Here is a 56,791-nt window from a genome sequence, read left to right as displayed (position 1 = left end):
ATATAATTTCTCTGTGTCAGGCATTGAGGTGTAAGGGCGTAGGCGACGAATTTAATGAACGCCTGGGGTTCCTCATTGATGCTAGCTCACATCCTGTTCGATGCCGGTTAAGGTTAGGTTAACGATGCGATAATCGATGGATAAAAAATGGATGGCATGGAGGAATAGGTGAGCCGCGCATAGCGAAGGCTGTTTTATGTGCAGCTGCTTTTACCTAGAGTAAGATACGAGTGTTCTGCTTATCAGTGTGCTTTCTCGCGTCTTCACGTGGGCGAAGAGTCAACACCTGCGTGCTCCTTGCCCTCGAGCTTGTCCATCGCCCACTATCAACTGCGCTGCCGCGTACGGGCGGGAAATGCAGGTAGACGGGACACCTCGAAACGGTGAGGGACAAATCGTTATCGCCAGGCGTTTGGGCGGCGGTGTTGGGGCAAAGCCTGGAGTGAGCATCATGAGGATGAGGTGTTGATTTACAGCGAAAACTGACTGGTCGTCGTGAACGATCAAACCAGGTTACGAGGCAGCTAGGGCAGCATCGATACGAACAATATACGGTTGTGTCAAACCATATTATTGATCCACACGGGCCACCAGGAATAAAAAGTAAACGCCACCGCCGGGTGGCGTTTGCTTTTATCCTGCAGCGCCGTTCACCATCTGAAAAAAGCGTGCGCGTGACTTTTTTCCGTCACCGCGGAATCCATTGTGCGAAAATGCCCCTCCCCCCCTGGATGGTGCGCATGATGACTAGACTCGCCGCAATCATAACTGGAACGACGCTCGTGCTGGCCGCTTGCAAGCCCGCCGCCACGGCACCTGCGCATGATATTCCTGCGGCAATGCGCGAGACCGCAACCACCCTGCTGCAGTCGACATTGCTGCACGCGACCTCGATCGCGGTCGTTTATCGGGGCAAGGAATTCATTCTGCATCAAGGCGAGCTGGAGACCGGCAAAGCCAATCCGCCGAACGACGCAACGCTGTATGAAATCGGCTCGGTCAGCAAGACTTTTGCTGGCCTGCTACTGGCGAACGCCGTGCTCGATGGCAAGGCGGCGCTCGACGATCCCATACAACAGTACTTGCCTGCCCCCTACCCGAACCTGCAGTCGCAGGGGCAGCCCATACGCTTGCGCCATTTGATCACGCACACCAGCAAGATGCCGGGCATGCTGCCATTGCAGGTGAACACCGTATTGCAGGATTTCACCGCACACGCCACGCCGGCAAAACTCAATGCCGCCTACGCCCACTACGGCCAACGGCAATTCTGGCAGGACTTGCACACCGTCAGCATCCAAGGTCCGCTCGGCAAGGACTACGCCTATTCCAGCGCCGGCACCGAACTCATTGCGCACACGCTCGAAACAATCTATGGCATGCCCTATGCAGTGCTGCTCGCGCAATTCCTTGCGCGCGAAGCCGGCATGCACGATACCAAACTGAGACTCACCGCCGAGGATGCCGGCCGGCTGGCGCCCGGCTACCACAGCGACAATCCCGTCGTGACGACGCCGATGCCACAACTGCCCTGGGGGGCGGCCGGCAACCTGAAGTCGACCATGCCGGATATGGCGAAGTACCTGCGCCTGCAATTGGGCGCCCATCCCGCAGTCGCCGAATCGCACAAGCCTTTGGCGCGCTTTCAGGACGATTTCAGCATAGGCTACTTCTGGAACATCGGCAGCAATCGCCAGTTGGGCACGCATTATGTACACCATGGCGGCGTGCCGCGTGCGCAAAGCTACGCCTACATCGTTCCCCAATATCAGCTTGGCGTCTTCATCATCACCAACCAGAGCGGCGACGCGACTGCCGGCGCCATGGAAAGCGCGCTGGCGCATATCTTCGACACCGTGGCATCCATGGAAGGCGCGCAGTAGCCGGCCCCAGCAAACAGGCGTGCGTGCTTAGCTTCCTTGCGCAATGACCGGCTGGCGCGCCAGTGCGATGAAGGCGCGCACGTAGTCGATGGCGGTGTCCGTCTCGCGCGCTCCCAGGAAAATCTGCTTGGCGATGCCGCGCGCGCCCAGCCGCACGGGCACCACCTCCATCTTGGCCGCATATTCTTCGACCAGCCAGCGCGGCAGGGCGGCCACGCCGCGGCCGCTGGCCACCATCTGCAGCATGATGTCGGTGGTTTCGATGGCTTTGTGGCGCTTGGGCGTGACACCGGCCGGCAGCAGGAACTGGTTGTAGATGTCCAGGCGCTCGATGTCCACGGGGTAGCTGATGAGCACTTCCCGGGTCAGTTGCTGGGGCTGCACATAGGCCGCCGACGCCAGCGCATGGCCCTTGGCCACGACGAGCACCTGCTCGTAGTCGAACACGGGTTCGAATGTCAGCCCCGGCTTGTACAGCGGGTCGGGCGTGACCAGCAGGTCGATCTCGTAGCCGAACAGCGCGCCTATCCCGCCGAACTGGAACTTCTGCTTGACGTCCACATCCACATCGGGCCAGGCGGCCAGATACGGCGACACCACCTTGAGCAGCCATTGGTAGCAAGGGTGGCATTCCATGCCGATGCGCAGCGTACCGCGCTCGCCCTGCGCGAACTGGCCCAGGCGCTCCTCGGCCAGGTCCAGTTGCGGCAGCACCCGGTTCGCCACCGCCAGCAGATACTGGCCGGCCTGCGTCAGGCGCAAATTTCTCCCTTCGCGCAGCCACACGTCGGTGCCCAGTTGCTGCTCCAGCTTCTTCATGCTGTGGCTCAGGGCCGACTGGGTCAGGTGCAGCACGCCAGCGGCGGCCGTCAACGACCCTTGTTTCTCGACCTGCTGGACGATGCTGAGGTGGATGCGTTCAAGCATTGAGATGAGCCGTGTTCATGGATGTATGAAATAAGACCATTATACTTCATCGATTCCTGCCGCTATTATCGATTCCCTGGTTGCCTGCATTTGCCGGCCCTGGCGCATCCATCCCTATGAAAGCAAACATGACACGTCCCCTTCGTTTAGTCGCGGTTTCCGGCGGGCTGCAACGCCCTTCCAAGGCCGCGGCCCTGGCCGAGCACCTGATGGACCTGATCGCCGACGAAGTGCTGTGCGAACAACGCCTGATCGAACTGGGCCAGGTCGCCCCGCAGCTGGCCGGCGCGACCTGGCGCTCCCACCTGCCCGATACGGTGGAGCGGGAACTTGCCGCGGTCGAGCAAGCCGACATTCTGGTGGTGGCCACACCGGTCTATCGCGGCGCGTACACGGGCCTGTTCAAGCACTTCTTCGATTTCATTGATCAGGACGCCCTGATCGACAAGCCAGTCTTGCTGGCGGCCACCGGCGGCAGCGAGCGCCATGCCCTGATGATCGATCACCAGTTGCGGCCGCTGTTCAGCTTTTTCCAGGCACGCACATTGCCGCTGGGTGTCTACGCGACCGACAAGGATTTCGCCGACTACCGCGTGCAGGACGAGGCCCTGCTCCAGCGCGCCATGCTGGCGGTGCAACGGGCCTTGCCACTGATCGGCTTGACCCGCCATGCGCGCTCCGCCACCGCAGATGAAACGGTCGCAGCCTGAAACGCGTCACGACGGTCGACAATCGCCCCATTCATTTTTCGCAAAAAAATCAGGACACCAGATCACCATGAGCAACGATTTTGCATTCAGCATCAAGAGCATTGTTTTCGATGAAAACTATCGTCCGGCCGATAACACGCGCCTGACGACCAACTTTGCCAATCTGGCCAGGGGAACGCGTCGCCAGGAGAACCTGCGCAATACCCTGCGGATGATCAGCAATCGCTTCAACAACCTGGCGCATTGGGACAACCCGAACGGCGATCGCTACGCTGTCGAGCTCGAAATCATTTCCGTCGAATTGAATATTGATGTCGCAGGCGGCAACATCCCGTTGATCGAGATCTTGAAGCCGAATATCGTCGACAAAACAAGCGGAGAACGCATCGCCGGCATTGCCGGGAATAACTTCTCTTCTTACGTGCGCGATTACGACTTCAGCGTGCTGCTGCCAGAGTACAACAATCATAAAGCCACCTTCAGCGCTCCGGATGACTTCGGCGATTTTCATGGCAAGCTGTTCAGGCACTTTGTCAATTCAGATACGTACAAGGCGCATTTCAACAAGCCGCCTGTCATCTGCATCAGCGCCTCGAGCAGCAAGATCTATCATCGGACCGAGAATCGGCATCCCATCCTGGGTGTTGAGTATCAACAGAATGAATTTTCCTCGACGGATGCATATTTCGGAAAAATGGGCCTGCAAGTGCGCTATTTCATGCCGCCAGACAGTGCCGCCCCGCTGGCGTTCTATTTTGTCGGCGACCTGCTGGGGGACTACAGCAATCTTGAGCTGATCGGCACCATCAGCACGATGGAGACTTTTCAAAAGATTTACCGGCCCGAAATTTACAACGCCAATTGCGCGGCGGGAAAAGTTTATCAGCCTAGTCTCAAGCATCAGGATTATTCATTGACGCAAATTGTCTATGACCGGGAAGAGCGCAGCCAGCTGGCTGTCAAGCAGGGCAAATATACGGAAGAGCACTTCATCAAGCCGTACAAGAATGTGCTGGAACAATGGGCTGCCACCGCGCTCTCGAATTAAACAACATACACGACATCATCGATCATGAAAAAATTATTGCCTACTTCCACTGCCGGCAGCTTGCCCAAACCTTCCTGGCTGGCGCAGCCTGAAAAGCTGTGGTCGCCCTGGAAATTGCAGGACGAGGAATTGATTGAGGGAAAACAAGATGCCTTGCGTTTGTCCCTGCAGGAACAGCAGCAGGCGGGCATCGATATCGTCAGCGATGGCGAGCAGACGCGCCAGCATTTTGTCACCACGTTCATCGAGCATCTGAGCGGCGTCGATTTTGACAAACGCGAGACCGTCAGAATTCGTGACCGCTACGATGCGAGCGTGCCGACCGTCGTGGGCGCCGTGAGCCGCACCAAGCCGGTGTTTGTGGAAGACGCCAAATTCTTGCGCCAGCAAACCACGCAGCCGATCAAATGGGCGCTGCCGGGTCCGATGACGATGATCGATACGCTGTATGACAGCCATTATAAAAGCCGCGAAAAACTGGCCTGGGAATTCGCCAAGATCCTCAACCAGGAAGCGCGGGAACTGGAGGCGGCCGGCGTCGACATCATCCAGTTTGACGAACCCGCATTCAATGTCTTCTTTGATGAAGTCAATGATTGGGGGATCGCCACCCTGGAGCGGGCGATCGAAGGGCTCAAATGCGAAACGGCCGTGCATATTTGCTACGGCTACGGCATCAAGGCCAATACCGACTGGAAAAACACGCTGGGCTCCGAGTGGCGTCAATATGAAGAGTCTTTCCCCAAGCTGCAGCAATCGAATATCGACATCATCTCGCTGGAATGCCACAACTCGCGTGTTCCCATCGACCTGATTGAACTCATACGCGGCAAGAAAGTGATGGTCGGCGCCATCGACGTGGCAAGCAACACCATTGAAACGCCGGAGGAAGTGGCCAACACCCTGCGCAAGGCGCTGCGCTTCGTCGATGCCGACAAGCTCTACCCGAGCACCAACTGCGGCATGGCGCCCTTGTCTCGTCGCGTCGCCCGAGGCAAGCTGCATGCGCTCAGTGCCGGCGCGGACATCATCCGACGGGAAATCGCCCAGGCGGCGGGTGACATACCGAACCGCTGAGTTTTGCTGACTTCCTGACGGTGCGGTGTCAAACGTTATTGTTTATTGACAGCAAGCCAATACGCAAGCGATGGCGACATGTAACGCCGGCCCCGAGGCCGGCGTTACTGTTTCTGAGCGCCGAGCAGCGTCGATGCCGTGTGCGCCTGGCCAGGACTCTTGCCGCACGAAAATATCCTCCATCCACCGCAGGAGTGCGCTAGGCTGTCGCTGTTTGCCGTACAGTTCAGCAAACCCCGTACCATCCATCGCCCAAGCGCTGGCCGCCGCCGCGGCAGCGCCAGCCGGCGCGATGCTGTCTCGCTTTCACCCGTATTGACCTGGCCGATAGGACCGCATGATTTCATTCCGTACCCCCCATTTCTTTTCCGCGCGCCAGCCCTGGCGTGGCTGGCTATTGCCACTGCTATTGACCCTGCTGCTGGCGTGCTCGCTGGCCGCGCCACCGGCCTGGTCGCAGCCCGTCGATGACGCCGCCACGGCCGACCAGCGCCTCGATGGATTGCGCAAGCAGATCACCGGCATCCAGAAGGCGCTCGATGGCGAGGCGGAACTCGATGATGCGACCCTGTCGCAGATGCGCGCCGATGCGCTGGCGGCCAGCGCCGAGGCGGACAAGGTGGCCGATGCGCTCGCGCCCACCCTGTCGAGCGTGCAGGCGCGGCTGGCCGAGCTGGGCAAGCCGGCGGCGGGGGTAAAAGATGCGCCCGACGTGGCGGTGCAGCGCAGCCAGCTGGACCGCACCAGCAGCGCGCTCGATGCGCAGGTGAAACTGGCGCGCTTGCTGGCCGTGGAAGCGACGCAGGCGTCGGAGCAGGTGTCGACGGTGCGCCGCGCGCAGTTGCAGGCGCGCCTGGGCGAGCGCACGGCCTCGATCCTCGCCGGCTCGTTCTGGAAGCAGTTGCATGCGGAATTGCCGCAGAATTTGCAGCGCCTGCGGGCGCTGGAGCTGGAATTGGCGAACGCGGCCAGCGCCACGCCGTGGTCGGCCTGGGGCGGCTTGCTGGCCGGTATCGTGGCCGTGATCGGCGCCAGCGTCTGGACCTCGCGCTATCTGCTGGTGGTCACGTCCACGCGCGTGCCGCATGGCCGCTTGCGCCGCTCGCTGCATGCGCTGGCCGTGCTGGTGCTGGCGCTGGCCACGCCGGGCCTGGTGGCCGAATTGCTGGCCATGGGGCTGCGCTGGGAGGGCGGCCTGTCCGAAAAGACCTCGACTTTCCTGAGCAGCTTGATCGGCATCATCTGTTTTGCCGGTTTCACGGCGGGACTCGGCCACGCCCTGCTGTCGCCCCGGCGCGTGTCGTGGCGTCTGCTGCCCCTGCCCGACGCGCTGGCGCACCGCATGCGCAACTTCCCGTCGATGTTTTCCTTCATCGTCGTGCTCGTGTGGGCGACGGAACGGGTCACCATCGTCATCAATGCGGGCTTGTCCACCGCCGTGGCCGTCAACTGCATCGTCGCCCTGGTGATGAGCACGACCATCGCCTATGGCTTGATGCGCGCCGAGCGCTGCTGGCGCCAGTTGCGCGAGGCCGATCCCGCCACCCTGGTCACGCCGCTGTGGCTGCGCGTCGTCACGGTGCTGCTGTGGCTGGCGCTGGCGTCGAGCGTCATCAGTTTGCTGATCGGCTATGTGGCGTTTGGCAGTTTTGTCGCCAAGCAAATCGCCTGGGTCATCGTGGTGCTGTGCAGCACCTATCTGCTGACGGTGCTGGTCGACGATATCTGCATGTTGCTGGCCTCGACGCCGCCGCCGCCGGACGCCGCCCATCCCGTGCTGGCCACGCCCAAGGCGCGCGACCAGGCGGCCGTGCTGTTGTCGGGTGTCGGCCGCGCCATCGTCGTGCTGCTGGCCCTGATGCTGCTGCTGGCGCCGTTTGGCGAAGGGCCGGGCGAATTGTTCCAGCGGGTCGGCAAGCTGCAGGATGGCCTGGCCATCGGCGAAGTGGCGATCCGCCCTGGCGCGCTGATCCAGGCCCTGCTGGTGCTGCTCGTCGGCTTTGTCGCGCTGGGCCTGTTCAAGCGCTGGCTGCAAAACAGTTATTTGCCGACCACCAATCTCGATTCCGGCATGCAAGTGTCGTTCATCACCCTGTTCGGCTACATCGGCGGCGTGCTGGCCGTGGCGCTGGCCCTGTCGGCGGCCGGCATCGGCCTGGAACGCATCGCGTGGGTGGCGTCGGCCTTGTCGGTGGGTATCGGCTTCGGCTTGCAGGCGGTGGTGCAGAACTTCGTCTCCGGCCTGATTCTCCTGGCCGAGCGACCCGTCAAGGTGGGCGACTGGGTCTCGCTGGGCGGCGTGGAGGGCGACATTCGCCGCATCAACGTGCGCGCCACGGAAATCCAATTGGGCGACCGCTCCACGGTGATCGTGCCGAACTCGGAATTCATCACCAAGACGGTGCGTAACGTCACCCTGGCCAATCCGCTGGGCCTGGTGCAGCTGAAATTGCCGCTGCCCCTGTCCACGGATGCGGACGAGGCGCGCGCGCTGATCCTGGCCGCCTTTGCCGACAACCGCGACGTGCTCGACACGCCTGCGCCGAACGTGCAACTCGACGGCATCGACAATGGCTACCTGATGTTCAACGCCACCGGCTACGTGGGCTCGCCGCGCCTCGCGTATGGCGTGCGCAGCAATCTGCTGTTCGACTTGCTCAAGCGCCTGCATGCGGCGAACATGCCGATTTCCAAGCCCAGCACCATGGTGCTGAGCAGCGTGCCGGCCCAGCCCGAGGCGCCGGCCATGTCGGCGGTGGCAGCCGCGCCAGCGCCCACACCCGTGCCGCCGCTGACGTCCTAGCGGACCGTCGACCACAGCAGCGCCGCCAGGTACAGGCCGATGCCGAACGCCGCGTGCGCCATCAGGCTGCGCAGGCGGGCGGCGGCCGGATGCGGCGTCTTGCTGGCGGCCAGGCCGGCGCCCATGTCCGGCTGCAAGATGCAGAACGGCGCGGCCACGCTCACCAGGCCCGCCAGCAGGGCTGGCGCGAAGGTCGGCGCTTGCACCCACTGGTCCCCCACCAGCGCCAGCAGCACGGCCGCAAACAGCACGCCGATGAGGTAGTGGGCCGTCCAGCCCAGGATGGTTTCATCGCGTACGGGCGCCGCCTGGGCGATGTTGGCGTGGGTGAAGGTGCCGCGCGGCAGATGGCCGAGCCAGCGCCCCACCATCGCCAGGTTCAGCGAGGGAATGCACCAGTAGCGTTTTAACGCCACCGCCCACACATCCATCACCGCCGTCGCGCCCACGCCGATCGCCAGCGCATCGAGCCAGAGCATTTGCATTACCGCTCCAAACATTCAATAGATTGATTGAATGTTATAAGGGTGCTAGCATCGTGTCAATGAAAAATGCCGATATCGAATTGCTCACCGGTTCCGCCGGCTTTGCCTATATTTTAGGCAGCCCGCCGCGATTGCGCCTGCTCGAGCAGATCGTGCACGGCGAATATGCGGTGGAGCAGCTGGTGGAGTTGACGGGCCTGTCCGTGGCGAATACCTCCCAGCATTTGCAGCAGTTGCGGCGCGCCGGTTTTGTGCTGGCGCGGCGCGACGGCAAGCGCGTGTTGTACCGGCTCGGCAGCGGCCCCATCGTGCAACTGCTGGCCGCGTTGGATGTGTATGCGCAGCATCAGCGCAGCGAATTGCAGGCGCTGGGCCGGGGCGACCACGTGGAAGCGCTCACGGGCGACGAGTTGCTGGAACGCATGCGCGAAGCCAGCATCACCGTGCTCGACGTGCGGCCGGCGCAGGAATTCGCCGCCGGCCACCTGCCCGGCGCGATCAATATTCCGTTTGACGACTTGCCGCGCCGCTACGCCGAGCTGCCCGCTCACCAGGACATCGCCGCCTACTGCCGTGGTCCGTATTGCGTGTTGTCCGTGCAGGCGGTGGCGGCCCTGCGCCTGCACGGCTTGCATGCGCGCCGCCTCGGCAGCGGTTACGACGACTGGCAGGCGGCTGGCTTGCCGGTGAGCCGGGCGGCGTGATGGCGATCCCCAACAGCAAGCAGGAACTGATCACCGCCATCAACAGCACGTATGCGAAGTTGACGCAGGAGTTGGCGCGCGTGCCGCCGGCGTTGGCGCGCGATCCCGTGCTGGAAGGACAAGTGGCGGGCACGCGCATGAGCGTGTGCGATCTGCTCGCGTATCTGGTGGGCTGGAATGAGCTGGTCTTGCACTGGCATGCGCAGCTGCGCGACGGCAAGCGCATCGAGGACATCGCCTTTCCCGCCGAAGGTTTCACGTGGAACGCTCTGGGAAAACTGGCGCAGCGCTTCTATGCGGACCATGCTGAACTGGGCATGGACGATTTGTTGCGGCGCCTGGAACAGGCGAAGAACGCGCTGCTGGCGCTGATCGAAAGCCATGACGACGCGCAGTTGTATGGCCAGCCCTGGTACTCGCATTACACGATGGGGCGCATGATCCAGTTCAATACGGCGTCGCCGTATGCGAATGCACGCACGCGCTTGCGGGCCTGGCTCAAGACCTTGTAGTGGTTTGATCATTGCAGGATTGGCGGGCTTGCACGATTGCATCAGTACGCTTAGAAAATTTTTCAGGCAGGATAGTGGTTTCAAGCGTAAACAATGAAGGATCGCCATGCTGACCATCGCCGTCGCCCAGCTCAACCCCACCGTGGGCGACTTCGACGCCAATTGTGCCGCCATCATCGCGCGCATGGAGCGCGCCAGCAGCGAGGGCGCCGACCTGCTCGTGTGCCCGGAACTGTCGCTGTGCGCGTATTATCCCGGCGACCTGTTCGAGGACGCCGCCTTCCTGCACGGCATGCAGCGGGCGCTGAATAAGCTGCTGGAGGCGTCCACGCGCTGGCCGGCACTCGTCACCGTCATCGGCACGGCGCGGCCCAATTCCGGCGTCGGCAAGCCCTTGTTTAACGCCTTGCTGGCGCTGCGCGACGGGCGCATCGTGGCCGAATACTACAAGCAGCTGCTGCCGACCTACGGCATCTTCGACGAGGGTCGCCATTTCGAAGCGGGCCCGCCCGGCGCCTGCACCCTCGATATCGCCGGCTGTAAAGTCGGTTTCATGATCTGCGAGGATGGCTGGAACGACGATGGCCGCGCCTACGCCGTCAACCCGTTCGAGGCCTTGCACGCGGCGCGGCCCGACCTCGTCGTCAGCATCAACGCCAGCCCGTCCGACATCGGCAAGCGCGCGCAGCGCCACGCCGTGTTCGGCGCCGCCTGCGCACGCGTCAAGCTGCCCCTGCTCTTCGTCAATCAGGTGGGCGGCCAGGACCAGCTGGTGTTCGACGGCGCCTCGTTCGCCATCTCGCCCGCCCTCGGCCTGCAATTCGAGGCGGCCCGCTTCGTCGAGGACTTTCCCTTGCTGCGTTTTGCCGATGGCCGTTTTACGCGACCCGATGGATCGGCGTTTCCCGTGCCCGACCCGGATGGCATCCCCGCCGTCGAGTTTGCGCGGCGTCAGATCGTGCTCGGCTTGCGCGACTATGCGCGCCGCTGCCGCTTTACGAAAGTCGTCGTCGGCTGCTCGGGCGGCATCGATTCGGCGCTGACCCTGGCCCTGGCCGTCGAAGCGCTGGGCGCGGACAACGTGGTCGGCATCACCATGCCATCCGTCTTTTCCAGCGCCGGCTCCGTCACCGATTCCGTCGCCCTGTGCGCCAACCTGGGCATCGCCCTGATCACGCATCCGATCCGCGACATCGTGGCGCAATACGAAGCCGGCTACGCCCAGGCCTTCGACGGCAAGCTGCAGGGACTGCCGCTGGAAAACCTGCAGGCGCGCGTGCGCGGCACGATCCTGATGGAATACTCGAATGCCTACGGCGCCCTGCTGCTCACCACCGGCAACAAGAGCGAAATCTCGGTCGGCTACTGCACCCTGTACGGCGACACGAATGGAGGCCTGGGCCTGATCGGCGACCTGTATAAAACGGAGGTCTTTGCCCTGGCGCGCCACCTCAACGCCAGCGCCGGGCGCGCACTGATTCCCGCCGCCATCCTCGACAAGCCGCCGTCGGCGGAACTGGCGCCGGGCCAGCGCGACACCGATAGCTTGCCGCCGTATCCCGTGCTCGATGACATACTCAAATGGCATATCGAAGGGCGCCGATTGCCGGCGGCCGACAGCGCGCAAGCCTCGGCCCTGGTCGACCAGCTGCGCGAGACGGACGAGGGCCGGGCGCTGGTGACGCGCATCCTCGGCATGGTCGCCCGCAACGAATACAAGCGGCGCCAGGCGGCGCCCATCATCCGCGTGCGTTCGCGCGCCTTTGGCAGCGGGCGCCAATTGCCGATCGCCGCCCACTACCCCACCGGAGACGACGCATGACCTCAGCCTATCCCGCCGACGCGGCCATCCTGATCGGCCGCTTCCAGCCTTTTCACAATGGCCATGCCGGCTTGCTGCAGAAGGCGCTGGCCACCGCGGCCCAGGTGGTGGTGGTGCTCGGTTCCGCCTTCCATGCGCGCAGCCCGAAGAACCCGTTTACGTGGCAGGAACGGGCCGCCATGATCGCCGCCACCCTGCCCGAGGCGCAGCGCGCGCGCGTGCATTACGTGGCCGTGCGCGATTATTACGACGACGGCTTGTGGGCCGATGCCGTGCGGCGCGCCGTGGCGGGCGCGGTGCCCAAGGCGCAGCGCGTGACCCTGGTGGCTTGCTTCAAGGACGCCACCAGTTACTACCTGCACCACTTCCCGCACTGGCAGTTGCTCAATCTGGAGATCGATGCGGGTGCGCCGATAGGCGCGACGGCCATCCGCAACGTGCTGTTCGAGGCGCAAGACGTCGATGTGTCGCTGAGCGCCGTGGCGCAGCTGCTGCCGGCGGCCATCGGCCAGTATCTAAAAGCGTGGACCTTGCTGCCGTGGTATGCGCCGCTGGTGCAGGAATACCGCGCCATCGAAGACTATAAAGCGCGCTGGCGCGCGGCGCCGTATGCGCCCATCTTTACCACCGTCGATGCGCTGGTGCAGACGGGTGGCCACGTGCTGCTCGTGCGCCGCGGCGGCTATCCGGGCAAGGACTTGTGGGCCCTGCCCGGCGGCTTCCTGGAGCCGCGCGAACGCCTGCTGCAGGGCGCCCTGCGCGAGCTGGCGGAAGAAACCCAGCTGGGCGTGCTGGCGCCCACCCTCGTCGAGGCGCTGGTCGGCGTGGCCGTGTTCGACCACCCTGACCGCAGCCAGCGCGGGCGCACCATCACGCATGCCCATTACTTCGACCTGAAGACGCGCCAGCTGCCGGCCGTGACGGCGGCCGACGATGCGGCGCTGGCGCAGTGGGTGCCCGTGGCGGCGCTGCCGGCCATGGAAGAGCAATTCTTCGAAGACCACTTTCACATCCTGAACCACTTCCTCAAGCTCACGCACGAGGGGCGCTGAGAGGGGGTCTATCTCCCTGCCCGCGCGTCAGGACGTCACGCGTTCCCAGCCATGCTTGACGGCCGCCTTGAAGTCGTCCCATGCCGACTGGGGATACATGTGTTCCCAGTTGCTGCGCAGTTCAAGCTCGACCTGTTCCCAGCGCTGCCCCCGGTAGCTGTCGCTGCCCGCCATCGAATGGCCATAGCGGTAGGCGGGATCGTAGTCGTCGAAGCGCGCGCCGCTGGCGACATAGGTGGCGCTCCAGTGGTTGCGGTAATACTGCTCGTCGTCATAGCTGGTGCCGGGCAGGTTGTCGGCGCCGGGATAGCGGCGCACATTGGCGCCCGCGCCGGACGGTGGCGGCGATGCCATGCCGCCCGCAAATTGCTGCGATGCCGGCGTGTCGTTCAGGTTGCCGGCGGACGCGCCTTGCTGCGATGCCGCGCCCGACTGCATGCTGGCGCCCTGGCGCATCGCGCTGTCGCCGTGCGGCGCGCCTTGCCAGCCGCCGGCGCGCCAATGCTCGGCGTGCGCATCGATGTCGAGCGGCGCGTAGCGTTCGACGATGTCGGTGGCGCGCTGGATATCGGCGTCGCTGGCGTTTTCCAGGGTCAGCACGACATGCCCGCGCCGCACGGCTTCCGCATAGATGTGGCGGTCGGCGTGGCTGCCGAACAGGTCCGTGAAGAAATGCTTGATGCCGCCGAACAGGCTGTCGCCGTCCTGACTGGCTTCCTCGGCGGGAATGCCGTCGCTGCCCGCATCGTGCAGGCGGATATTGACGTCGGGAAAGCCTGCCGTGATCAGGTCTTGCCGCGCGTGCCCGGCCATGTCGCGCTGCGCGAACACGGCTGCCAATGTGTGTGCCATGATGGTCTCCAATCGGTGAACAACGTCCTTCCAGTGTAGGCCGTGAAAAACGAAAGGGGCGCTCGTTTGCCTCTTGGAAATCATTGTCCTTGTCGAGTACGCGTGGCGTGACATGGATGCCGCGGCGCCACGTGAAACCTCAGTCCGGCGTGCCGACGAAGGCGCGCAAGAAGTCGATGAAGGCGCGCACCTTTTCCGCAATATGCTGGGTGTTCGGATACACGGCATACACGCCCTGCTCCGGGAAGGCGACATCGGGCAGCAGGCGGCGCAGGCGTCCCGCGCGCACCTCCGCCGCCACCTGCCACTGCGGCAGCAGGGCCACGCCGCAGCCGCCCAGGGCAAAACCCAGCAGGGCCGAGGCGGAGTCGGAATGGATGGCGGCGTCGTCCTGCGCGGCAAAGGCGGCGGGGCCGTCCGGCGTCTGCACGTCCCAGCGCAGGGGCGCAGCGAGCCGGCTGTGCGCCAGCCAGCGCGCGCGCCGCAGGTCGGGCAGGGAGGCGATGTCGCGTCCCGGCAGGCTGGCCAGGTAGGCGGGCGAGGCGACGGGCCAGATCGCGTACGGCTCGATCAGCGCGGCGCGGTAGCTCGAATCGTTGAGGGAACCCATGCGGATGGCCAGGTCGTAGCCGCCCGAGATCAGGTCTTCATGCGACGAGGACGACGAATGCTGGATCTGCAGCTGCGGGTGGGCGGCGGCGAAGGCGATCAGCGCGGGGATCACCGTGCGGCTGCCGTATTCGACCGTGGTGGTCAGGCGCAGGGTGCCGCGCAAGCCCTGGTGCCCTTGGCGCGCCGTCTCGATGGCGCCCTGCGCTTCGCTCAGGACGCGCTGGCAATCCTCGTAAAAACGCCGTCCCACGTCGGTCAGCGCCAGGCTGCGCGTGCTGCGCGTGAGCAGCGACACGCCCAGTTCCGCCTCCAGCTGCTTCAAGTTAAAACTGACGACGGCCTTGCTCTGGCCCAGCACGGCGGCGGCGGCCGTCAGCGAACCGGCATCGACGATGGCGATGAAAATACCCAGGCGGTCGAGACTGATCATAAATAAAAATGCGTAAACATGCGGGTTTCCGAGGTTTGTCAAAATTTGTTTGACAGTGTAATCGGGGCTGGCCCGTTACGCAAATGGCGATGCAAGCTTAAGCTGGCCGTTTGCCATTCGGAGCACCATGGACTATCGCAAAAAGGTCGCGGCCATCTATCTGCTGGGATTTTTCGTCGACCTGATCAACATGTTCATCACCAGCGTCGCCTATCCCGACATCGGCCATGCGTTTGGCGCCTCGGTGGCGCAGCTGGCCTGGATCAGCACCGGCTACATCCTCGGCCTGACCATCGTCATCCCGGCCAGCGCCTGGCTGGCTGCCTATTATGGCAGCAAAACCGTGTTCATGGCATCGTTGCTAACTTTTTTATGCGCCAGCATCGGTGCCGGCCTGGCGCCCTCGATCGAGACCCTGATCGCCTGGCGCTGCGTGCAGGGCCTGGGCGGCGGTTTGCTCATCCCGCTGGGGCAAAGCATGACCTACCAGCTGTATGCGCCCGCCGAGCGCCCGGGCCTGTCGTCCGTCATCATGCTGGTGGGCTTGCTGGCGCCCGCCCTGTCGCCCGCGCTGGGCGGCGTGATCGTCGACAGCCTGTCGTGGCGGGCGATTTTTTACCTGAACGTGCCGTTTGCCGCGCTGGCGCTGCTGCTGGCCGCCTGCTGGCTGCGTCCCGATCCGCCGCGCGCGCAAGTGCCCCGGCTCGACACGGGCGGCCTTGTGGCGGGCAGCACAGCCATCCTTTTGCTGTTGCTGGGCTTGACCATGCTGGGCACGCCGGGCGAGTTGGCCGCCGGCGCCGCCGTGCTGGTGCTGGGCGCCGCCTGCGCCTGGGGCTACGTGCGCGGCGCCTTGCGCAAATCCACGCCGCTGCTCAACCTGCGCCTGGCCGCCGAACCGCTGCTGCGCATCGCCATGCTCATGTATCTGCTGGTGCCCGGCGTTTTCATGGGCGTGAGCCTGCTGGCCATGCTGTACCTGCAGGGCGTGCTGGGCATGTCGGCGTCGACGGCGGGCGCGCTGATGCTGCCGTGGGCACTGGCCTCGTTCGCGGCCATTTCGCTCACCGGAAAAAGCTACCGCCGCGTGGGGCCGCAACCGCTGTTCATCGCTGGCGCCCTGCTGCAGGCGGCGGGCATGCTGATGCTGCTGCGGGTGGACTCCGCGGGCCAATTATTCTGGCTGGGCGGCGCATATGCCGTGATGGGTTTTGGCGGCGGCTTGTGCAGCAGCACGGCGCAAAGCACGGCCTTTCTGCGCACGCCGGATGGGCAACTGAGCCAGGCCAGCGCCGTATGGAATATCAACCGCCAGCTGGGCTTTTGCCTGGGTGTCGCGCTGCTCAGCGTGCTGCTCAATGGCTTGCTGGCGGCGCAGGGCATCGCCAGCCTGGACGACCCCGCCCTGCATGCGCGCGCGGCGCAGGTGTTTCACTGGTGTTTCGCGCTGGCCGCCAGCGCGTGCGTGCTGCCGCTGGCACTGTGCGCGCGCATCGACAACCGCGCCGTTCTCGACCTTTTACATCACCATGGAGCAGCAAGAAAATGAATGCATCGAACCCCTGTTTTGACGACGTGTTGTCCACGCATGTGCTGATCCGCGAGTGGCTCTCTGGCGAGGCCAAGGCGCCGCACCATTGCGCCGCATTGCTCGCGCGTTTCTCGCCCGGCTTCACGATGGTGTCACCTGGCGGCAAGCAGCTCGATCTTGCCGGCTTGACGGCGTTCTTCCAGGGCGCCGGCGGCAGCCGGCCCGGCCTCGCCATGCGCATCACCGACCTGACATTGATCCAGGAAAGCGCGGCCGGCGCCACCGTGTCCTACCGTGAATTCCAGTCGCTGCCGGGCGCGGAAAACACGGAGCGCCTGTCGACCGTCGTGTATGAGAAAACGCCGGATGGCAGCCTGCTGTGGCGCCATCTGCACGAGACGTGGGCCGCTTGATCTAGCTTAAATCGTGCAAGTCTTTTTGCAGCGCCGGAGCGATGGAAAACTGCGAAAAGACTACCGCCAGGCCAGCGCGTTCCAGCGGTCGAATACTGCACCCGGATGACGCCCTGCGCCGCCACGTGCAGCTGCGCCGTGAAATCGCCATCGACTGGCATGCCGAAGAAGTGGCCGCTGTCGCGGATAAAGCCATACGAAGTCTTGCGCCAGAAATCCGTATTCGCGTCCGTCGTCACGCGCAATTGCGCGCCGTCGGCGGACCAGGTTTCCGGTGGATTGAGCCAGCCGCCTTGCATGAACATCGCATCTCCTCCCGCGCTAAAAATATCACATAGTGTGTCCCCATCCCAGCGCCTTGTACAGGGCGATCGCGTTGATGTAGGACGCCGTTTCCGCCAGCAGCGCTTCGCGCCGGATATCGTACAAGGCGCGCTGGTTTTCCAGCACCGCCTGGTAGCTGCCGGCGCCGCCCGCATAGCGCGTGCTGGCGATGCCGAGGGCCGCATTGCCGTGGCGCGCCGATTCCAGCAGCGAGGCTAATCGCGTCTGGTTTTCCGCCAGTTGCGTGACGGCGTTTTCCACGTCTTCCTGCGCCACCAGCAGCGCTTGCGCATAGCGCGCCAGGGCGCCCTGCGCCTCGGCCTGCGTGCCGCGCAAGCGCGCCCGCACGCTACCGAGGCGCAAGGCCGGATAGCTGACGGAGGGTGCCACCTCGAATGCGCGCGCGCCGCCGTCGAACACGCCGCTGCCGCGCAGCGCAAAGAAGCCCAAAAATCCGCCCAGGCTGAGGCGCGGATACAGGTCGGCCGTGGCCGCGCCCACGTCTTCGCTGGAGGCGGCCAACAGGCGCTCGGCGCGCACCACGTCGGGCCGCTGCTTGATCAGGCGGTTCACGTCGCCCAGCGGCAGCTGGCCCGCCAGCGGCGCTTCCTGGCGCGGCATGGTCGCCAGCGCGATGGCGCCGGGCGCTTGGCCGCTCAGCACGTCGAGCCGGTACTGCGCCTGGCGCAGGCCCGCCTGCAACGGCGGCAAGGCCGCCTCGCTGCGCGCCAGGTTGGCCAGCGCGTTGTGGCGTTCCTCCGGCAAGCCGCCGCCGACGCGGATGCGCGCGTCGATCAATGCCACCGTGTCGCGCCAGCTTTGCACCTGCGCCTGCGTCAGCGCCAGGTTTTGCTGGTAGCCCAGCGCCTCGTAGTAATTGCGCGCTACCTCGGCGGCGATCGTCAGCTGCACCTGCCGCAAGTCCGACTGCGCCGCGTCGGCGCGCGCCTGCGCCGAGCGGGTGATGTGCGCCAGGCGGCCGAACAGGTCGATCTCCCATTGCGCATCGAAGCCCACGCGCGTCTGCGCGCTGGCGGCACGGCTTGATGGCGTGTCTTGCTGGACGCTGCGCTGCCATCCCGCCTGGCCCGTGACGGCGGGCAGTTCATCGAGCCGGCGTTCGTCGAAGACGGCGCGCGCGGCCAGCAGGTTCGCCTGTGCCTGCGCGATATCGAGGTTGTGCGTCAAAGCGCTGGCGATCAGTTGCGACAGGCGCGCATCATCGAAGAACGTCCACCAGGCGGCCGCGCTGACGGCGCTCGCAGCGGGTGCGAACTGCGCCTGCTGCGGGCTGGCCAGGATGATGGCGGGCGTGCCCGGCGTGACGTAGGCGGGGCTGACGGCGCAGCCGGCCAGCAGGGGGAAAAGGCAGACAAGATGGCGGTAATTTTTCATGGGGATTCCTTCAGCGCCTGCGACAGGTCGCGTGCGCGCGGCGTGGCATGGTCGGCCGCGTGGCGGCGGGCCAGAAAGGTGTACACGGTGGGCAGCACGAACAGGGTGAAGAAGGTGCCGATCAACATGCCGGAAACGATCACCACGCCCAGGCCGAAGCGGCTGTTGGCGCCCGCGCCGGACGCGAACAGCAGCGGTACCAGGCCCACCACCATGGCGGCCGTCGTCATCAAAATTGGGCGCAGGCGGATCTGCGCCGCCTTGCGGATGGCCGTGATGCGGTCGAGCCGTTCATGTACCTGCAATTCGTTGGCAAATTCCACCATCAAGATCCCGTGCTTGCTGATCAAGCCGATCAGGGTCACGAGGCCGATCTGCGTGTAGATGTTGACGGTGGCGTAGCCCAGCGCCAGCGGAATCAGCGCGCCGCAGATCGACAGCGGCACCGTGATCAGGATGATCAAAGGGTCCGTCAGGCTTTCATACTGGGCGGCCAGCACCAGGTAGATGACGACGACGGCCGCGAGGAAGGCCAGCAGCAGCGCATTGCCTTCCGTGGCGAACTGGCGCGCATCCGATTGCCAGTCGTAGCTGAAGCCCGGCGGCAGGGTTTTCGCCACGCCGTCGAGGAAGGCGACGGCGTCGCCCAGGGTCACGCCGGGCGCCGGCACGCCCTGGAAGGTGGCCGCATTTTGCTGGTTGAACTGCGTCAGCATGTTCGGCTCGATCTGTTCCATCACCGAGACGACGGCGGACAGGGGCAGCAGGCTGCCGTCGTCGGCGCGCACGTACTGCTGCGTCAGGGCTTGCGCCGTCAAGCGCTGTTCGCGCGGGCTTTGCGCGATGACGTCGTAGGCGCGGCCATCCATGCCGAAGCGGTTCAGGTAATTTTCGCCCACCAGCACGGCCAGCGACTCGCCGATGTCCTGCATGCGGATGCCCAGGCTGTTCGCCTTCGAGCGGTCCACTTTAACCTTCACCACGGGGTTGTTGTAATCGAGGTCGCTGTCGACGACGGCGAACAGGCCGCTGTCGCGCGCGCGCTGCTTGACGTCTTCCATGGTGCGGAACAGCGTGGCGTAATCCTGCGCGCTGCGCAGCACCATCTGCACGGGCAGGCCGCCGCTCGATCCCGGCAGGGGCGCCAGCTGGAAGGCGAAGATGCTGGTGCCTTCCACGTCGCCCACGGCGTGCTGCAATTCGGCCTGGATGACGGCCGCGTTGCGCGAGCGTTCGGCCCAGGGCGTGAGGTTGATGCCGCCGATGCTCGATGCGGGGCCTTCGCCGCCATTGATGATCCAGCGCGATGCCGTTTCGGGGATATGCTTGTAGATGTCGTCGAGCTTGTACGAGAAGCGCTCGACGTAATCGAGGTTGGCGTGCTGCGGCGCCTTGATCGCCGTCAGCACGCTGGCCTGGTCTTCCGCCGGCGCCAGTTCGCGCTGCGGCAGCAGGTACAGGAACGGCAGGCTGACCATCACCAGCGCGGCGAAACCGGCGCTCAGCCAGCGGTGGTGCAGCGAGCGGTCCAGCAGGCGCGCATAGCGCGAAGTCAAGCCTTCGAAGAAATGCTCGGCGGCGCGCGCCATGCGTCCTTCCGCTTGTTTCGGCTGCAGCAGCAATGAGCTCATCACAGGCGACAGGGTCAGCGCCACCACGCCCGACACCACCACGGCGCCGGCCAGGGTCAGCGCGAACTCCTTGAACAGCGCGCCGGTGAGTCCCCCCATCATGCCGATGGGCGCATACACGGCCGCCAGGGTAATCGTCATGGCGATCACGGGACCGGCCACTTCGCGTGCGCCAACCAATGCCGCCGCCACGGGCGACTTGCCTTCCTCGATATGCCGGTGCACGTTTTCCACCACGACGATGGCGTCGTCGACCACCAGGCCCACGGCCAGCACCATCGCCAGCAAGGTCAGTAAATTGATGCTGAAGCCGAAGGCCAGCATCAGCGCGGCCGCGCCCAGCATCGACAGCGGAATCGTCACGACGGGAATCAGCACCGAGCGCAAGGAGCCCATGCACAGATAGATGACGATGACGACGATGAGCAGCGCTTCGAGCAGGGTGTGCGCCACCTCGTCGATGGAGGACTGGATGAAGCGCGCCGTCTCGAACGCCAGCTCGACCTTCACGCCGGGCGGCAGGGTTTTCTGGATCTCGGGCAGCAGTTTTTTGATGCCGTCGACGATCACCAGCGGGTTGCCGCCCGGCGTGGGCGACAGGCCCAGGTACACGGCCGGCACGCCATCCATGATGCCGCTCGTCTCCGTGGCGGCCGCGCCCAGTTCCACCGTGCCCACGTCCTTCAGGCGCACGAGCGCGGCGCCGTCATCGCCGCCCTTGGTGATGACCATGTCGCGGAACTGCTCCACGCTGGTGAGGTCCGTGTTGACGCTGATGTTAGCGACGACGAATTGTCCCTTCACCTTGCCGGGCGCCGCCTGGTAGTTATTGCGCCGCACGGCGTCGGCCACGTCGGCTGCCGTGAGTCCGCGCGCCGCCAGTTTCGTCGGGTCGATCCACAAACGCATGGCCAGTTGCTGGCCGCCATACACGTCGACCTTCGCCACGCCGTCGATGGTGGCGAACATCGGCTGCACGACGCGCGCCAGGTAATCCGTCAGCGCGGGCGCGGACACGCTCTCGCTGGCAAAGCCGACATAGGCGACGGCCGAGGAGTCGCCGGCCGAGCGCTCGATGACGGGGTCGAAGGCGCCTTCGGGCAGCTTGTAGCGCACCTGGTTGACCTTGGCCATCACTTCCGTCAGCGCCTGCGTGGAATCGCGGTTCAGCTCCATGCGCACGGTGACCGTGCTGCTGCCCTGCACCGAGGACGAGGTCAGGTAATCGATGCCTTCCACCGACGATACGGCTTGCGCGATCGGCTGCGTCACGAAACCCTGCATCAGTTCCGCCGAGGCGCCCGGATACGTGGTGCTCACCGTGATGGTGGACGATTCGAGCATCGGGTATTGGCGGATCGGCAGCTGCTTGATGGCGATCACGCCCAGCATCAGGATCAAGGTGCTGATCACCAGCGCCAGCACGGGGCGGCGCACAAATAGATCGGTCAATTTCATGGTGGTGTTTTTCCTTTACGAACCGGCCTTGGGCGCGGCGCGTTTGACTTCATCGAGGGTATTGGCCACGGCTTGCACGGCCATGCCGTCGGCCAGTTTCAGCTGGCCCGAGGCGACCACGCGCTGGCCTTCGCGCAAGCCGTCCAGGATGGCCACCCTGCCCCCGGCCCGCTCGCCCAGTTTGACGCCCACGCGCTTGACGGTGAGCGGCTGCTTGCCTTCCTGCTGCGCGACGAATACCGTGTCGCCGTACGCGTTGTAGGTCACGGCCGTTTCCGGCACCGTCAGCTGCTGGCCCGCTGCGCGCGCGACGCGCACATGCGCGTACATGCCCGGCCTCAGGGCGCTGCGGGGATGGGTCAGCGCCGCCTGCACCTGCACCATGCGCGAGCGGGCGATCAGCGGATCGATGGCGTTGATCTTCGCCGTGAAGATGTCATCGGGATAGGCGTCCACCAGCACTTGCACGGCCTGGCCCGGCGCCAGCTTGGCGCTGCTCTGTTCATCGAGGGCGAAGTTCACCAGCAGCGACTTGGTGTCGATCAAACTGGCCACCGTGTCGGCCGCGTTCAGGTACTGGCCCGCGTGTACCTTGCGGATGCCCAGCTGGCCGGCGAATGGCGCGCGGATGGTCTTTTGCGCGATCAGCGCTTCCGTCTGGCGCACGTCGCCCAAGGCCGCGTCGCGCGCGGCCAGGGCGCTATCGAGCTGCTCCTGCGTGGCCGCCTTTTCCCTGACCATCTGCGCCGTGCGGGCAAGGCTGCTTTCCGCGTTTTTCAGCTGCGCGCGCTGGCGCAGCAGGGCAGCCTGTTCCTGGGCGTCATTGAGTTGCACGAGGACGGCGCCGGCCGCCACGCTCTGGCCCGAATCGAAGCGGATCTGCGTGACGCGCCCGCCCGTTTCGGCCGCCACCAGCACCTGGCGCGCCGCTTCCAGTTCGCCCACGCCGGTGAAGTAGCGCTCCTGCGTGCCCAGCACGACGGGGACCAGCGCCACCTTGGTGGCGGGAGTGGCGGCGGCATCGGCCGCATGCGAGTTGGCGCGCGGGTACAGCGCGGCGCCGGCGACGGCCAGCGTGATGGCCAGCGCGCAGGCGCCGACGAGTTTCGTATGCATGATGAAGTCCTTTACAGCAGTCACAAGGAAGAGAGGCGCAGCGGAGGCTGATCAGGTCCGCTGCGCGTTGAAAAGAAGGAACAGGGCTATGGTCCACAGCAGCAGCACCAGGTGCGTCGTCTGCAAGCCTTCCTGCACGATCCAGTAGCCGAACCACAGGCCGCCCAGGTGCATCAGCAGCAAGAAGGCGGCCATGGCGCACAAGGCCAGGTTCAGCCAGGGCAGCGCCGCCGTCGGCGAGGCGCCAAGGAACAGCGCCACGCCCGTCCAGGCGGCGACGGCGGCCAGCAGTTGCAGCGCCAGCACCACGCCCAGCGACAGCCGGTGCAGGGTCAAGGAGGTGAGTGCGCGGCGCAGCAGCGGCGTCACGATGGTCGGGTCCTGGCGCAGCGGGTCCATGCGCATGGTGTTGCCGACGGCCCAGACGGCGCCGTGGAAGGCGTGCAGGTTGTTGATGGCGGCCAGGCTGAGCCAGAGGGCCAGGCCGGTGGCGAGAATGGCGTGAAACAGCCAGATCGAGTGCTGCAGCTGCATGGGATTCCAGTCCAAAAGAGTGTCTTGCCGGCATGCGGACGTGGAAACTCCTCGACAGCGGGGAGCTACCGGCCTATTATGCAAGCAATTAGTTGGTTAACTGGCCCCATGATAGTTGAGCGAAATGAATTACACAAGTAAACGTTTGGATAATAGCGAGGCGCCGCAAACGACGGAGCGCATCCTGTATTTCATCAAGACCAAGGGACCCGTCTCCACGGCCACCCTGGCCAAGACCCTGGACATGACGGGCGAGGCGGCGCGCCAGCAAGTGCAAAAGCTGGTGGCGGCGGGCCTGATCGAGGGGCGCCAGGAAGCGCAGGCGGGCGCCGGGCGGCCGCGCCAGAACTGGGTCTTGACGGAGGCGGGCAATGCGCGCTTTCCCGACACGCATGCGCAGCTGACGATCAAGCTGATCGGTTCCGTGCGCCAGCTGTTCGGCGAGGCGGGGCTGGATAAATTGATCACGCAGCGCGAAGAGGAAAGCCGCAGCGCCTACGCCTTGGCGTGCTCGGCGCCGGACTTGCCCACGCGCTTGCGGCAGCTGGCGGCCGTGCGCGACGAGGAGGGCTATATGGCGCGCGTGGAAGCGGACGGCGGCGACTGGCTGCTGATCGAGGATCACTGCCCCATCTGCGCTGCCGCGCGCACTTGCCAGGGCTTTTGCCGCTCCGAATTGCAGCTGTTCCAGGAAGTGGTGGGAGCGGGCGCGAGCATCGTGCGCGAGCAGCATGTGCTGGCGAACGCCATGCGCTGCGTTTATCGGATCAGGACGTTGCCCTAGTCTTTCGGAAACAGTGGCCAGGTCATCAGCGCGACCAGCCCCGCCAGCCACCACACGACGGGCCAGTTGCTGGCCGCCAGCAGGTGCGGGATGGCGATCGGCGTGAGGAACAGACCCACGTAGACGGCCGTGTTTGCCATGCCGAGGGCCGTGCCCGCGTTGGCGCCGCCCGCCTCCGTCGCCAGCTCCGTGTAGGCCACGCCATGCCAGGCGGACACGGCGATGCCGGCGGCCACCACGGCGGCCATCAACAGCCAGCCCGGCGCGTCCAGCCAGGCGATGCATCCCAGCAAAATGAACGACGCCAGCGCCACCAGGGCCGAGCCGCGCAAATAGGCGGGCCGGTTGGCGTGGCGGTCCGTGTGGCGTCCGCTCCAGATGCGCATCACCATGGCGCCCGTCTGCAGGGCCACCATCACGGCCGTGATGGCCGCCAGGCCCAGGTGGCCATGATCGTGCAGGAACACGGTGGCGTAGCTGAGCACGGCAAACTGGGGCACGCACAGCAAGCCGATGGCGGCCACCATGCGCCAGACTTTGCGGTTTTTGAGCGGACCTTGCAGCGGCGGAGGCGGCTTGACCCCCATCAGGCCCGTGGGCGCGTTGTGCGGTCCCGTGGCGGCCTCGGCGGAGAAATCGGGCTCATGCATCCAGCGCCACGTAAAAAACGCCGACAGGCCGCATACGAGGGCCAGGGCGCCAAACACGGGCAGGAAGCCATAGCGCGATGCCAGGCTGGGCAGGATGAGGGCGCCCAGGCCGCCACCGAGCGGCACGGCCGTCTGGCGGATGCTCATGGCGAAACCCCGTTCGCCGGCGCCGAACCAGCGCATCACGGCGCGGCCGCTGGCGCCATTCACGCTGCCGCCCAGCACGCCGACCAGCGCCAGGCCCGCCGCCAGCGCCCACAAGGGCGGCACGGCGCCATCCTGCGGCGTGATCCACAGTAGCAAGGTCAACAGCGCCAGCATGGTGCCCAGCAAGCCGGTCAGCAGCACGGGGCGGTCGCCCCAGCGGTCGGTGGCCATGCCCCATGGCAATTCGGTCAGGGCCACGCCCAGGCCCATGGCGCCCAGGGCCACACCCAGTTCGGTATTGCTCAGGTGATAGCCGCTGCGCAGCCAGATGGCCGTGGTAGGCATGCCGTTGGCGGCGGCGGAAAAGCTGGCATTGGCCGCCACGCCGACGGCCAGCACTTTCCAGCGGTGGGCATCGCCCAGCGCGGGCGCGGTGACGGGAACGGAAATGACGGGGCAGCTGGTGGTCATGGCAAGGAGGGGAAAGTGGTTGACCCTGACAGTGTTGCGCAGTACGATCGTTCTGAATATCAGATAATTTACTAGTCACCATCCCATAAAACAGGACAATAGTGTGCGCCATGAGCCTGCTTAATTTCGACATTGCCTTCTTGCGCAGCTATGTGGCTGGCATCGAACTGGGCAGCTTTGCCCGCGCGGCGGACAAGGTGGGCCGTTCCACCTCGGCCATCAGCGCGCAGCTGAAAAAACTCGAGGAGCAGGCCGGCATGCCCCTGTTCCGCAAGGAGGGCCGCGGACTGGCGCTGACGCCATCCGGGGAGGTGCTGCTTGGCTATGCGCGCCGCCTGCTGGAACTCAATGACGAGGCGGCCGTCGCCCTGCGCGGCGCGGAACTCGAAGGCTGTATCCGGCTCGGCTTGCAGGAGGATTTCGGCGAAGCCTTGCTGCCGGACGTGCTGGGGCGCTTTGCCCGCGCGCACCCGAAAGTGCGCATCGAGGCGCACGTGGCGCGCAACACGGAATTGATGGAACGGCTGGCCATGGGCCAGCTGGACCTGGCCCTGTTGTGGGGCGGCGCCTGCATCGCCGACGTGGCCGACTATCCGCCGCAGCAGCGTCAGCACATTGCCGAACCGGCCATGCGCTGGATCGCCTCGTCCAGCCTGGCCTGGCGCCCCGAATCGGGCGAGCCTTTGCCCTTGATTACGTTCGACCGCGACTGCCTGTTCCAGCGCTGCGCCACGCAGGCGCTGGACCGCGCGGGCATCGCCTGGCGCACGGCGTTTACCAGTCCCAGCCTGGCAGGGCTGTGGGCGGCGGCCGCCGCCGGGCTGGGCGTGACGGTGCGCACCAGCCTGGGTTTACCCGCTTCCGTGTGCGCGCTCGATCACGTGGCGGCGGGTTTGCCCGCCCTGCCCCCGTTGTCGCTGGAACTGCTGCGCGCCTCAAGCGTAGCCAGGCCGCCCGTCGAGCGCTTGGCCGGCCTGATCATCGAGTCGCTGCAGCAAGATGCCGCTTAAAACTCCTGCACCGTCGGGCGCAGCACGATTTCATTGATGCTCACGTCGTCCGGCTGGCCGATCGCATATGCGATGGCGCGTGCCCCGGCGTCGGCGGGGATGGCTTGCTTGTAGAACTCCTTCAAGCCGGCCGCGCTTTCCGCATGGCTGCTGCCGCCCGGCAAGAAGGTGGTGCTGCGGATGGTGCCGCTGCTGGCCGCCAGTTCATGGCGCAAGCCTTCCGAAATGGCGCTGACGGCAAACTTGGTGCCGCTGTAGACGGTGCCGCCCGGACTGAAGAATTTTTGTCCCGCCACGGACGAGATGCCATGGGAAAATCGCTGGCGCCGTATTGCTCCACTTGCCGCCAGCCCAATGGTTGCCAGGTGGCGCAGGCGGGCTGGCAAACGGGCTACCGCCATCCGCCCGATTTCAGCGCTGCATTCAGCCGTTATTTTGGCTACGCGCCGAAGACCGTGGGACGCGCGGGCGCGTAAAAAGCCGGTGTAGAATCGGCGGGCAGCAAGCACCCCGATAACCGATCAGGAGACATGATGGCCCGCAAAATCTTCGTCAATCTGCCCGTCCAGTCGCTCGAGCGTTCCGTGGCGTTTTTCACGGCGCTGGGCTTCAGTTTCAATGCGCATTTCACGGATGAAACAGCGACCTGCATGATCGTCGCCGACGACATCTTCGTCATGCTGCTGACGCACGACAAATTCAAGCAATTCACGCCCAAGCAGTTGTGCGATACCAAGGTGGCGACGGAAGTGCTCGTGTGCCTGTCGGCCGAGAGCCGCGGCGAGGTCGACGAGCTGGTGGCGAAAGCCGTCCAGGCGGGCGGCAGCCTCTACAAGGAGCCGATCGATTACGGCTTCATGTATGGCCACAGCTTCCAGGATCCGGATGGACATCAGTGGGAGCTGATGTACATGGAGCCGAATTCAATACCGCAATAGTTGTGGTATTGAATTCCGAAAAGCGCGCTTAGCTGGCCAGCGCCAGCAGGTCGACCACGTCCAGTCCCGCCAAGTCTTGCGTCGTGTTACCCGCGAACGCGGCGCGGCTCGGCTGGCCGTTTTTCAGCCAGGTACGCGTGACGTCCTTGATCTGCGCCAGGGTGCAATTGAGCACGCCGGTGCGGAATTGCTGGCGCACGGCTTCCGTCGTGCCGCGCTGTTGCATGTTCCACGCCGTCAGCGCTTCCGCGTACGGCGAATGGGGCTTGTCGAGGCCCTTGATGACGCAGATGATGGCTTCTTCCACTTGTTCCTGCGAGAAGTCGCCGTCGAGGATCTGGTCCAGCGTCGTGCCGAAGTCGGCGAAGGTGCCGGCCAGGCGCGGATCGCGGTAGGAACTCAAGGTAAACGTGCCGGCGCCGGCTGCGTAGCTGGCGCTGCCGCCATACGCGCCGCCTTTTTCGCGCAGGGCCGTATGCAGCACCTGGTTGGTCATCAGTTCGGCGGCCACGGCCAGGGCGGAGGCGTCCGGATTGTGCACGCCGGGCACGGCCCAGGAAACGAAGCAATGGTTGATCTGGCTCGTCGCATGCAGGGCCGTGTTGGCCAGCGGCAAGACGGCCGGCGCTGGCGTTGCCGCCGAAGCAGTGGCATCCGTGCTGGCTGCCGGCAATTCCAGCAAGCGGGCCAGGGTGATGCCATCCTGTTCCAGGCCCGCGCACAGCACGGTCGGCGGCTGGGCGATGATGTGCGCGTGCAGCGCGTCGAGCTCGCGCGCGATTTCCTGCAAGCCCTCGGACGTCTTGCTCAGCTGCTGCAATCGGCGGTAGAACGGCAAGGCCGCCGGACCGCCGACGATGTCGTCGAAGCGGCGCGTGGGCGACAGCGGCGCCGCCGAAGCGAGCATGGCGTAGCGGTTGCCCGATTCGGCCAGGCTGCTCAATTTGTCCTGCACCAGGCTTTCGATCAGGAAAGCCAGGCGCTCTTCCTCATCGAAGCGGGGCTTGGCGATCCAGGCCGACAGCACGGCGGCGATCGCCGCATGTTCTTCGCGCAAGCCGCTGGCCGAGAACGACAATTCCACGCGCATCGCTTGTTGCGGACGGGGAATGGCTTCCAGGCCGATGTGGAACGACGGCACCATGCTCTGGCGCCAGGCGCTGGCGTCGTCGAACGACATGTCGCCCACGCCCAGTTCCGGCGCCAGGTCCGTGTACAGGCGCAGCCAGGGCCACGACGCTTCCGGCAAGCCTGACACGTCATACAGCACGTTGGCATAGCTGATGCCGTTCGAGGCGATACTGAAGGCCACGGCGCCGTCGACGGCGGCGGGAATCGGCAAGGCCGGGCGCGGCGCGGCGCTGACGTCGCCAGGGCGGATGCGCGGCAAGACTTCCGAATTCGATGGCAATTGCTGATGCGCTTCCAGGGCGGCGGACTCGGCCACGATGTGCTCGCGTTCGGCGTCCGTCAGCTGCGCTTGCAGGGCCGCCAGCTTGGCGTCTTCCTGGGCGGCGCGGTCCGTGAAGTAGGCGCTGTCGGGCACCACGTGCGTCGTCAAACGGGTCGGATTGGCGATCAGTTCGCGCACCAGCTGCTTGAAGAATGCCGGATCTTCGATCTGCTGTTCCAGGGTTTCCAGGATGGCCGCATTGTCGAAGGCGTCCATCACGTTGCCGTCGTACATGGCCAGCGGCAGCGCGTGCAGCAGGCGGCCCAGGCCGTAAGGCATGCGGCCGCTGCTGATTTCGCGCTGGCTGTACTTGATGTCGCGCAAGGCGGCGTGCAGCACGGCGGCGGGTATGCCCTCTTGCGCCGTTTCTTCCAGGGCCGTCCAGATGCGCTGGTGCGCGTCGGCGATCTGTTCTTTGGTTAAACCTTCCATGCCGATGTGGAACACCATCTGGCGGATGCCCGCGTCGCGGCCATTCATGTCCGATGGGCGGCCATAGCCGGCCGATTCCATGGCGCGCATGACGGGCGCCGACGATTCGCCCAGCAAGCCGTGCGACAGCAGATGCGCGTGGTAGTAGGCGATCGGGTCGCTCGACTCGCCCATCAGCCAGGCGAATTGCAGGCCGAATTCATCGTCGCGCGCTTCCTGCGATGGAATTTTCACGACGTTTTCCTGCGGCGCCGTCCACGCGGGCGCCAGCTGCGGCAAACGGCGCGGGCTGAAGCCGCTGAGCTTGGACAGCACGCGTTCGGCCACCTGCTCCTGCACGGCCGACGCTTCGATATTGCCGGCGGTCATGATCACGGCTTGCGAAGGATGGTAGTGGCTGGCATGGAATTCTTTCAGCATCTCATGCGTCAGCTCGGGGATATTCAGCGGATCGCCGCCCGATTCCACTTCATACGTCGTGCCCTTGAGCAAGGCGCTGGCGATGCCGCTGTCGAGCGCGCGCATGGGGCTGTTGAAAGCGCCCTTCATTTCATTGAAGACGATGCCCTGGTACACCAGCTTGTCGCCTTCGAACGCATGGCGCCAGCCTTCCTGGCGGAAATTCAGGTAATCGAGGTTGGGGAAGAAGGCCGCGTCCAGGTACACGTCGAGCAGGTTGAAGAAATCCTTGCGGTCGGTGCTGGCGAACGGGTACACGGTGCGGTCCGGATAGGTCATCGCATTCATGAAGGTGGCCGTCGAGCGGCGCAGCATCGAGAAGAAAGGGTCGCGCACCGGGTAGCGGGACGAGCCGCACAAGGCCAGGTGTTCGAGGATGTGGGCGCGCCCGTCGCTCACTTCCGGCACAGTGGGAAAGGCCACCAGGAACACCATCTCAGCCTGCTCGGTATGCATGTGGATATGGCGCATGCCCGTTGCTGGCTCGACATATTGCTCGATGGTTGCCTGCAAGACTGGAATGAAGTTGCTGCTGACTTTTTCAAATGTGCTCATGCGGTATGGGATCTCTGCGGTAGGTGATTCGGAGTGTCGGTGGGCTTGCATCACATATGGGGCCAAACTGGCGCAATGCCAGGGCGGGTGCCAGTTTGATGCCTGCGTGAAGTTTTTCCCTATTGTACTAGGAGTATTCGCGCGCCGCCGCCGTGGCCTTGCCGGCGGCCGGAAAAGCGACAGCCTTGCAAAATAGATCATATTTCGGTGGCTGGCGTCTCCGAATGCACGCTTAGCGTACCATGCGCCATTTGCACTCCAGACTGAACCGAAGGCCCCTACCTTGTCCCGACTTTCCTTTCGCCAACTGTTATTTGCCGCCTTCATTTTGACGACGGGCATTTTGACGGCCACCTCCGTGCAAGCCCTGCTGACCCTGGAACACCTGGCGCGGCTGGGGCGCGAGACGGCGGCGCAGGCGATTGCCCTGACGGAACAGTCGCAGCGCCTGTCCGAGCGCACCCTGGCCATGGAGCGCAGCGCGCGCCAATTCCTCGTGCTGGACGACCCCGTGTTCCGCGAGCGCTACGCGGCGGCCCGCGACGAAGCGACGGCGGCGCTGCAAGTGCTGAACCGGGCCACGCCCGAGTTCGCTCCCCAGCTGGCCGACGACTGGACGGTGCAGGCGCAAGCGGCGTGGGAGGTCTTGCAAGCAGGCAAGCGCCGCAAGCGCGATGGCCACGCCGTCGTGTACCGCGCGTTTGCCCGCATGACGCAGATCAATGACAGCCTGGCGCGCGAAAGCAAGACGGAAATCGGCAGCCGCAACGACGCCCTGCTGGCGGAGCTGGAACGCCAGCGCCGCCTGCTGGGCGTGCTGGTGGGCGGCGCCGTGCTGCTGGCGGCCCTGCTGGCCACCTGTTTCGGCTTTCTGTTGTCGCGCCCGCTGCGCCGCATCGAGACGGCCATCGGGCGCCTGGGCGACAAGCGCTACGACCAGCCCATCGTCGTCGGCGGCCCGGCCGACACGCGCCGCCTGGGCCAGCAGCTCGACTGGCTGCGCCAGCGCCTGGCGGACCTCGATGCCGACAAGGAACGCTTCCTGCGCCACATCTCGCACGAGCTGAAAACCCCGCTGGCGGCCCTGCGCGAAGGCGTGGCCTTGCTGGAAGACGAGGTGGCGGGCAAGCTCAGCGACGGCCAGCGCGAAATCGCCGGCATCCTGCAGCAAAACACGGCGTCGCTGCAAACCCAGATCGAAGACTTGCTGCGCTACAATACCGCTGCTTTTGACGCCCAGCATCTGGCGCACAGCAAGGTCGATTTGCTGGTCTTGCTGCACGATGTGGTGGCCGGGCAGCGCCTGCAATGGCTGGCGCGCCGCCTGACGGTCGAGGTACAGGGCGAGTCCCTGATCGTGCAGGCCGACCGCGACAAGCTGGCCACGGTCCTGGCGAACCTGCTGTCGAATGCCGTGCGCTTCAGCCCGGAAGGCGGCACCGTGCGCTTTGCCTTGTCCTGTGAAGGCGGCCACGTGCACATCGATTGTATCGACGAAGGCGCCGGCGTGGCGCCCGAGGATGCCGCGCGTATTTTTGAACCGTTTTACCAGGGAGTGCGCCAGGCGGTGGGCGCGCGCAACGGCAATGGCATCGGCCTGTCCATCGTGCGCGAATATATCGCCGCCCACGATGGCAGCGTCACTCTTTTAGCGCGCCCCGCCGGCGCGCATTTTCGGATAGAACTGCCCTTATGATGACGAGAATTCCCCTGGCCGCCATGGCCGCCTGCGCGCTGCTGTTGGGCGCTTGCGCCGCCAAGCCTCCCACCCAGACGCCCGTGCTGGTGCAAACGCCGCCGCGCGTGGTGGTGGTGGCAGATCCCCAGCTGACGGAACTGCTGGCGTATCAAGGCGCCTTGCGCCTGATGACGCCGTCGGAATTGGTGAAGGCGCAGCTGGACCTGGCGAAGGCCGACCACGCGCCGCCCAACACGCTGCGCCGCGCCATGTTGCTGGCGGCCGTGCGCGGTCCCGGCGACCTGGCCCGCGCGCAAGCCGTGCTGGAACCCTTGCTGACGGCCACGGGCAAGGAGGCGCAACTGCTGGCGCCGCTGGCCCAATCGCTGGCCAGCCAGTATGCGGAACTGCGCCGCCAGGAAGACAGCATCGACAAGCTCAACACCCAGCTGCGCGACGCCCAGCGCCGCATCGATTTGCTCAATGAAAAACTCGAGGCGCTGAAAAACATCGAGCGCAGCCTGTCCGTGCGCCCCGCCGCGGGAGCGCCGAAATGAGCGAGCTCGCCCACATCTTGTTGGTCGACGACGACCCCGACCTGCTGCGCCTGCTCACCATCCGCTTGAAGGCGGGCAACTATCGCGTGACGGCCGTGGGCAGCGCGGAAGCGGCGCTGGCGCGCCTGGCCGTGGAATTGCCGGCCCTGGTCATTACCGACGTGCAATTGCCGGGCCGCGACGGCCTGGCCCTGTTCGATGAAATCCGCCGCCAGCATGCGGCCCTGCCCGTCATCTTGCTGACGGCCCACGGCACCATCCCCGACGCCGTCGACGCGACGGCGCGCGGCGCGTTCGCCTACCTGACGAAACCGTTCGACGGCAAGCTGCTGATGGAGAAAGTGGCGTATGCCATCAACTTGTCCACCGTCATGCCGGCGCCGGCGTCCGGCGACGAGAGCTGGCGTGCCGAGCTGATCAGCCGCAGTGCGCAGATGGCCGAGCTGCTGGCCGAAGCCAAGTTGGTGGCGGGATCGGACGCCAGCATCCTGATCCGTGGACCCTCCGGCACGGGCAAGGAATTGCTGGCGCGCGCCCTGCACAACGCCAGCCGCCGCGCCAAGGCGCCGTTCATCGCCGTCAACTGCGGCGCCATTCCCGAGCAATTGCTGGAATCGGAACTGTTCGGCCACGTGAAAGGCGCGTTTACGGGCGCCGTCGGCAACCGCGAAGGCTTGTTCCAGGCGGCCGATGGCGGCACCCTGTTTTTGGACGAGATCGGCGACATGCCCTTGCCGCTGCAGGTGAAACTGCTGAGGGTGCTGCAGGAGCGGGCCGTGCGTCCCGTCGGCGCCGACCAGACGCGTCCGGTGGACGTGCGCCTGCTGTCGGCCACGCACCGCGACCTCGACGTGGCGATGAGCGAGGGACAATTTCGCGAAGACCTGTATTACCGCCTCAATGTCGTGACCCTGACCCTGCCGCCGCTGGCCGAGCGCCGCGAAGACATTTCTCTGCTGGCGAACCATTTCCTGCAGAAACTGGCGGCCAAGTATCAGAAACCGCTGAACGGTTTCGCGCCCGACGCCCTCACGGCCTTGGTCAGCGCGCCATGGCCCGGCAATGTGCGCCAGCTGGTCAATGTCGTCGAGCAAGTGTGCGCGCTGGCCACGGCGCCGCTGGTGCCGTTGAGCCTGGTGCAGCGGGCCTTGCGCGTGCCATCGCTGGAAGCGCTCAGCTATAACGAGGCCAAGCAGCGCTTCGAGCGCGACTACCTGATTCAATTGCTGCGCCTGACGGACGGCAACGTGGCCGACGCGGCCCGCCTGGCCGACCGCAACCGCACGGAGTTCTACCGTTTGCTGCAGAAATACGAGCTGACGCCGGCCCTGTTCCGGGCCGACGGCGACCCTGTCGCTGAATAGCGACAAAAATAAAGTATTACGAATCAATGACTTACTGTAAAACATTGATATTGTTGCCATACCTTGTCGCTGTCAGGCGACAAAAAGCCCGGTTTTCCGGGCCAGATCGGCGGGAAAAGCGCGGAAAAAATCCGGAATGAGTGTAAGTTGTTGATTTTAAATGAAATTTAAAAGCTGGCACGGCGCTTGCTGTAGGGGTAGGTGTGACGCTTCAACGTGTTGCTGTTTATTGCTATAGCCAAGTAAGAAGCTTTTAACTTCATTGAGAGGAACTACCATGCAAACATCGAAACTGTTCAATACCCTGGTCGCCGCTATCGTACTGTCGGGCGCCTCGATCACCGCTTCGCATGCAGCTGACTCCGCACCAAAAGCACAAGCTCCTGCTGACACTGTCGTGGCCGCCAACGCCGCCGCTGCCGTCCCTGATGAAACAATCACTTCCTCGGCCAAGGCCGCCCTGAGCGCCGATGCGCAAGCCGCTGCCCTGCCAGTCAAGGTGGCAACCCAGCAAGGTGTCGTCGTCCTGTCGGGCGACGTGCCGAGCGCCGAAGCGGGTGACCGCGTCGTGCAGATCGTCGCTTCCGTGAGCGGCGTGAAAGAAATCAAGAACGAGCTGAAAGTCAAAGCCGCCGGTTAAACGCCGCGCGGTAACGCCTCGCGCTGTACTTTACTCCGGGTTGCCCTGTCTGCGGACAGGGCATTTTTTTTGTGCCATCGTGTCCACAAGCCAGGCCTGCTTCCAGGCAGCTAGCTCGGCAATAGGGTTAGAATAGCCAGCACTGGCGCCGCTTCCGTCGCTGTTTGTCATCCATGGCGCAGTGTTGCAAGGCTGCGCCGTTACCAGGCTACCGCATGTCATCTTTCTCCCCCGCTGCCCTGCTGCGCAATCTGAAACCCGATAACTTCACCATCGCCCTGCTCGTCACCGTGGCGCTGGCCAGCTTCCTGCCCTGCACGGGCCAGACGGCCGTAATGTTCGGCCATATCACCACCGTCGCCATCGGCGCCCTGTTCTTCCTGCACGGCGCCAAGCTGTCGCGCGAAGCCGTGGTGGCCGGTGTCATGCACTGGCGCTTGCACCTGCTGGTGCTGGCCAGCACGTTTATTCTGTTCCCCCTGCTGGGCCTGGCCCTGCGTCCGCTGGCGCTGACCTTCCTCACGCCCGAGTTGTACGTGGGCATCTTGTTCCTGTGCGCCTTGCCATCGACCGTGCAATCGTCGATCGCGCTGACGGCCATGGCGCGCGGTAACGTGCCGGCCGCCATCTGCAGCGCCTCGGCCTCGAATTTCATCGGCATCTTCCTCGCTCCCATCCTGGTCGGCTTGCTGGTGGCGAAGGGCGCGGAAAGCAAGTCCTCGGTGGACGCCGTGCTGTCCATCGTCATGCAGTTGCTGCTGCCCTTCCTGGCCGGCCAGTTCCTGCGCCGCTGGATCGGCCGCTGGGTCGACCGCCACAAGGCCATGCTGAAATTCGTCGACCAGGGGTCGATCTTGCTGGTGGTCTACACGGCCTTCAGCGAAGCCGTCAGCGAGGGCCTGTGGCATACGATTTCGGTGGAAACCCTGGTGGCCCTGGGCCTGTTCAGCATCTTGCTGCTGGCGCTGGTGCTGGGCCTGATGACGTTCATCAGCCGCCGTCTCGGTTTTAGCAAGGAAGACGAGATCGCCATCGTCTTTTGCGGCTCGAAGAAAAGCCTGGCCAGCGGCGTGCCGATGGCCAAGGTGCTGTTTGCCACCCATGCGCTGGGCATGGTGATCTTGCCGCTGATGCTGTTCCACCAGATCCAGCTGATGATTTGCGCCGTGATCGCGCAGCGCTATGCGCAGCGGGACGAGGAGCGGGAAGTGCCGGCGACGACGCCGTGATGCGGCTCCTGTAGTAGCGTCAACGCCTGCCGCAAGCCCTCGACGATCGCCCGATACGCCTGCCGCCGGCTTCCCTCATCGGGCGCGCGCAGCACGTACGCCGGGTGATACACGGTGACCACCCAGCGTCCATCGTGTTGCACCGGCGTGCCGAGCAGCGGCGCCATGCTCGCCGCGCCATCCTGCAATATCGATTTCAAGGCCGTGCTGCCCAGCGCGACGATCACCCGTGGTTGGACCCGCTCGATCTCTTCTTCCAGCCAGCCATGGCAGGCGAGGATTTCGCGCTGCGCGGGCGTCTTGTGCAGGCGGCGCTTGCCGCGCGGTTCCCACTTGAAATGCTTGACGGCATTCGTTACATACACGCTGTCGCGCGCCACGCCCGCTTCCCGCAGTGCCTGCTCCAGCAACGCGCCGGCCGCGCCGACGAAGGGCAGGCCCGCCAGGTCTTCCTGGTCGCCCGGCTGCTCGCCGACCAGCATGATGCAGGCGGTGTGCGGCCCCACGCCGGGCACGGCTTGCGTGGCGCTTTTCCACAGCGCGCAGCGGCGGCACTGGTCCAGCGTCGTGGGTGCGTCGCGCGCGGGCTGGGCGCGCTCGGCGGCGATCGGGATCATGCTGGCACCGCCGCGCTGGCCCACGCTGGCCGTCTGGCCCGTGCGCCGTTCGCCATTCGCGGCGCCGCTCAGCATGGCGGGCACGATGACGCCTTCGGGCAGGTTTTTCCAGAAGCGCGCGGGGATATGGCTGTGCAGCAAGTCGGCATTCGCGCGCGCGGGGTTGAAGATGCTGCGGTAGTAGGTCAGCCACAGCGCTTCGCCCGCATCGTCGATCTCGGCCGCGCCGCGCAGCAGGGCCGGCCCCGCGTGCAAGGTCTGGCCATCCCACAGCATGCTGGCCGATGGCGTGGCGATCATCCAGCTGGTCGATCCCATGCGGCGCGCGAAGTGGCGCGTCACCTGCGGCAGCACCTCGTGCGCGGGTTCGTACCAGGCGACGAAGCGGGGCGCGCCCTCGGCCTCGCTGCGTTCGCGGAAGCGCACATACGCATGCATGTCGTGCTCTTCGCGCCGCACGGCCTTGACCATGGCGTGCAGGCGCGCACCGTCCGCGTCGGCCGGCGACACCACGTCGTGCTGGCCCAGCTGCCAGCGCCAGAGCACCTGATACAAGAAGGCCCAGCGGTCATGCACGTTGAAACAGGCGGCGCTCTCCAGCAGTTCCACCAGGGCACGGGGCAGGCGCAGCGGCGGCGCGCTGGTATCCGTGGCATCCGGCGTGGAGGAAAACAGGTCGCCATCGCCCTGCTGCGACTGCCAGGCGACGTCGGCAGGCGGCACGCCACGCGCGATCAGTTCGCGCGCCGCCGCGCGCCACGCGTCGAACGATTGCGCCAGCCGCACCACGCGCTCATTGACCTCGTTCATGCGGCCTGCAGTTCCGGCCACAGATGCATCTGCTGCGGTGCCTCGGCCATGGCGCGGCGCAGGTGTTCCGAGGCGGTGGTGTCGTGCGCGGGAAAGTAATCGGCCGTGATGATGAAGGGGGCGATTTTCTTCATGCTGCAGCGCAGGCGCGACAGGTCGGCGTAGCGCACCTGCCGCAGCCGGCGCAGGTCGACGATGCGCTGCGCGTTGCGCAGGCCGATGCCGGGCACGCGGGCGATCATGTGCTGCGCGGCGCGGTTCAAGTCCAGCGGAAAATGTTCGCGGTGCGCCAGCGCCCAGGCCAGCTTGGGATCGATATCGAGCGCCAGGTTGCCGCCGCTGGCGGGCAGCAGCTCGCTGGCCTGGAAACCATAGCTACGCAGCAAGAAATCGGCCTGGTACAGCCGGTGTTCGCGCAGCATCGGCGGCGGCGCCAGCGGCACGCTTGTCGGGCTGTCTGGAATCGGGCTGAAGGCCGAGTAGTACACGCGCTTGAGCTTGTAGCTGCCATACAGGGTCTCGGCCGTGGAGAGGATCTGCCGGTCGTCGCTGGCGTCGGCACCGACGATCATCTGCGTGCTTTGACCGGCAGGCGCGAAGCGGGGCGACTTCGGCTCCTCGGCCTTTTCATCGAGCTTGCGGCGGATGGCGCCCATCGCCAGTTTAATCGTGTGCACGCTCTTTTCCGGCGCCAGTTTCTGCACGCTGTCCTGCGTCGGCAGTTCGATATTCACGCTGAGCCTGTCGGCATAACGGCCCGCCTGCGCGATCAGGGCCGGGTCGGCGTCGGGGATGGTTTTCAGGTGGATGTAGCCGCGGAACTGGTGTACTTCGCGCAACTCGCGCGCCACCTGCACCAGCTGCTCCATCGTGTAGTCGGCCGACCGGATGATGCCGGAACTGAGGAACAGGCCGTCGATGTAGTTGCGCAGGTAAAAGTCGGCCGTCAGCTTGACCACTTCGGCCACGCTAAACCGCGCGCGCGGCACGTTCGAGCTGCGCCGGTTGACGCAGTACTGGCAGTCGTACAGGCAGTAATTGGTCAGCAGGACTTTCAGCAGCGAGACGCAGCGCCCGTCCGGCGTGTAGCTGTGGCAGATGCCCATGCCCGAGGTGGCGCCAAAGCCGTCCTTGCCGATGGAGTCGCGTTTGGGCGCGCCGCTGCTGGCGCAGGAAGCGTCGTACTTGGCCGCGTCGGCCAGGATTTCCAGCTTGTCCGTCAATTCCATGGCTCACCCCGATATACTGTGTTTATATACAGTATATCAGGGAATGCGCCTTGCGCCGTCTTGACTTGCGCGATGGCAGAACGCTATATATCAGTGTATATTACGGTCCTTGTTCACCGTTCACTTACAAGGATACGATCATGCGCCTCACCTCCCTTGCCAAGCTCCTCGGCACCGCCCTGCTGGCCACCGCCGCCACCTCCGCCGTTGCCGGCGAAGTGGTGGTGTCGGCCGCGGCCAGCCTGACGAACGCGTTCAAGGATGCGGCGCAGGGCTACGAGGCGCAGTATCCGGGCAGCAAGGTGTCCCTGAACTTCGCCGCCTCGGGCGTGCTGCTGCAGCAGATCGTCAAGGGCGCGCCCGTGGACGTGTTTGCCTCGGCCGACCAGGAAACCATGGATGCGGCGCAACAGCAGGGCCTCGTGCTGCCGGCCGACCGCCAGGACTTCGTCGGCAACAGCCTGGTGCTGATCGTGCCGCATGACAGCAAGCTGGGCATCAAGAGCCTGGCCGACCTGGCGCACAAGGGCGTGACCCGCGTGGCCATCGCCAACCCGGCCAGCGTGCCCGTCGGCCGTTACTCCGAAGGCGCGCTGAAGAAGGCCAAGCTGTGGGACGCCGTGCAGCCGAAAGCCATCGGCACGCAGAACGTGCGCCAGTCGCTCGACTACGTGGCGCGCGGCGAAGTCGATGCGGGCTTCGTCTACGCCACCGACGCGGCCATCATGAAAGACAAGGTCAACGTGGTGCTGGACGTGCCTTTGGCCTCCCCCGTGCTGTACCCGATCGCCACCATCAAGGGCAGCGGCAACGCGGCCGAAGCGAAGCGCTTCGTCAGCTACCTGCAGACGGCGCCGGCGCAAGCCATCCTCGCCAAATACGGTTTTAAAAAACCATAACGCAACCGCGCCCGCATGGATATCGTCTGGACCGCGCTGGCCCTGTCGCTGAAAGTGGCGGCATGGGCCACGTCGCTCAATTTGCTGCTCGGCATCGGTACGGGCTATCTGCTGGCGCGCACGCGCTTTCCCGGACGCGAGCTGCTCGACGCCCTCTTGACCCTGCCGATGGTGATGCCGCCCACCGTGCTCGGCTATTACCTGCTGGTGCTGCTGGGCCGGCGCGGCACCCTGGGCATCTGGCTGCAAGACAACTTCGGCATCAACCTCATCTTTACGTGGCAGGGCGCCGTGATCGCTTCCACCGTGGTGGCCTTTCCCCTCGTCTTCAAGCCGGCGCGCGCCGCCTTCGAGGCTGTCGACGGCCAGCTGGAGCAGGCCGCCCGCGTGCTGGGCATCTCGGAGCTGGCGATCTTTTTCCGCGTCACGTTACCGCTGGCGTGGCGCGGCATCCTGGCCGGCGTGCTGCTGGGATTCGTGCGCGCGCTGGGCGAGTTTGGCGCCACCCTGATGGTGGCCGGCAGCATCCCCGGCAAGACGCAGACCCTGTCGGTGGCCGTGTATGAAGCCGTACAGGCGGGCCAGGACGACGTGGCCAATACGCTGGTGCTGATCACCTCCTTGGTCTGCATCGTGGTGCTGCTGTCGGCGGGCCGCCTGGCGCCCGGGCGCATCGCGCACAAATGAGGTCCATGATGATGCCCATGCAACTCGACCTCGACATCCGCGCCACCTTGCGCTCCGGCAAACGCCGTTTCGACCTGCAGGTGCAATGCACCTCCGGCAGCCAGCGCATCGCCATGTATGGCCCGTCCGGGGCCGGCAAGAGCATGACCCTGAAAGCCATTGCCGGGCTCTTCACCCCGGACGCAGGCCATATCCGTTTGAATGGCCGCACCCTGTTCGATTCCGCCGCCGGCATCAATTTGCCGCCGCAGCAGCGCAATGTCGCCTACCTGTTCCAGGATTACGCGCTGTTCCCGCACCTGACGGTGCGCCAGAACGTGGGCTTCGGCCTGAGCCGGGGCTGGTTCAACCCGCGCGCGCGGGAAAAATTGCAGAAGGTCGAGCATTGGCTAGCCGCCTTCCACTTGCAGGAACTGGCGCACCAGTATCCCGACGAGTTGTCCGGAGGCCAGCGCCAGCGAGTGGCGCTGGCGAGGGCGCTCGTGGCCGAGCCAGACGCGCTGCTGCTCGACGAGCCGTTTGCCGCCCTCGATCCGGCCCTGCGTGTCAAAATGCGGCTGGAACTGAGCCAGTGGCAGCAGCGCCTGGACGTGCCCATGATCCTGATCACGCATGATCCGGAAGATGCGCGCATCCTGGGCGAGCATGTGCTGTACTTGCGCGACGGACAGATCGATAACAGGGAAGAACACATGGCATTGGGTGAACGCATTGGATAAATCAGCGGCAGCGGAAATCGGCCTGCAAGGCTCGGTATGGATGACGGTGGGCGGAGAGCACCTGGGCGGCGCCGGCCGGGTGGAATTGCTGGGCGCCATCGCCGAGTGCGGTTCCATCACGCAGGCGGCCAAGCTGGTGAAGATGAGCTACAAGGCGGCCTGGGACGCCATCGACGCGATGAACAACCTGGCCGGCGAACCGCTGGTCGAGCGCCTGACGGGCGGCAAGGGCGGCGGCGGCACGCGCCTGACCCCGCGGGGGCGCCAGCTGGTCGACAATTTCCGCATCATCGAGCGCGAGCATGCGCGCTACCTGCGCCAGCTGGGCAGCCAGGCCGAAGGCATCGCCGACGATTTGTTACTCATACGGAGAATGGCCATGAAAACCACGGCGCGCAATCAATTCCTCGGCAAGGTGGCCGAACTGAAACAGGGCGCCGTCAACGACGAAGTCACGCTGGAGTTGCCCGGCGGCCAGCACATCGTGGCCATCGTCACGCAGGGCAGCAGCGCCAGCCTGGGCCTGGTGCCGGGCGCGGAAGCGTTCGCGCTGATCAAGGCCTCGTCCATCATCCTGGTGACGGACAGCGAAGGGGCGCGCTTTTCCGCGCGCAATCAGTTGACCGGCAGCGTGACGCGCGTGCAGACGGGCGCCGTCAACACGGAAGTGGTGCTGGACCTGCCGCGCGGCGGCACCATCGCCGCCATCATCACGAACCAGAGCTGCACCGAGCTGGGTATCGAGATCGGCAGCAAGGTGACGGCGATGTTCAAGGCGTCCAGCGTGATCCTGGGCGTGCCCGCCTGATTTAATCCTTCAACCGCGACAACCAGTCGGACGCCGCCGCCAGCGCCTGTTCCAGTTCCTGCGCCGTCTGCGCCAGCAGTGCCGGCACTTCGTCCAGGCGGCCCGCATCGATGGCTTCCTCGGTGGCGAAGGCGGCGCGGATCAGGCGTTTCGTGCCCAGGGTGCCCACGGAGCCGCGCACGCCGTGCAGGATGCGCGCCACGTCGCTGTGGCGGCCGGCCTGCAAGGCCGTTTCGGCGTCGCGCACGGGCGTCATGCCCTTGTTCAGCGCGTCTTCCACCATGCGCCGCAGCACACCGCGTCCCTTGGCGTCGCGCCCCATCACCCGCATCAGGGGCGCCATGGAAAACACTTCCTCGTCGGCGACGGGCGCCGGCCCGGTCGTCTGCACTTGCGGGCGCCTGGGCAGGTGGCGCAGGATGACTTCCATCATCTCTTCCACCACCACGGGCTTGGCGATGAAATCGCTGATGCCGGCCGTCATGCAGCGCTCGCGCTCGGACGCCAGCACCCCGGCCGTCATGGCGATCACGGGCAGGTTCAGACGCAGTTCCGAGCGGATGATGTGGGTGGCGCTGAAACCGTCCATGACGGGCATCTGCATGTCCATCAGCACGATGTCGTAGCGCAGCGCTTCCGTGCGCAGCCGTTCCACGGCTTGCAAGCCGTCGCCCACGACGTCCAGGGTGGCGCCCATGTGTTCGAGGATGCCGCGCGCCACGGCCTGGTTCAAATGATTGTCTTCCACCAGCAGGAAATGCACGCCGGCCAGTTCCGTGCCCAGCGGCTGGTGCAGCATGCGCTGTTCGCCGCCGTCGTTCTTCGCGATCAGCGCCTGGTGCAGGGCGTCGAACAGGCTCGATCCGGTGATCGGCTTCATCAGCACGACGTCGGCCTCGGCCGCGCTGGAGATTTCCTCCAGGTGGTTGCGGGCGAAGGCGTTGACCATCACCACGATGGGCTGGCGCTGGCCGGCAGCGGCCTGGCGAATGGCCTTGGCCGTCGCCAGGCCGTCCATGACGGGCATGTGCCAGTCGGCCAGCACCACATCGTACGGTTGCCGCTGCGCCAGCCGTTCGCGGTACAGTTCGATGGCGGCGAAGCCGGAGTCCACTTCGTCGGCCAGCCAGCCCCACGCCTCGATCAGCTTGACGATCAGTTCGCGCGTGGTGCGGTTGTCGTCGGCCACCAGCAGGCGCAGCTGACCCAGCGCCGGCGTGCGGCGCGTCCCGGCCGGCTGCGCCAGCATCTCGAAGGGCACGCTGAACCAGAAGCGGCTGCCCTTGCCTTCGCTGCTGGCGACGGCGATGTCGCCGCCCATCATGCGGATCAGCTGCTTGCTGATGGCCAGGCCCAGGCCCGTGCCGCCGAAGCGCCGCGTGATGCTCTGGTCGCCCTGGGAAAACGCGGCGAACAGCTGCTGTTGCTGCAGTTCCGTCATGCCGATGCCCGTGTCGCGCACTTCGAAGCGCAGCCAGGCGCGGCCGCTCTCGCTCTCGGCCAGGCTGACGGCCACCACCACTTCGCCGCTCTCGGTGAACTTGATGGCGTTGCCGGCCAGGTTGACGAGGATTTGCTGCAGGCGCTGGGCGTCGCCCACGAGGCGCCGCGGCACGTCGGGCTCGACGGCGATGGCCAGTTCCAGCTCCTTCTCGCCCGCGTTCATCGTCATCGTCGTGGCCAGGGTATTCATGACTTCGTCGAGGTCGAATTCGACGGGCGACAATTCCATGCGGCGCGCCTCGATCTTCGAATAGTCGAGCACGTCGTTGAGAATGCCCAGCAGCGACTGGCCCGCCACGCGCACCATGGTCAGATACTTGCGCTGTTCCGTATCGAGCTTGGTATTGCCCAGCAAATACACCATGCCCAGCACGGCATTGAGGGGCGTGCGGATTTCATGGCTCATGTTGGCCACGAAATCGCTCTTCGCGCGGTTGGCCGCCTCGGCCCGGTCGCGCTCCTGTTCCAGCTCGGCCGCGCGCGCTTCGAGTTCCTGCTGCAGACGGTCGCGTTCGCTCATCAGGCCGTTGAACGCTTCCGTCAGTTCGCCGATCTCGTCGCGCTGCTGCACCGGCACGGGGGTGAAGCGGCTGCCGCTGGTGCGCAGGGCCAGCAGGGTATCGCGCAGGCGCACCAGCGGCGACAGCAGGCGCACGGTGACCCAGCCCAGTACAAAGGCGGCCAGCAGCGAGGCGAGGATGCTCCACAGCACCAGCCGGTACAGCACGCCATCGAACGGTTCGAAGGCATCGTCGACGGGCAGCGAGGCGGCCAGCAGCCAGTTCACCGATTTCAGGCGCTTGAAGCTGTTGACGGCCGTGATGCCGCGGCTGTTGGTGCTGACCATGCTGCCTTCGCCGTCGTCCTGCAGCAGCTGCGTGGTGGCCAGGTTGGCGTTCGGCTGGCGCGGCTGCAGCAAGCGGCTGGTATCGGGGTGCAGCACGTAGCGCGGCACGGCGCCGCGCGTGAGAATGAAGTAATAGCCGCTCTTGCCGATCTTTTCCGAGCGCAGGCGCCCCAGCAGGTTGTCCTTGTACAGGCGCAGCACGCCGATCACGACGCCGGCCACCTGGCCGTCGGCGGCCAGCACGGGCGCGACCATCTGCACGATGGGCATGCCGCTGGACTTGCCCAGCATCGGTTCGGTGATCATGGGCTGGCGCGTGCGCAGCACGGCCTGGAAGTACTCGCGCTCGGCGACGTTGATGCCGGCGCGCCCCGCCACCTTCGGCATGTCGGCCACGATGGCGCCTTGCGCGTCGAGCACCAGCACGTCGTCGAACAGCACCAGCATCGAGCGGCGCGCATAGTATTCGCGCAGCTTGTCCGGCTGGGCGATCAGCTCCGGCGGCTGCTGTTTCGCCGTCAGGGCGACGATCTGCAGCAGCATGCCCAGCTTGTCGTCGAGCTCGGCAGCGGTGCGGGTGATCAGGGACGCCTGTTGGCTCAGCAATACGCGGGTGAAGTCGTCGCGCATGTGCCGCACCTGGATCATGGTGACCAGCGCGATCATGGCGATCGAGGTCAGGCTGGTGGCCAGCGCGACTTTTGCTTTAATGCCGAGAGGCTTCATGATTTCCTTTTCAGTACCGTGCGGCACAGGCGGCAGATAATGCTGTTAGGAATTTTCCTATCAATACATCAACTTGGCAAGCATCGCCACGCAAATGGCCTTCCCCGCCTGGGCTTTTGACGATGTTGCCATATAATTAAAGGCTGGAGATCGTTTTTCAGCGAAATTGCGGTGAAATTGGCACACGGCAACCGTGTATGCAGTAAACTCGTTGTTGCATTTTCTAAAAGGTACCGACATGACTGAAGCGCTACTCACTCCCACCTTGCCCACAGTGAACGTGGAAGCGTTGCGTGCGCGATGCTCGACCTGCAGCATGCATCAATTGTGCCTGCCGATGGGCCTCGATATGGGCGATATGGACAGGCTGGACCAGATCATCGGCCGTCGTCGCAAGATCGCGCGCGGCGCCTCGCTGTTCCGCATCGGCGACCCGTTCCAGAACCTGTACGCGATCCGCCTGGGCCACTTCAAGACCTACCAGATCAATCCGGGTGGCGAGGAGCAGGTGACGGGTTTCCAGATGGCGGGCGAATTGCTGGGCATGGACGCCATCAGCGCCGACCGTCACCACTGTAACGCGGTGGCGCTGGAAGACAGCGAAGTGTGTGAAATTCCGTTTTCCAGCCTGGAACAATTGCTGGGCAATATGCCGACCCTGCTGCGCCATTTCCACCGCATGATGAGCCAGGAAATCACGCGCGAGCAAAGCGTGATGCTGTTGCTGGGCAATATGCAGGCGACGCAGCGTTTTGCCGCCTTCATCGTCAACCTGGCGTCGCGCTACGAGGCGCGCGGCTATTCGGGCAGCAAATTCCAGCTGCGCATGTCGCGCGAGGAAATCGGCAACTACCTGGGCCTGACCATCGAGAGCGTCAGCCGCCTGCTGTCCAAGTTCAAGAAGGAAGGCTGGCTGCGCGTCTCCAACCGCGAGATCGAGATCCTGCAGCCGGCCAAGTTGAAAGCCATAACGGCCGGCACGGACACCTGCAAGTAACAGCACCGTCAAAACCTACTGCGCGTCGCGCTTTGCGGTCTGCGATGCTCGCTGGCTCGGCGCCCCCGTGCATAGCACAGCTGCGCTTCTCAACCACAAATCACGGCCGCTCGCTACGGTTTTCCCGGCACTGTACGTTACAGTTCTTCATCCGCATGCAGCGCGATGCTGCGTTGCAGCGGCCAGGTCCAGATGCCGGACAGGCGCCACTCGCGTTTGTCGTTTTCCACCAGCACTTGCCAGCGGCTGCGCTCGAGCATCGGCAGCGCGACGGAAAAATTGCCGGCCGCATCGGGTTGCACCAGCAGCTTGATATCCTTTTCCGGTAACGTCGCATGCGCCAGGTGCAGCTGCAAAGGCCCCTGGTAAGCCTTGCCGAAGCTGTGCACGGAACCACTGAGGCGCGCCGACGCCACGTCGTACGACAGGCTGGTATCCATCGCCAGGTCGCTGGCGACCGTGTCGCGCTTCAAATCCTGGTTGATCGCCTTGCCCTGCTTGTAATAATCGCCCACCACCAGCGCATCGGGCTGCGTAAACGCGATATAGCCCATGAAGCTGCCGACGACCACGGACAGGCCGGGGCCGATCATCAGCAGCCATGGCCAGCGATGCTTGTACCACGGTGCAACGGGCGCTTGCAGTTTCAGACTGTCGGACATGCTATTTCTCCTGTTTAATCAGCCAGTCCCCATGCGGGGACCGGCCTTCCTGCAACTTCGTGGCGGCGGCGAGGGCACCCGGTCCCCGTCCGCCTTTCCTTGTTAACGCGGCACGATGAAGACCGCGCTTTCACGCACATGCAGCGCTGGGTCGTCCAGCGAGTGCAATTCGATCGCAATCTTGTTCGACCCCTTCTCGCCCACGCCGTGCGGCACGCGCAGGCGGATCGGCCAGCCCAGCGTTTCCGTTGGCTGCAAGGTCACTTCTTCGCGCGTCAGCAAGGTCAGGCCCGGCAAGCCGGAAGCGCTGATTTTAAAATGCTGGCTTTGCTCCGAGGTGTTCATGATCTGCAAGCGGTAGACGTTTTCGATCATGCCGTCTTCCACTTCGCGTCCCATCGAACCGCGGTCGCGGATCACGTCCATTTTCAGGGGCGTGCGCAGCGCCAGCGAAGTGCATACGGCGATGATGATCAGGGCCAGGATGGAAGTGTAGATCAAGACGCGCGGGCGCATGGCGCGCTGGCGTATCTGCTGCGAATTGAAGTTGTTTTCCATCGCATGGTCGGTACTGTAGCGTATCAGTCCCCGTGGCCGCTCGACCTTGTCCATCACGCTGTTGCAGGCATCGACGCAAGCGGCGCAGCCGATGCATTCATACTGCAGGCCGTTGCGGATATCGATACCGGTCGGACACACCTGCACGCACAGGGTACAGTCGATGCAATCGCCCAGCCTGGCGTTGTTGCCGGCCTTCTTGCTCAGTGCACCGCGTGGTTCGCCGCGCTTGGCATCGTAGGTGATGATCAGGGTGTCCTGGTCGAACATGGCGCTCTGGAAGCGCGCGTAGGGGCACATGTATTTGCACACCTGCTCGCGCAGCCAGCCCGCGTTGCCGTAGGTTGCCAGGCTGTAGAACAAGACCCAGAACCATTCCCAGGGACCGAAGTTCAGCGTGGTCACCGAGTGCGCCAGTTCCTTGATCGGCGTGAAGTAGCCGACAAAGGTAAAGCCCGTCCACAGGGCGATGGCGCCCCATGCCAGGTGCTTGGCCGTCTTCTTGACGGCCTTGCGCACGGACGGGCCCTGCTTGTCGAGGGCCATGCGCGCGCTGCGCGTGCCCTCGATGCGGCGTTCGACCCACAGGAAGATTTCCGTGTACACCGTTTGCGGGCAAGAGAATCCGCACCACACCCGCCCGGCAATGGCCGTGACGAGGAACAACAGATACGCACAGATGATCAGCAGGGCCGCCAGATAGATGAAATCCTGGGGCCACAGCACGACGCCGAAAATGTAGAACTTGCGCGTGGTCAAATCGAACAGCAGGGCTTGCCTGCCATTCCAGGTCAACCACGGCAAGCCGTAGAACGCCAGCTGGGTAAGCCATACGCATACCCATCGCCAGGTAGCGTAGCGTCCTTTGGCCTCGCGAGGGTAGATTTGCTCGCGGGCCGCATACATCTTGATGACTTGAGGTTCCATTGCTTACTTTGCGGGCGCCTGCGGATTCGACAGGCTCCAGACATACGCCGACAGCACGTGTACCTTGGATTCGCCGAGGAAGTCGCTGAAGGCCGGCATGGTGTTGCTGCGTCCCTTGCGGACGGTTTCCATGATGGTATCGGCGCTGCCGCCGTACAGCCAGATCTTGTCCGTCAGGTTGGGCGCGCCCAGCATCTGGTTGCCCTTCGCATCGGCGCCGTGACAGGCCATGCAGGCGCCAAACTTGGCCTTGCCCAGCACGGACTTGACGGGGTCGGAGGTGGAACCGGACAGGTTCAGCACATAATGGGCCACGTTCTCGACATCCTTTTCGGAGCCCAGGGCGGCGCCCATCGGTGGCATCTGCCCATTGCGGCCGTGCATGATGGTGGTCTTGATGACGTCAGGTTCGCCGCCATACAGCCAGTCCTTGTCGGTCAGGTTGGGGAAGCCCTTGTTGCCGCGCGCATCCGAACCGTGGCATTGCGCGCAGTAGGTCAGGAACAGGCGCTGGCCGATGGCTTGCGCCTGCGGATCGGCGGCCACCGTCTTCAAGTCCTGGCTCAGGTACTTGTTGAACAGGGGGCCATAGTCGGCTTCCGCCTTTTTCAGCTCTTCCTCGTACTGGCCCGTCGATTTCCAGCCCAGGCTGCCGGCATAGTTGCCCAGGCCCGGATACAGGAACAGGTAGGCCAGCGCGAAGACGATGGTGATGTAGAACAGCCACATCCACCAGCGCGGCATCGGTGTGTTGAGTTCCTTCAAGTCCTCGTCCCAGACGTGGCCCGTGGTGCCGTCGGCGGGGGCGCCGGCGGCCACTTTCACCTTCGACTGCGAGTACAGCAGCACGCCGCAGCCGATGATGCCCAGCAGGGACAGCACGATCACATAGATATTCCAGAAGCCATTGGTAAAGTCAGCCATGGTGATGCTCCTTCGCCAGGTTCATCTCGGCCTCGGCCGGATAGTCCAATGCGTCGTCGGCGAACGGCAGGCGTGCCGCCGCGTCGAAGTCGCTGTTGCTGCGGCTGAACGTCCACCACAGGATGCCCACGAACGTCGTAAAGGAAACCACCGTCATGACGCTGCTGGCGCTGTCAAACAGGTTGTCGATTGCCATGCTAATTCCTTGTTTTGATTAATGTACCGAGGCCTTGCAGATAGGCGACCAGGGCGTCTTCTTCCGTCTTGTCCTGCAGTTGCGCGGGGCCGGCGGCGATTTCCGCGTCGCTGTACGGCTGGCCCAGGCGTTGCAGGGCGCGCATCTTCGGCATGATGTCGTCAGGCACCAGCTTGGTCTTCGCCAGCCAGGGGTAGGCCGGCATGTTCGACTCGGGCACCACGTCGCGCGGGTTGTTCAAGTGCGTGCGGTGCCATTCGTCGCTGTAGCGGGCGCCCACGCGGGCCAGGTCGGGCCCCGTGCGCTTGGAACCCCACTGGAACGGACGGTCGTAGACGAACTCGCCGGCGACCGAATAGTGGCCATAGCGTTCCGTTTCCGCGCGCAGCGGACGCACCATCTGCGAGTGGCAGTTGTAGCAGCCTTCGCGCACGTAAATGTCGCGGCCCGCCAGGCGCAGCGGCGAATACGGCTTCAGGCCGGCGACCGGCTCCGTCGTGCTCTTCTGGAAGAACAGGGGGACGATCTCGACGGCGCCGCCGATGCTGATCACCACCGTGACCAGGGCGATCAGCAGCCAGGGGTTTCTTTCAATCCATGCATGTGAAAATTTCATTTGCTTTCGCTCCTATCAGGCGTGCGCCGCGTTCAGTTCCGGAATGCGGGCGACGGGGAGTTTGCTGCCGCGCAGAGTCATCCAGGTGTTGTAGCCCATGATGCACATACCCGACAGGTACAGCAGGCCACCGGCCACGCGCACCACGTAGTACGGATACGTCGCTTTCACGCTCTCGACAAAGGTGTAGGTCAGGGTGCCGTCCGGATTGACCGCGCGCCACATCAGGCCCTGCATCACGCCGGCGATCCACATTGCCGCGATGTACAGCACGATGCCGATGGTGGCCACCCAGAAGTGCACGTCGACCAGGCGCGTGCTGTGCATCTGCGTGCGGCCCGCCAGGCGCGGCAGCAGGTAGTAGATGGAACCCATGGTGATGAAGCCCACCCAGCCCAGGGCGCCCGCATGCACGTGGGCAACGGTCCAGTCGGTGTAGTGCGACAGCGAGTTGATGGTCTTGATCGACATCATCGGACCTTCGAAGGTGGCGATGCCGTAGAACGACAGCGAGACGATCATGAATTTCAGGATCGGGTCGGTGCGCAGCTTGTGCCAGGCGCCCGACAGGGTCATGATGCCGTTGATCATGCCGCCCCAGCTTGGTGCCAGGAGGACCAGCGAGAAGACCATGCCGATCGATTGCGTCCAGTCAGGCAAGGCCGTGTAGTGCAGGTGATGCGGGCCCGCCCACATGTAGGTGAAGATCAGCGCCCAGAAGTGGACGATGGACAGGCGGTACGAGTACACGGGGCGCTCGGCTTGTTTCGGGATGAAGTAGTAGACCATGCCCAGGTAGCCGGCGGTCAGGATGAAACCCACCGCGTTATGGCCGTACCACCACTGGATCATGGCGTCCTGCACGCCCGCGTAGGCGGAATACGACTTGGTGAACGAGGCTGGCATGACGGCGCCATTGACCACGTGCAAAATCGTCACGGCCAGGATGTAGGCGCCGAAGAACCAGTTGGCCACGTAGATGTGCTTGACCTTGCGCTTGATCAGGGTGCCGAAGAAGACGATGGCATAGGCGATCCAGACGACGGCGATGAGGATGGCGATAGGCCATTCCAGTTCCGCGTATTCCTTGCCGCGGGTCAGGCCCATGGGCAGGCTGACGACGGCGCACAGGATCACCGCTTGCCAGCCCCAGAAGGTGAAGGCGGCCAGTTTGTCGGAAAACAGGCGCACCTGGCAGGTGCGTTGGACAACGTAGTACGAGGTGGCGAACAGGCCGCAGATGCCGAAGGCGAAAATCACCGCATTCGTGTGCAGCGGACGCAAACGTCCGTATGTCAGCCAAGGTATGTCGAGGTTCAGGGCAGGCCAGGCCAGCTGAGCGGCGATGATAACGCCAACCAGCATGCCGATGATGCCCCATACCACAGTAGCGACCGCGAATTGCTTCACGATCTTGTAGTTATAGTTCAGCGATTGATCCACAAAGACTCTCCCTGGAATTACTATTTATGATGGTGGCCAGAGAGTAAGTGTTTGACCGCGAAAAAACTTTGATGTGGATCAAAATTCCCCGGATGAAATAAGCATAGCGAACTGGCATCGAAATAAAGTGATATTTCGGTCAAAAAAGCCATGCAAGATCCCTGCAACAGCTTGCTTGATGTGGCGTAAAACGTGCGCTTGAGCAAGGGCTTAGAGTGGCCAGTCCAGTCATGATGAGGGCTAGCCATGAGTCATGCCGATAGCGCGCCAGCGGATGGTGAAGATATTAAGTTGGTTGTGGGAAAGTTCAGCGGAACGTCCCTGTTCTGCCACAGCCTGCTCGACTGCCTGCAGCAGATGCCGTCGCCGGGCATCGTCATCTTCGTGCACGGCGTCAATTCCGAAGGCGAGTGGTACCGCGCGGCGGAAGAAGGCCTGTGCAAGGGCTTGAATGCGCGCATGGAGCGTTGCGACGAGCACCTGTGCCACGCCACGCCCGAGGCCGGACAATTGACGCCGCTGCGCTACCGGAGCGAACTGAGCGATGACGGCTATGTCGACCCCGACTACACGGCCGCCACCTTCGTCGCGCCGCAAGCGCATTTCTCGCCCGTGATCCAGTTCCGCTGGGGCTACAAGGCCAGCGACACCGAATTGCAGAAATATGGCGATTCCGTCTACCTGAACGAACATGCTTACTGGGGCGGCGGACCGTTCGCCAATGGCTGCTCCTCGCTGCCGGACCTGTGGGGCGAGGGCTTGTCCGATGCCCTCTTCCTGTTCATCCATATCGAGCATCTCAATCCCGTCAACGACCGCATCGTGTATGCCTGCCCGCCGCGCCCCTACTTCGTGCTGGCCGCGCTGCGCCTGGCGCACCTGGTGGCGGCCATCCGCCGGCAGCAGGCCGACGCGCCGATTACCCTCGTCTGCCACAGCCAGGGCAATATGGTGGGCATGGCGGCCGCGTTTCTGGGCAATAAGATGGCCAGGGTGCAGGATGCGGCGGGAAAAAGCGGGCGCTGCGTGGCCGATACCTATGTCTTGTGCAACCCGCCCTACAGCCTGTTGCGCAGAAACGATACGGAAGGCTGGCTGCAGGGGCAGGTCAGGGATGTCGATGGCAATGTCGGCCGGCAAAGCGGCAAGGCGCGCCGCCAGACCCTGGCGGCATTTTTCGACATCGTGCGCGGCCAGGCGTCGGAACCGGCCATCGATCCCTGCCTGCGCCGCATGGCGGACAACGAGACACATGATTTCAGCCTGGACAAAGACAAGGCCAGCCATGGCTGCGGCCCGCAGAAAGGCACGCGCGGTCGCGTCACCCTGTATTGCAATCCGCACGACCAGGTGATTTCCGCCACGCCCATCCAGGGCATCGGCTGGCTAGGTCTCAGCGCCGAGGAGATCAAGGCCACGCGTGGCGACGGCGTGTTTACCCAGCGGGTGTTTGCGCAGGGCTTTCCCGTTGGCCAGCACGGCGATTATGATTATTGGAGCAATCACTATCGCCAGCCCGCGCGGGGCAGCGCCGATTTCTGGCATCCGCATTCGCCGATCTCCAGCTACGATCCGAATAAAGGCGTGCGCGCCAGCACCAGCGCGGCCGGCAAGACGGCGAGCGTGCGCACGGCCTCCGCCGTGTCGGCCCTCATGAAGATGCTGAAGACGCCCATCAATGCCGTGCCGCCCGACGACTGGCGCATCCCCGTGACGGCGCCCGCCTTGCCGGAAGTGTTTACACCGCAGGCCATGCGCTTTGGCGTACCCAGCCCCCAATTCGACCAGGATATCGATCCGCCCGGCACGCACCGCCATGCGGGCAAGGCACGTCAGAAAGGCGAGCCGTATGCCGATACAAGCGTGGGCGGCACGCCGCAGGGCGACCGCGATACCGAGGCGGCACTGCGCTACGAAGACCACGCCCGCCTGCGCATGAAGGCCCGCCGCGGGAAGCTGGACGGCAATGACGGCAAGGCGATGATGGAGGACGACCTGTCGACCGCCACGCCGGAATATTTGCAATGGCGCAAGCAGGAAATCGCCGCGCAACTGGTGGCCACCTGCGACACGCATGCGACCGACCACTCCACCATCCTGAGCAATCCCGGGCACGCGGAAAAGGCGCTGGCGTACGACGTGGCGATCGGGGTGTGCCATATCGGCGAGGAGGCGATGCGACAACTGCGTATCGCGGCAGATTGGCGTCTTTTAATCACCGGTAATGAAATGCTGCCATTGAAAATATTCCGTGAGTATTTTTTGACGGGAACGTTCAATGAACTGCCATTGCTGGATTGGGTGCGCAACGGTGGCAGCACGGGAAGCATGCCTTCTGAAATTGTGGATGAACGCATGTACAAGCGCCCGGAGACATCCTGATGCGCAACTTGATTGCTACCTTACCGCGCAGGCTGCGCTGGAGCATGCTGGTATTTGCGCTCGGCTTTGGGATCGCACTCTGGTCGGTCTTACAAACCGTGCAAGTCGATGTTCCTCTTGAAGAAGGAATGATGATGAAACGACTGTTATTGATGCCAGCCCTGCTGGCGCTTGCCGTCTTTTTCCTGACCTCCGCCTGCGCCACCAAGGCGCCCGTCGCGGCACCGGCTGCCGCCATCGCACCCGCTGCGCCAGAATCGCCGTACATGGCGCAAGTCGTGGGCGTGCAGTGGCTCAATCCCCTCCAGCGGCGCGACTATCCGACGGAATGGCAATTGCTGTGGACGCTGGGGCTGGCCAAGCCGAACAAGGACGATAGTAAAGTGAAAGAGAATCCTATGCGTTTTGGCAAGGTGCAATCGATCGGCATGATTGCTTCCGGTAGTAACGGTAGCGAAACCTTTGAAGGCTACCACCAGCAATACGTTGCGGAGTTAATTTATCGCTTTCGTGACATTTATTTTTCCAGCAAAGAGTATTTTTACAATGCCCACTCGTTGACCGACAAATCCACGCGCCGCGAACTGGCGGGCATCCACGTCGAATACGCGTTGCCTGCGGGACGTTTGGATCCCATACAAGCCGAAAAATATGTGCAGGATACAATCAGGCGCGCCTTCAGCATCGGCAACCCCTCCTTCCCCGACTCCTGGACCACTGCCACGCCGCCCGACGTGCGCGTGACGATGGGCGGCGCTAATGCGGGCTTTACGTCACTAGCGGCCGGCCTGGCGTATCTGCAGGCGAACCCCGACAAGACGGTGTGGGTGATGAACTGGGACGCGCCCAGCTATCCGCCCAAGGATGAGCAGATCAATGAAAACATGGTCTTGCTGGTGCTGGCCGGCCCGAGCTACAAGACGGACCGCGCGCCGCTGGCGTGGCTGGGCTTTCCCGCGACGCGCAGCGCCGCCGATTTCGCCGCCGGCAAGGGCTCCTCGCCGCGCGCCGTGCAGGCCTGGAGCGGCGCCATCGACGCCGCCGCGCGCAATGCGCAATTGACCGATGACGCCATCGGCTACGTCATCCACGATGCGGGCAGCACCTATCCTGTTTCGTCAGAGCGGATTGGCCCGCTGGCGCAAAGCCTGACGGAGCAATTGCCCGACTTCGATTGCAACCGTCAAACCTTCAACATGCCGGCGCTCCTGGGTGAGACGGGCGCCGGCACGGCGCTGACGAACGTGGCGCTGGCCATCGCCCACGCGAACCACGTGGGCCGGCCCGTCCTGGTGGCGGGCACCAGCGACGCGCAGACATTGACCGCGCTGGTGGTGGCGCCGCCGGCCGTCTTGCGGCCCGTCGATCACGAACAGCCGTGGTTCCGCGCGCGCGGCGGCAATACCGTGTTCTTGCCATGGTGGGGCCGGCGCTTCGATGCGCGGCCGGGGTCGCAAGGCTATTCGCGCTGAGGAGCCGGCGGGGCGGCCGCTTCCGGCGGCGTATCGTCATCCTGCAGCACGCGCAGGCCCGGTCCGACGAGGTCGTCGAACTGGCCGCTGTCCGAGGCCGTGAAATACACCCACAGGGCGATGAAGACGACCACGACGCTCAAGGGGATGAGGAGATAGAGAGCTTCCATCAGACTTTCCGCAGGCGCAGGGCGTTGGCGATGACGACGGCCGAGCTGGCAGCCATGCCGACGCCAGACAGCCAGGGGTTGAGGTAACCCAGCGCGGCGGCCGGGATGGCCGTCAGATTGTACAGGGTTGCCCAGCCCAGGTTCTCGCGGATGATGCGCATGCTGCGCGCCGCCGTTTTCGCCGTGTCGAGCACGGACACCAATTGGCTCGACAGCAGCACCGTGTCCGCATGCGCTTGCGCCAGCGCCGCGCCGGACCCCATGGCGAAGGACACGTCGGCGCCGCTCAGCACGGCGGCGTCGTTGATGCCGTCGCCCACCATCGCCACCACGGCCCCCGTCGCCTGCAACTGCTGCACGAAATCGAGCTTTTCATCGGGCAGGCATTCGCCGCACGCCGTGTGGATGCCCAGTTCCGTCGCCACGCTTTGCGTCAGCGCTTCCTGGTCGCCGCTGAGCAGCACGACCTGCTTGCCGCGCCGCTGGAAATATGCGACGACTTCGCGCGCCTCGGGACGCAGCGCGTCGCTGAGCAGGAAACGCGTCAGCCAGCGCCCCTGCGTGCCCAGGTACAGCGGCGTCATGCCCTGCATGCCGACGGCCGTGTCGCCCAGCGGCGGCCCGGCGAGGGCGGCGACAAAGGCCGCATTGCCCAGGCGGTAGCGCACGCCATCGACGATGCCTTCCAGGCCCTGGCCCTGCACTTCTTGCAAGTGCTCCGCATGCGCGCGAGCCTGTTCTCCTGCGGCAAGCAAGATCGCCTGCGCCAGCGGATGGGCGCTGCCCGCTTCGAGCGCGGCGGCCACTTGCAGGCTAGCGTCTTCCGTCATGCCGCCGAGTCCCTCGGTCTGGCGCAGCACGGGCCGGCCCAGGGTCAATGTCCCCGTCTTGTCGAAGACGATGTGGGTGGCGCGGTGCAGGGTTTCCAGCACATGCGGCTGGACGATCAGCACGCCGCGCCGCAGCAGGCTGTCGGTGGCGGCCGCCAGCGCCGTCGGCGTGGCGAGCGACAGTGCGCAGGGGCAGGACACGACCAGCACGGCAATGGCCACGGGCCACGCCTGCGACGGGTCATGCCAGCTCCAGAAGGCGAACACGGCGACGGCGAACAGCAGCAGGCCCAGCACGAACCAGGCGGCCACCTTGTCGGCCCACTGCGCGATCTGCGGCTTGCCGCTGCCGGCCCGTTCGATCAGTTTCAGCAGGTCGGACAAGGTGCTTTCGCGCGCCGGCTTGAGCACGCGCAAGATGAGCGCCGCGCTGGCGTTGATGGCGCCGCCGGGCACCCGTTCTCCCGTTTTCCTGCGCTGGGCCGCGCTTTCGCCCGTCAGCAGCGACAAGTCGAGCGCGCTCGTGCCCTCGATGATGACGCTGTCGGCGGCGATCGCCTCGCCCGGTTTCACCAGGATGACGTCGCCGACGGCCAGGCTGCCGGCCGGCACCAGGCTGGTGGCGCGGTTGTCCGGGAAGCCCGCCATCAGGGACGCGGAGGCGGGCAAGGCGTGCTGCAGGCGCTCCAGCGCCGAGGCCGCCTTGCGGCGCGCCTGCAGCTCGAAATAGCGGCTGCACAGCAGGAGGAAGATGAACATCGTGGCCGAGTCGTAATACACCTCGCCACGGCCGGTAAACGTCGCCACCACGCTGCCGAAGAAGGCGGCCAGGATGCCCAGCGCGACGGGCACGTCCATGCCCAGGGTGCGCGCGCGCAGGCTGGCCCAGGCGCCCTGGAAAAACGGCATGGCCGAATAACAGATGGCCGGCAAGGTCAGCAGCAGGCTGGCCCAGCGCATCAGGCTGGCCATGCCGTCGTCCAGGGTGCCATCCTCTGCGGCCAGATAGGCGGGCGCCACGTACATCATCACCTGCATCATCGACAGGCCGGCCACGAACAGCTGGCGGCCCAGGGTCTTGCT

49 protein-coding genes and 1 pseudogene (1 of these 50 running past the window's edge) are annotated in these 56,791 nt (G+C 64.7%); 27 read left to right on the top strand and 23 right to left on the bottom strand.

The window, feature by feature from the left end; genetic code table 11:
• Positions 1-740: 740 nt before the first annotated feature.
• A complete protein-coding gene (locus J0O65_RS27270; RefSeq protein ID WP_215410245.1) occupies positions 741-1,883 on the top strand; it encodes a serine hydrolase domain-containing protein in 1,143 nt (380 codons plus the stop codon).
• A 27-nt stretch (positions 1,884-1,910) separates the two neighbouring features.
• Here the strand turns inward: J0O65_RS27270 and J0O65_RS27265 are convergent, their stop codons facing one another.
• The gene (locus tag J0O65_RS27265; protein ID WP_215410244.1) at positions 1,911-2,810 is read right to left on the bottom strand and encodes a LysR family transcriptional regulator; all 900 of its coding nucleotides are present in this window, start codon (positions 2,808-2,810) and stop codon (positions 1,911-1,913) included.
• A 128-nt stretch (positions 2,811-2,938) separates the two neighbouring features.
• On the opposite strand from J0O65_RS27265, the gene msuE reads away from it, so the two are divergent.
• The 4 genes from msuE (at position 2,939) to J0O65_RS27245 (ending at position 8,448) form a co-directional block, all read left to right on the top strand.
• Positions 2,939-3,520, top strand: coding sequence for an FMN reductase (gene msuE, locus J0O65_RS27260; protein WP_215410243.1), 582 nt, complete (start codon positions 2,939-2,941; stop codon positions 3,518-3,520).
• 67 nt (positions 3,521-3,587) lie between these two features.
• Positions 3,588-4,568, top strand: a complete 981-nt coding sequence (locus J0O65_RS27255) for a DUF1852 domain-containing protein (RefSeq protein WP_215410242.1) — start codon at positions 3,588-3,590, stop codon at positions 4,566-4,568.
• A gap of 24 nt (positions 4,569-4,592) precedes the next feature.
• Entirely contained in the window at positions 4,593-5,645 is a 1,053-nt protein-coding gene (locus tag J0O65_RS27250) for a methionine synthase (RefSeq protein WP_215410241.1), read from the top strand.
• 337 nt (positions 5,646-5,982) lie between these two features.
• On the top strand, positions 5,983-8,448 hold the full coding sequence (locus J0O65_RS27245) for a DUF3772 domain-containing protein (RefSeq protein WP_251374026.1): 2,466 nt from the start codon (positions 5,983-5,985) through the stop codon (positions 8,446-8,448).
• Here J0O65_RS27245 and J0O65_RS27240 read toward each other — a convergent pair.
• The gene (locus J0O65_RS27240) at positions 8,445-8,933 is read right to left on the bottom strand and encodes a DUF2938 domain-containing protein (protein WP_215410240.1); all 489 of its coding nucleotides are present in this window, start codon (positions 8,931-8,933) and stop codon (positions 8,445-8,447) included. The two genes, J0O65_RS27245 and J0O65_RS27240, sit on opposite strands and share 4 nt — an antisense overlap.
• 59 nt (positions 8,934-8,992) lie before the next feature.
• Between J0O65_RS27240 and J0O65_RS27235 the strand changes: the two genes are divergently transcribed.
• The 4 genes from J0O65_RS27235 (at position 8,993) to J0O65_RS27220 (ending at position 13,023) form a co-directional block, all read left to right on the top strand.
• The gene (locus J0O65_RS27235; RefSeq protein WP_215410239.1) at positions 8,993-9,637 is read left to right on the top strand and encodes an ArsR/SmtB family transcription factor; all 645 of its coding nucleotides are present in this window, start codon (positions 8,993-8,995) and stop codon (positions 9,635-9,637) included.
• Positions 9,637-10,149, top strand: coding sequence for a ClbS/DfsB family four-helix bundle protein (locus J0O65_RS27230; RefSeq protein WP_215410238.1), 513 nt, complete (start codon positions 9,637-9,639; stop codon positions 10,147-10,149). The genes J0O65_RS27235 and J0O65_RS27230 overlap by 1 nt, the downstream gene beginning before the upstream one ends.
• A gap of 106 nt (positions 10,150-10,255) precedes the next feature.
• Positions 10,256-11,971, top strand: a complete 1,716-nt coding sequence (locus tag J0O65_RS27225; RefSeq protein WP_215410237.1) for an NAD+ synthase — start codon at positions 10,256-10,258, stop codon at positions 11,969-11,971.
• The gene (locus J0O65_RS27220) at positions 11,968-13,023 is read left to right on the top strand and encodes a bifunctional nicotinamide-nucleotide adenylyltransferase/Nudix hydroxylase (protein WP_215410236.1); all 1,056 of its coding nucleotides are present in this window, start codon (positions 11,968-11,970) and stop codon (positions 13,021-13,023) included. Before J0O65_RS27225 ends, J0O65_RS27220 begins: the two co-directional genes overlap by 4 nt.
• Positions 13,024-13,050: 27 nt before the next feature.
• Here J0O65_RS27220 and J0O65_RS27215 read toward each other — a convergent pair whose 3' ends face one another.
• Entirely contained in the window at positions 13,051-13,875 is an 825-nt protein-coding gene (locus J0O65_RS27215; RefSeq protein WP_215410235.1) for a hypothetical protein, read from the bottom strand.
• Between the two features lie 139 nt (positions 13,876-14,014).
• Positions 14,015-14,917 (bottom strand): LysR family transcriptional regulator, encoded by a 903-nt coding sequence (locus J0O65_RS27210; protein WP_215410234.1) that lies wholly within the window; start codon positions 14,915-14,917, stop codon positions 14,015-14,017.
• Positions 14,918-15,044: 127 nt separating this feature from the next.
• On the opposite strand from J0O65_RS27210, the gene J0O65_RS27205 reads away from it, so the two are divergent.
• Both J0O65_RS27205 and J0O65_RS27200 read left to right on the top strand, forming a co-directional pair.
• Positions 15,045-16,466, top strand: a complete 1,422-nt coding sequence (locus J0O65_RS27205; RefSeq protein WP_215410233.1) for an MFS transporter — start codon at positions 15,045-15,047, stop codon at positions 16,464-16,466.
• Positions 16,463-16,861, top strand: a complete 399-nt coding sequence (locus tag J0O65_RS27200; RefSeq protein ID WP_215410232.1) for a DUF4440 domain-containing protein — start codon at positions 16,463-16,465, stop codon at positions 16,859-16,861. The genes J0O65_RS27205 and J0O65_RS27200 overlap by 4 nt, the downstream gene beginning before the upstream one ends.
• A gap of 140 nt (positions 16,862-17,001) precedes the next feature.
• Here the strand turns inward: J0O65_RS27200 and J0O65_RS28085 are convergent.
• From J0O65_RS28085 to J0O65_RS27175, 5 genes and pseudogenes are all read right to left on the bottom strand, one after another.
• A pseudogene (locus J0O65_RS28085) lies at positions 17,002-17,160 on the bottom strand (DUF1349 domain-containing protein); the annotation flags it as partial.
• 31 nt (positions 17,161-17,191) lie between these two features.
• Positions 17,192-18,580, bottom strand: coding sequence for an efflux transporter outer membrane subunit (locus tag J0O65_RS27190; RefSeq protein ID WP_215410231.1), 1,389 nt, complete (start codon positions 18,578-18,580; stop codon positions 17,192-17,194).
• On the bottom strand, positions 18,577-21,669 hold the full coding sequence (locus J0O65_RS27185; protein ID WP_215410230.1) for a MexW/MexI family multidrug efflux RND transporter permease subunit: 3,093 nt from the start codon (positions 21,667-21,669) through the stop codon (positions 18,577-18,579). The genes J0O65_RS27190 and J0O65_RS27185 overlap by 4 nt, the downstream gene beginning before the upstream one ends.
• 15 nt (positions 21,670-21,684) lie before the next feature.
• Positions 21,685-22,785 (bottom strand): efflux RND transporter periplasmic adaptor subunit, encoded by a 1,101-nt coding sequence (locus J0O65_RS27180; protein ID WP_215410229.1) that lies wholly within the window; start codon positions 22,783-22,785, stop codon positions 21,685-21,687.
• Positions 22,786-22,836: 51 nt separating this feature from the next.
• The gene (locus tag J0O65_RS27175; RefSeq protein WP_215410228.1) at positions 22,837-23,319 is read right to left on the bottom strand and encodes a DUF2165 family protein; all 483 of its coding nucleotides are present in this window, start codon (positions 23,317-23,319) and stop codon (positions 22,837-22,839) included.
• Between the two features lie 124 nt (positions 23,320-23,443).
• On the opposite strand from J0O65_RS27175, the gene J0O65_RS27170 reads away from it, so the two are divergent.
• Positions 23,444-24,103, top strand: a complete 660-nt coding sequence (locus tag J0O65_RS27170) for a helix-turn-helix transcriptional regulator (protein WP_215410227.1) — start codon at positions 23,444-23,446, stop codon at positions 24,101-24,103.
• Here J0O65_RS27170 and J0O65_RS27165 read toward each other — a convergent pair.
• Positions 24,100-25,371, bottom strand: coding sequence for an MFS transporter (locus J0O65_RS27165; RefSeq protein WP_215410226.1), 1,272 nt, complete (start codon positions 25,369-25,371; stop codon positions 24,100-24,102). The genes J0O65_RS27170 and J0O65_RS27165 overlap by 4 nt on opposite strands.
• Before the next feature lie 110 nt (positions 25,372-25,481).
• Here J0O65_RS27165 and J0O65_RS27160 point away from each other — a divergent pair, with 110 nt between their 5' ends.
• Entirely contained in the window at positions 25,482-26,381 is a 900-nt protein-coding gene (locus tag J0O65_RS27160; protein WP_215410225.1) for a LysR substrate-binding domain-containing protein, read from the top strand.
• On the opposite strand, the gene J0O65_RS27155 is transcribed toward J0O65_RS27160, so the two are convergent.
• Positions 26,378-26,677 (bottom strand): SDR family oxidoreductase, encoded by a 300-nt coding sequence (locus tag J0O65_RS27155; protein WP_502793602.1) that lies wholly within the window; start codon positions 26,675-26,677, stop codon positions 26,378-26,380. The genes J0O65_RS27160 and J0O65_RS27155 overlap by 4 nt on opposite strands.
• Positions 26,678-26,689: 12 nt before the next feature.
• Here J0O65_RS27155 and J0O65_RS27150 point away from each other — a divergent pair, with 12 nt between their 5' ends.
• Positions 26,690-26,857 carry a helix-turn-helix transcriptional regulator gene (locus J0O65_RS27150; RefSeq protein ID WP_251374031.1) on the top strand — a complete coding sequence of 56 codons (168 nt, stop codon included), beginning with the start codon at positions 26,690-26,692 and terminating at the stop codon, positions 26,855-26,857.
• Positions 26,858-26,914: 57 nt separating this feature from the next.
• The gene (locus tag J0O65_RS27145) at positions 26,915-27,319 is read left to right on the top strand and encodes a VOC family protein (RefSeq protein WP_215410224.1); all 405 of its coding nucleotides are present in this window, start codon (positions 26,915-26,917) and stop codon (positions 27,317-27,319) included.
• A gap of 28 nt (positions 27,320-27,347) precedes the next feature.
• Here the strand turns inward: J0O65_RS27145 and J0O65_RS27140 are convergent, their stop codons facing one another.
• Positions 27,348-30,218, bottom strand: a complete 2,871-nt coding sequence (locus tag J0O65_RS27140) for an insulinase family protein (RefSeq protein ID WP_215410223.1) — start codon at positions 30,216-30,218, stop codon at positions 27,348-27,350.
• A 283-nt stretch (positions 30,219-30,501) separates the two neighbouring features.
• On the opposite strand from J0O65_RS27140, the gene J0O65_RS27135 reads away from it, so the two are divergent.
• From J0O65_RS27135 to J0O65_RS27115, 5 genes are all read left to right on the top strand, one after another.
• Positions 30,502-31,914 (top strand): HAMP domain-containing sensor histidine kinase, encoded by a 1,413-nt coding sequence (locus J0O65_RS27135; protein WP_215410222.1) that lies wholly within the window; start codon positions 30,502-30,504, stop codon positions 31,912-31,914.
• Complete coding sequence (locus tag J0O65_RS27130) at positions 31,911-32,453, top strand: hypothetical protein (RefSeq protein WP_251374025.1); 543 nt, start codon at positions 31,911-31,913, stop codon at positions 32,451-32,453. Before J0O65_RS27135 ends, J0O65_RS27130 begins: the two co-directional genes overlap by 4 nt.
• Positions 32,450-33,817, top strand: a complete 1,368-nt coding sequence (locus J0O65_RS27125) for a sigma 54-interacting transcriptional regulator (protein WP_215410221.1) — start codon at positions 32,450-32,452, stop codon at positions 33,815-33,817. The genes J0O65_RS27130 and J0O65_RS27125 overlap by 4 nt, the downstream gene beginning before the upstream one ends.
• A gap of 277 nt (positions 33,818-34,094) precedes the next feature.
• The gene (locus tag J0O65_RS27120; RefSeq protein WP_034752546.1) at positions 34,095-34,457 is read left to right on the top strand and encodes a BON domain-containing protein; all 363 of its coding nucleotides are present in this window, start codon (positions 34,095-34,097) and stop codon (positions 34,455-34,457) included.
• Between the two features lie 215 nt (positions 34,458-34,672).
• Complete coding sequence (locus tag J0O65_RS27115; RefSeq protein ID WP_215410220.1) at positions 34,673-35,686, top strand: bile acid:sodium symporter family protein; 1,014 nt, start codon at positions 34,673-34,675, stop codon at positions 35,684-35,686.
• Here the strand turns inward: J0O65_RS27115 and J0O65_RS27110 are convergent.
• On the bottom strand, positions 35,638-37,113 hold the full coding sequence (locus J0O65_RS27110) for a UdgX family uracil-DNA binding protein (RefSeq protein WP_215410219.1): 1,476 nt from the start codon (positions 37,111-37,113) through the stop codon (positions 35,638-35,640). The genes J0O65_RS27115 and J0O65_RS27110 overlap by 49 nt on opposite strands.
• Positions 37,110-38,342, bottom strand: a complete 1,233-nt coding sequence (locus tag J0O65_RS27105; protein ID WP_215410218.1) for a putative DNA modification/repair radical SAM protein — start codon at positions 38,340-38,342, stop codon at positions 37,110-37,112. Before J0O65_RS27105 ends, J0O65_RS27110 begins: the two co-directional genes overlap by 4 nt.
• A gap of 140 nt (positions 38,343-38,482) precedes the next feature.
• Here J0O65_RS27105 and modA point away from each other — a divergent pair, with 140 nt between their 5' ends.
• The 4 genes from modA to J0O65_RS27085 are packed head-to-tail and all read left to right on the top strand — an operon-like array spanning position 38,483 to position 41,455.
• Entirely contained in the window at positions 38,483-39,241 is a 759-nt protein-coding gene (modA, locus tag J0O65_RS27100) for a molybdate ABC transporter substrate-binding protein (RefSeq protein ID WP_215410217.1), read from the top strand.
• A gap of 15 nt (positions 39,242-39,256) precedes the next feature.
• Positions 39,257-39,928, top strand: coding sequence for a molybdate ABC transporter permease subunit (gene modB / locus J0O65_RS27095; protein ID WP_215410216.1), 672 nt, complete (start codon positions 39,257-39,259; stop codon positions 39,926-39,928).
• Between the two features lie 17 nt (positions 39,929-39,945).
• Positions 39,946-40,647 (top strand): sulfate/molybdate ABC transporter ATP-binding protein, encoded by a 702-nt coding sequence (locus J0O65_RS27090; protein ID WP_215410267.1) that lies wholly within the window; start codon positions 39,946-39,948, stop codon positions 40,645-40,647.
• 40 nt (positions 40,648-40,687) lie between these two features.
• Positions 40,688-41,455: a TOBE domain-containing protein gene (locus J0O65_RS27085; RefSeq protein WP_215410266.1), complete on the top strand. Its 768-nt coding sequence runs from the start codon at positions 40,688-40,690 to the stop codon at positions 41,453-41,455.
• Position 41,456: 1 nt separating this feature from the next.
• Here the strand turns inward: J0O65_RS27085 and J0O65_RS27080 are convergent, their stop codons facing one another.
• On the bottom strand, positions 41,457-44,531 hold the full coding sequence (locus J0O65_RS27080; RefSeq protein WP_215410215.1) for a response regulator: 3,075 nt from the start codon (positions 44,529-44,531) through the stop codon (positions 41,457-41,459).
• A gap of 238 nt (positions 44,532-44,769) precedes the next feature.
• Here J0O65_RS27080 and fnr point away from each other — a divergent pair, with 238 nt between their 5' ends.
• Positions 44,770-45,528: a fumarate/nitrate reduction transcriptional regulator Fnr gene (fnr, locus tag J0O65_RS27075; protein WP_215410214.1), complete on the top strand. Its 759-nt coding sequence runs from the start codon at positions 44,770-44,772 to the stop codon at positions 45,526-45,528.
• Positions 45,529-45,665: 137 nt separating this feature from the next.
• On the opposite strand, the gene J0O65_RS27070 is transcribed toward fnr, so the two are convergent.
• The 6 genes from J0O65_RS27070 to ccoN form a co-directional block, all read right to left on the bottom strand.
• Complete coding sequence (locus J0O65_RS27070; protein WP_215410213.1) at positions 45,666-46,190, bottom strand: FixH family protein; 525 nt, start codon at positions 46,188-46,190, stop codon at positions 45,666-45,668.
• 102 nt (positions 46,191-46,292) lie between these two features.
• Positions 46,293-47,675: a cytochrome c oxidase accessory protein CcoG gene (ccoG, locus tag J0O65_RS27065; protein ID WP_215410212.1), complete on the bottom strand. Its 1,383-nt coding sequence runs from the start codon at positions 47,673-47,675 to the stop codon at positions 46,293-46,295.
• A gap of 3 nt (positions 47,676-47,678) precedes the next feature.
• Positions 47,679-48,599 carry a cytochrome-c oxidase, cbb3-type subunit III gene (ccoP, locus tag J0O65_RS27060; RefSeq protein WP_215410211.1) on the bottom strand — a complete coding sequence of 307 codons (921 nt, stop codon included), beginning with the start codon at positions 48,597-48,599 and terminating at the stop codon, positions 47,679-47,681.
• Positions 48,592-48,795 (bottom strand): cbb3-type cytochrome oxidase subunit 3, encoded by a 204-nt coding sequence (locus J0O65_RS27055; protein ID WP_215410210.1) that lies wholly within the window; start codon positions 48,793-48,795, stop codon positions 48,592-48,594. The genes ccoP and J0O65_RS27055 overlap by 8 nt, the downstream gene beginning before the upstream one ends.
• 1 nt (position 48,796) lies before the next feature.
• Complete coding sequence (gene ccoO / locus J0O65_RS27050; RefSeq protein WP_215410209.1) at positions 48,797-49,411, bottom strand: cytochrome-c oxidase, cbb3-type subunit II; 615 nt, start codon at positions 49,409-49,411, stop codon at positions 48,797-48,799.
• Between the two features lie 15 nt (positions 49,412-49,426).
• The gene (gene ccoN / locus J0O65_RS27045; protein WP_046681775.1) at positions 49,427-50,854 is read right to left on the bottom strand and encodes a cytochrome-c oxidase, cbb3-type subunit I; all 1,428 of its coding nucleotides are present in this window, start codon (positions 50,852-50,854) and stop codon (positions 49,427-49,429) included.
• A gap of 297 nt (positions 50,855-51,151) precedes the next feature.
• Here ccoN and J0O65_RS28335 point away from each other — a divergent pair, with 297 nt between their 5' ends.
• Together J0O65_RS28335 and J0O65_RS27035 are read left to right on the top strand one after the other, a co-directional pair.
• On the top strand, positions 51,152-53,236 hold the full coding sequence (locus tag J0O65_RS28335; protein WP_215410208.1) for a T6SS effector phospholipase Tle3 domain-containing protein: 2,085 nt from the start codon (positions 51,152-51,154) through the stop codon (positions 53,234-53,236).
• 134 nt (positions 53,237-53,370) lie between these two features.
• The gene (locus J0O65_RS27035) at positions 53,371-54,708 is read left to right on the top strand and encodes a hypothetical protein (RefSeq protein WP_353056254.1); all 1,338 of its coding nucleotides are present in this window, start codon (positions 53,371-53,373) and stop codon (positions 54,706-54,708) included.
• Here the strand turns inward: J0O65_RS27035 and ccoS are convergent.
• On the bottom strand, positions 54,696-54,878 hold the full coding sequence (gene ccoS, locus J0O65_RS27030; protein ID WP_100875003.1) for a cbb3-type cytochrome oxidase assembly protein CcoS: 183 nt from the start codon (positions 54,876-54,878) through the stop codon (positions 54,696-54,698). The genes J0O65_RS27035 and ccoS overlap by 13 nt on opposite strands.
• Positions 54,878-56,791 carry the 3' portion of a heavy metal translocating P-type ATPase gene (locus J0O65_RS27025; protein WP_215410206.1) on the bottom strand. The gene runs 516 nt beyond the window's last position, so the window shows 1,914 of its 2,430 coding nt (coding positions 517-2,430); its start codon lies off the right edge, out of view; the stop codon is at positions 54,878-54,880. Before J0O65_RS27025 ends, ccoS begins: the two co-directional genes overlap by 1 nt.

The organism is Janthinobacterium sp. JC611, assembly GCF_018682595.1.
GTDB lineage: Bacteria > Pseudomonadota > Gammaproteobacteria > Burkholderiales > Burkholderiaceae_D > Janthinobacterium.
This window is presented reverse-complemented; position numbering and strand designations above follow the sequence as displayed.

Coding starts and splice junctions, on each gene's coding strand:
- J0O65_RS27270 (WP_215410245.1), top strand. CDS start 741: ATGATGACTAGACTCGCCGCAATCATAACTGGAACGACGCTCGTGCTG.
- J0O65_RS27265 (WP_215410244.1), bottom strand. CDS start 2,810: ATGCTTGAACGCATCCACCTCAGCATCGTCCAGCAGGTCGAGAAACAA.
- msuE (WP_215410243.1), top strand. CDS start 2,939: ATGACACGTCCCCTTCGTTTAGTCGCGGTTTCCGGCGGGCTGCAACGC.
- J0O65_RS27255 (WP_215410242.1), top strand. CDS start 3,588: ATGAGCAACGATTTTGCATTCAGCATCAAGAGCATTGTTTTCGATGAA.
- J0O65_RS27250 (WP_215410241.1), top strand. CDS start 4,593: ATGAAAAAATTATTGCCTACTTCCACTGCCGGCAGCTTGCCCAAACCT.
- J0O65_RS27245 (WP_251374026.1), top strand. CDS start 5,983: ATGATTTCATTCCGTACCCCCCATTTCTTTTCCGCGCGCCAGCCCTGG.
- J0O65_RS27240 (WP_215410240.1), bottom strand. CDS start 8,933: ATGCAAATGCTCTGGCTCGATGCGCTGGCGATCGGCGTGGGCGCGACG.
- J0O65_RS27235 (WP_215410239.1), top strand. CDS start 8,993: ATGAAAAATGCCGATATCGAATTGCTCACCGGTTCCGCCGGCTTTGCC.
- J0O65_RS27230 (WP_215410238.1), top strand. CDS start 9,637: ATGGCGATCCCCAACAGCAAGCAGGAACTGATCACCGCCATCAACAGC.
- J0O65_RS27225 (WP_215410237.1), top strand. CDS start 10,256: ATGCTGACCATCGCCGTCGCCCAGCTCAACCCCACCGTGGGCGACTTC.
- J0O65_RS27220 (WP_215410236.1), top strand. CDS start 11,968: ATGACCTCAGCCTATCCCGCCGACGCGGCCATCCTGATCGGCCGCTTC.
- J0O65_RS27215 (WP_215410235.1), bottom strand. CDS start 13,875: ATGGCACACACATTGGCAGCCGTGTTCGCGCAGCGCGACATGGCCGGG.
- J0O65_RS27210 (WP_215410234.1), bottom strand. CDS start 14,917: ATGATCAGTCTCGACCGCCTGGGTATTTTCATCGCCATCGTCGATGCC.
- J0O65_RS27205 (WP_215410233.1), top strand. CDS start 15,045: ATGGACTATCGCAAAAAGGTCGCGGCCATCTATCTGCTGGGATTTTTC.
- J0O65_RS27200 (WP_215410232.1), top strand. CDS start 16,463: ATGAATGCATCGAACCCCTGTTTTGACGACGTGTTGTCCACGCATGTG.
- J0O65_RS27190 (WP_215410231.1), bottom strand. CDS start 18,580: ATGAAAAATTACCGCCATCTTGTCTGCCTTTTCCCCCTGCTGGCCGGC.
- J0O65_RS27185 (WP_215410230.1), bottom strand. CDS start 21,669: ATGAAATTGACCGATCTATTTGTGCGCCGCCCCGTGCTGGCGCTGGTG.
- J0O65_RS27180 (WP_215410229.1), bottom strand. CDS start 22,785: ATGCATACGAAACTCGTCGGCGCCTGCGCGCTGGCCATCACGCTGGCC.
- J0O65_RS27175 (WP_215410228.1), bottom strand. CDS start 23,319: ATGCAGCTGCAGCACTCGATCTGGCTGTTTCACGCCATTCTCGCCACC.
- J0O65_RS27170 (WP_215410227.1), top strand. CDS start 23,444: ATGAATTACACAAGTAAACGTTTGGATAATAGCGAGGCGCCGCAAACG.
- J0O65_RS27165 (WP_215410226.1), bottom strand. CDS start 25,371: ATGACCACCAGCTGCCCCGTCATTTCCGTTCCCGTCACCGCGCCCGCG.
- J0O65_RS27160 (WP_215410225.1), top strand. CDS start 25,482: ATGAGCCTGCTTAATTTCGACATTGCCTTCTTGCGCAGCTATGTGGCT.
- J0O65_RS27150 (WP_251374031.1), top strand. CDS start 26,690: ATGGGAAAATCGCTGGCGCCGTATTGCTCCACTTGCCGCCAGCCCAAT.
- J0O65_RS27145 (WP_215410224.1), top strand. CDS start 26,915: ATGGCCCGCAAAATCTTCGTCAATCTGCCCGTCCAGTCGCTCGAGCGT.
- J0O65_RS27140 (WP_215410223.1), bottom strand. CDS start 30,218: ATGAGCACATTTGAAAAAGTCAGCAGCAACTTCATTCCAGTCTTGCAG.
- J0O65_RS27130 (WP_251374025.1), top strand. CDS start 31,911: ATGATGACGAGAATTCCCCTGGCCGCCATGGCCGCCTGCGCGCTGCTG.
- J0O65_RS27125 (WP_215410221.1), top strand. CDS start 32,450: ATGAGCGAGCTCGCCCACATCTTGTTGGTCGACGACGACCCCGACCTG.
- J0O65_RS27120 (WP_034752546.1), top strand. CDS start 34,095: ATGCAAACATCGAAACTGTTCAATACCCTGGTCGCCGCTATCGTACTG.
- J0O65_RS27115 (WP_215410220.1), top strand. CDS start 34,673: ATGTCATCTTTCTCCCCCGCTGCCCTGCTGCGCAATCTGAAACCCGAT.
- J0O65_RS27110 (WP_215410219.1), bottom strand. CDS start 37,113: ATGAACGAGGTCAATGAGCGCGTGGTGCGGCTGGCGCAATCGTTCGAC.
- J0O65_RS27105 (WP_215410218.1), bottom strand. CDS start 38,342: ATGGAATTGACGGACAAGCTGGAAATCCTGGCCGACGCGGCCAAGTAC.
- modA (WP_215410217.1), top strand. CDS start 38,483: ATGCGCCTCACCTCCCTTGCCAAGCTCCTCGGCACCGCCCTGCTGGCC.
- modB (WP_215410216.1), top strand. CDS start 39,257: ATGGATATCGTCTGGACCGCGCTGGCCCTGTCGCTGAAAGTGGCGGCA.
- J0O65_RS27090 (WP_215410267.1), top strand. CDS start 39,946: ATGCAACTCGACCTCGACATCCGCGCCACCTTGCGCTCCGGCAAACGC.
- J0O65_RS27085 (WP_215410266.1), top strand. CDS start 40,688: ATGACGGTGGGCGGAGAGCACCTGGGCGGCGCCGGCCGGGTGGAATTG.
- J0O65_RS27080 (WP_215410215.1), bottom strand. CDS start 44,531: ATGAAGCCTCTCGGCATTAAAGCAAAAGTCGCGCTGGCCACCAGCCTG.
- fnr (WP_215410214.1), top strand. CDS start 44,770: ATGACTGAAGCGCTACTCACTCCCACCTTGCCCACAGTGAACGTGGAA.
- J0O65_RS27070 (WP_215410213.1), bottom strand. CDS start 46,190: ATGTCCGACAGTCTGAAACTGCAAGCGCCCGTTGCACCGTGGTACAAG.
- ccoG (WP_215410212.1), bottom strand. CDS start 47,675: ATGGAACCTCAAGTCATCAAGATGTATGCGGCCCGCGAGCAAATCTAC.
- ccoP (WP_215410211.1), bottom strand. CDS start 48,599: ATGGCTGACTTTACCAATGGCTTCTGGAATATCTATGTGATCGTGCTG.
- J0O65_RS27055 (WP_215410210.1), bottom strand. CDS start 48,795: ATGGCAATCGACAACCTGTTTGACAGCGCCAGCAGCGTCATGACGGTG.
- ccoO (WP_215410209.1), bottom strand. CDS start 49,411: ATGAAATTTTCACATGCATGGATTGAAAGAAACCCCTGGCTGCTGATC.
- J0O65_RS27035 (WP_353056254.1), top strand. CDS start 53,371: ATGAAACGACTGTTATTGATGCCAGCCCTGCTGGCGCTTGCCGTCTTT.
- ccoS (WP_100875003.1), bottom strand. CDS start 54,878: ATGGAAGCTCTCTATCTCCTCATCCCCTTGAGCGTCGTGGTCGTCTTC.